The sequence below is a fragment of the Enterococcus sp. DIV1420a genome (genome assembly GCF_051712165.1).
Lineage (GTDB): Bacteria > Bacillota > Bacilli > Lactobacillales > Enterococcaceae > Enterococcus > Enterococcus faecalis.
This window is the reverse complement of record NZ_JBIOOI010000001.1, coordinates 1-57671: the sequence shown is the minus strand read 5'-3', so window position 1 is coordinate 57671 and position 57671 is coordinate 1. Positions and strand designations below refer to the sequence as shown.

Here is a 57671-nt window from a genome sequence, read left to right as displayed (position 1 = left end):
CCAAACGGTAACGGGGATGGCAACTTCACAAGTGCGGTAAAAAGAGAGTGAGGCGAACCTAATGGAAGAAGAGAGCCAAGGTCTGATGATTTTTATAATCAGTTGTTTTTTTGTCGGAGTTGTAGCTGTGGCCGTTAATCATTATCACCCGGAACTGTTAGAGAAGGTGGCTGATTTTTTAATGAACCGTCCGACGAAATTTTAGAAGGAGGTGATCTGATGTTTTTTCATAGTAGTTGTGGTGGCATTATCCATCGAGAGCAACGACCAAAGAATTACTTTTTAGAGCCACCTTAACTGTTTAGCGAAGCTAGGGCGGTTTTAAAAAAGAGCAATAAAAAATAAAATTAGAAATGAGGAAATAAGCATGGAAAGAGAAACGAGTATTTTAAGTTGGGTTATTTATACCGTATTGATTAGTGCCATGATTTTTGCCGTGGCAAAAATTGCTTTTCCAGCATTAACCGATCAAGTGTTTGATTATCTAAAATCATTAATTCCAGTGCCATAAGGTAACCTTATGTAATAAGATTTAAAACAGAAAAAGAAAGTACCAATTGATCACTACTATGGGATTGATTGGTACTTATTTTGAAGGAGGAATGAGTTATGGTACTTGATTTAACAAAAAATCAACCGACGGAACAGAAAAAACTAGCGTTTGAAAAGACGGAACAATTGGCCGTGTTAGATCGTAATGGGAAAGGTTGGACCGTTGAATTAAATAAAGTGTCCTATGATGGTCGTGAACCGGTCTATGACTTACGCTCTTGGTCACCAGAAGGACGAATGGGAAAAGGTCTGACGTTAAGTAATCGGACCCTAGAGAACTTGTTAATTGCGTTAAAAGCGCATTTAGAAGGGGTTGTCCCACCAAACGAAACAGATGAGACCGAAGAAGACCAGGTCCCAGTTCGATTACCATCAGATTTTTAGGCATGTCGTTTAAGTAGCAGGAAGGGAAGAAAAAACATGACGCAAGCTAAAACGAGTCAGGAATTGTTTCGCCAAATTTATGAGGATTTTTCACTAGTCATTAGAGAGTATTGTTTTTTCGATGATATTAGTCCGAATGAGATTCAGTTTTTCGGCGAATTTGCGGCTGCAGTTCACCGCTTGCCAAGTGAAAATCTCCAGTCTGAAGACGGACAATTAGCCATTCAGTCTTATCTTAATTTTTTAGAAGAGACCATCAGACAAGAACGAATGATTCAACCAGTATTTATAGCTAAGTTTAATGATCAAATCAATGCATTGAGAGAATTTTTAGCACAACAAAAATAATTTTAATAAGAAAGCGAATGAGTTATAGGTGGGACACTAAAATTACTTAGGTGTCCCACCTATTTTATTAGGCTTATGGAAGGAGGATCGAATGCGATGAAGAACAATTTGAAAGTATAGCAGCGGAAATCAGGAATACTTATCAACATAGAAATTACAGACTTCAAGGAAAATTTATTAATCAAGCAATAACTTTTCCTAATTACAAGGAGGCGAGCGAATGAGCCAATCCCAACAAGAAGCCTATCAGATAATCTTCAAAAATACGCCCCAAAAACTCTATCAAGTCGTACGAATGCTTTCTATGATGAAACAATTTGCGAAAGCTAAAGAACACAAAAAAAATCAACAAACGTTGCGTGAGAATGATTGGCAGAAGTTTTCTAACTTACGGGCGGAACTAGGCTTACCAGATGCACCTGAATTAGCCACAAAATTTATGGCACTACCACGTGAACAACGAATAGATCTTATTCGTGACTGTGAGAAGAAAGTACTGATTCAAGCAGGTGAAAAAGAGTATGAGTTCTTAATGGGAACCAATAAAATGCTAGCTGAACCCCAACTATTAAATCGAGACCTCAATCTCGAACAATTAAAAAATATGATGACTGAATATGGCTTACAGTTTCATATCAAGGAGCTTCCGGATCAAATGCGGGAGCTCCATTTTTTTGCGAAAGATGCCAACATTGCCGCTCGAGCGATTAATCGGACGCTGGAGACGATTTTAGAGGATCCTGAGACGGTTACGAAACCAACTTTTGAAGCATTAATCAAGCAGGCCCAAAATAAAACCAAAGAAAAAATACAAGAAAAACAGGAAGAACTTCAAACGAAGCAAGGAGCCCCAAGTATCAAGGAAGGAACGAAAGAAGTCGCTGAAACGGCCCAAGATTCGTTAAAAGAGATTTCTTTATTTGATGACCTAAAGGATGGGATGGAATTATGACGAAGAAACAATCTTTTCTTCCGTATGCAGTTTTGGGCGGTGTGGGGGGCTTAATTGCTAATCGTGCCGCTGAACTAGCGCTTGAGGCCCCGGAAGGGGAACGGTTGATAGCGGCATTACAAGTAGCCCAAGAAACGATGTTGCACCCGTTTCATATCGCGACCGCTTCCACTGCTTTATTAGCTGGTGGAATGGTTATGGGAGCGGCAGGACTGGCATATCTGGTGCGGGATACCCGAGAATATATGCCTGGCAAAGAACATGGCAGTGGTCGTTGGGGAACTACTAAAGAAATGAAAGGCTTTTGTAACCGAAAAAACTTTGCAGACAATATTATTCTTGGAGCCGGGTGCTATAAAAACTTTCACGTAGGGAAGAATCCTAGTTTTAATCGTAATAACAATGTCGTTGTTATTGGTGGTCCAGGCTCTTGGAAAACCACGTCGTATATTATGACCAATATTGCCCAAAAAAACTCAAGTTTTGTCTTAACCGATCCCAAAGGACAAACCGTCCACCGGGTGGGAAAAATGTTGGAAAGCGATGGTTATACCATTAAAGTGCTTGATTTTGACACGCTAACTAATACCGATCACTTTAATCCCTTTGCGTATGTCAAAGAAGAGATCACATTGAAAAAGGTCATCAATGCCCTGATTGAAGCCACCAATGCGGAACACGAGAAAAAAGGCGAGCCCTTTTGGGATCGTTCCGAAGAAATGTTAATTACGGCGTTATTTGCTTATCTCTATTATCGCTATCGTGGTGGAAAAAAAGGTTCCGAAGAAGTCAAAGGAGACGGGGGTATGCCGAACTTGGCTCAAATTGGCATGTTGATTCGCTTGTTAAAACGAGAAAATCCGAATGCTGCGAGTCCGTTGGAATTCATGTTTGAAAAGTTTGCCAAAGAATTTGGTGAAGGAAATTTTGCGTATCTGCAATGGCAAAACTTCCTCCGTAACTTTGAAGGCAAAACGCGGGATAGTGTCTTGGCGATTACCATTACTCGTTTTTCATTATTTGATTTGGCTCAGGTAAAAGAGTTCATTAAAGATGATAACTTGGAAATTGAAAAATGGGTGGATGAAAAAACCGCAGTCTTCTTAAAAATTCCTGATCTAGATGATACCTTTAATTTTTTACCGCTACTCATTTTCCTATTAGCCTTTCGAACGTTGGAATACAAAATTGATAATGAACTAGGCGGAGAAGCCACTGTCCCAATTCAATTCTTAATGGATGAATTTTGTAATATCGGTAAAGTTCCCAATATTAAACAAGCCCTCTCGGTCTTTCGAAGTCGATTAATGAGTATTACGATCATGCTTCAAAATATTAACCAAATCAAGGAAATGTATAAAGATAGCTGGGAATCTTTTTTTGGTAATTGTGATGCATGGGTTTATCTATCGGGTTCCACGGAATCGACTACGCAGAAATATTTTTCTGAAGCGGCAGGAAAAAAGACCATTTATGTTAAGAAGCGCGAGCGTGGCATGGTTCGCAGTGAACCCATGGGACGGGAAGTGATAACCGTTAGTGAAGTGGGAGAATTAGATCGACTGTATGCCTTAGTGAAGATTTCTTCGGTTCCGATGTTTAAAGTCCCAAAATACAATTATATGCACCATCCAAATGCTAAGGAGTTCGGTCATAAAGAAGGTGACCCTAACTGGTATGAGATTAAACGCTATAAAAATAGCTTAGAAAAGTTTGAAGACAATGTACAAACGTCCAAAGAAGCGCCTATAGTCATCAATATTGATTGGGCGGCTTAGCGATAAGAACAGGAAAAAAAGACAAAAATAAACCAATGAATGGAGAATAACAAATGAAGACAAACTTACTATATATTGCCCAACATGCGCTAGTATTAGCGACGAAAACGAATGCCAATGATGCTGGAAATAAGATTGTTAGTGGGATCCAATGGATGATTACTGGCGGCGGCGTATTAATGGCAGTGTGGGGCATTGTCCAACTGGTTCAATCTGGTCGACAAGGAGATTCCACTGGGAAAATGGAGGGCTCTTGGTTAATTGTCGGGGGGTTACTACTCCTGACCTTAGGTGCTGGGACGTTGATTGCGGGCGTCTTTGCGAACCCTCCGGGATTATAAGCATGAAAGAAAGAGGCGAGTAACGATGGATTTAGTCAATACCCTGACGCAGAGTATGGGGGAATATTCCCAAAGTGCATTGAACTGGGTCAATACCATTGTAACGAGTTCCACTAGTGCGGTGGGCTATTACCTGGTGGGGTTGTTATTAATTATTGAAGTTGCCCGCATGTTTGAAAAAGTCAATGCTTCCAATGGCGGCCTGGTCACCTTGAAAATGTTTCAAGGTTTGGCTTTTCGGGCGGCCTTAGGCGGCCTAATGGTGGGCTTATCTAGTTACATTTTACATTTTATTCTAGTCATTGGTTTGGGATTGGCCCATTTGGTGGCCAACCATGCCAATGATTCTTTTAATGTCTTTGTGTTACCCAAAGTGGAAATGTCAACGGATATGATGAGTTTGATTGGCGATTTAATGGGGGCCTTTTTGAACCCAACTGAGGCCTTAAGAAAGGGGATTTTGGTACTTTTACTGATGATTATTGGGGCCTTAATCACCTTGTTAGCCTTTCTTATGACGTGGGTAATCGTGATACTGCGCTTTTTCCAATTGTATGTGATGTTGGCTTTAATGCCGATCCCGATGGCGTCTTTTGTGTCAGAAGAACACAGCCATATTGGAAAAACCTATTTAAAGAAGGTGGCTGCGTATGCCTTTCAGCCGGCTGTAATCATGGTGGTTTTTGGGGTGTATCGTTTCTTATCTCAAATCACCATAAATTTAGCCGGGTTAGGCAATCCGCTAGATACGAATACGGATGTTCAGTTTTATCAAAACTTAATTTTAGCGATCGTCTTTATCATTGTTCTGTGGCAGACCCATAAAAAATCTTCGGAAATGTTTGGAGTGTAAAAGAATGGAAATTAAAGTTTTTAAAGATGTTGCTAAAAAAGAAAATACCTACGGGGGACTGACCCTTAAGCAGTGGGGCTTTATCCTGGGGCTAGTGCTCTATTTAATCGGTGATATTTCAAATATCTTTTTCCAGTTTTTACCCATGTGGCTGTTACGGCTACTTTTATTGCCATTGTTAGGTTTAGTGGCTTGTAATGCCATGTATAAGCCGCATGGCTTCTCCTATCCCACCTGGTTGAAACTTTTTATTAAATTTCAAACGACGATTCAAATTAGAACCTATCAAAAAGAAGCGGAAGGAATGAAAAAATATCGTGCGAAAGATTTCCAAAAAAACCGAAAAATCAAAGAAGCAACTACCTCAAAAGAGACTAAAACAGTCTAAGTTAAAACCACCTAAACAAAAAATACCAGCTGCTAGTACGCAAAATTCGTTGTACTATACGGCACTTTTTGAAGATGGACTGATGCATGTGGTGGATCAGCAGTATTCTAAAACTTACGCCTTAGGAGCGATTAACTATACAACGGCTCATATCGAACAACAAAAGAATATTCTGTCTCAGTATAATAAAGCCATTAATTCGTTATCAGAGAAGGAACAATTTCAGTTAACGTTACTAGTGACGAAGACCCCCAAGGGGGCGTACATGCAAAGAACAGCCTATGCTTTACAAAACGATGCTGGGGACGTATTGAGAAAAGAATTAAATCAGATTCTAGCAGATAACTATGACGCTGGTCGAAATAATTGGCAAGTGGAACGGTTTATTACCTTAGGAACTACTGCTGATAATGTTCAAAGTGCCAATAAACAGCTATTAAATATTAGTGAGGCCTTTGCGGATGAACTAATGGGAATTAAAGCTAGCTTTGAGAGACAAGATGGCATGGAACGATTACGAATCTTAAACAAAATTTTGCGCCCAGGGAAACCATTATATGGGAATTATCAAGATATTGCGCGCAGTCGTCGGACCACAAAAGATTTGATTGCGCCTAATTTATTGGATTTCAAACAACCAGGGAAAATAGATTTTCAACTAGATGAACAGTATGGACAAGTCTTGTACTTACGAGATTTCCCACGCAATCTCTCCGACAAAATGTGTAAAGAGTTAACAGAAGCTGAAACGCAAATGGTGATCACCATTCATGCCCACCCCTATTCCATTGCTAAAACGACCCAAAAATTACGAACGGAAGCGACCAACATTGAAGCTGATGTGATCAAGCAAGAACAAAAAGCCAGTCGGAATGGTTCTTCCCCTGAACGAATTGCTCGAACGATCAAAGAGCTGCACAATGACGTGAACGAACAAATTGAATTTGTAGAAGAAACGGGCGACAAACAGATGGCGTCTACGTTCTTAGTGTACGTGTGGGATGAATCTAAAGAAGCTTTGCGTTATCAAGTGGATAAGGTCAAAGCGGTGGGAGAAAAATTTGGGGCTGTCTTTGAGCCCTTGTATTTAACCCAAGAACAGGCTTTAAATGCTAGTTTACCGTTAGGTAAAAACTACCTGGATTTTGAACGGGTGTTTTTACGGGACTTAATTACGCCGAACATTTCCATTAATAGTCCCTTTACCAGCCAAGATGTGCACCATCAAAATGGTACGTATTATGGCATTAACCAGCTTTCTAAAAATAATATCTTAATCAATCGCATGGGGCGTGAGCTGAAGAATGCCAATGGTGGGTTTTTGGCGGTATCAGGTGGTGGGAAATCTTTTGCGGCAAAAAGTGAGATCATTGCGACCATGTTAAGAAACCCTAAAGCAGAGATTATTATTTTAGACATTGAACGGGAATATATGCCGTTGGCAGATTTTTTAAATGGAGAAGTTGTAACGGTGGCGCCGGGGAGTGATACGTCCATTAATATTCTTGAATTAGCCGATCCAGATGCGATGAAAGTGGGCGACGATCCAGTGGCTATTAAATCAAACTTTTTAATTAGCTTGATTACAAACCAACTAGGCACAATCTCGTCTACCCAACGTTCTATTATTGATGAGGTCACGATTCAAACCTTTAAGGAATATGAGACGCCAACATTGCAGGAATGGTACGACGTGTTAAGTAGAGATACAAGTGGTGCTGCACAGGAATTGTTAGAAGGATTACGTTTGTATGTTAAAGGGTCACTGAATATGTTTGCGAAAGCAACCAACGTGAATGCAAATAGTAATTTAACGATTTATGACATGTATTTACTAAAAAATGAAATGAAGACCTTTGGTTATTTAGCTATTTTGGATCGTGTCTGGAATAAGGTAGTTGAGAATCGGGCCAAAGGAATAGAAACGTATGTGTACATTGACGAATTCCAAGTAATTATTAATCCTAATCAACCAACCATTTTACGAGCACAAGCGGCCGAAATTTACGCCCGTATTCGTAAGTATAGAGGGTGTCCGACTTTTATGACGCAATCAGCGGAAACGATGTTATCGACCTTAGAAGGACGTTCTATTCTGTTTAATTCGGATTTTTTAGTATTGCTTGAACAAAAAGGGGAAGTGTTAGAAGCGTTGGTTGAGCGGTTTAAATTGACTGAAAAACAAGCCATGTATTTAGAAAATACAAAGGTTGGGACAGGATTAATTATTGCGGGTGGACAGGTGATTCCTTTTTCAAATCTGATTCCCCAAAACACCAAATTATTTGAGTTAATGGATACGAGTTATGAAGACTAGGGAAACGACGAAGGAGCGCTTTACAGCGAAACAAGGCCCACGCTTTAAGGTCGAACGTAAGCAGTTAACCATTCGGGCGGGGACGATCGCGAAATTTAAACAAAAAGCTGCCTATGGCTCAGCCCGTTATCCAGGGGCAAGTGCCAATGGGAAGTCTGCTAAAAAACTAACGCCTAATGTTAACCCTTTAAGGGCAGCAGGAAAAGTCTTAGTAACCGGCCACGAGACAACCATGAAACAAGCGTTAGCTTCGGATAAAGAAACGACCGCTGACCAAAAAACTCAACCGACGAAACACCCGTCCGAGGCTAAATTTCAACAAAATAAAAACATCCGATACACACTAGATGAAAAAGCAAGTAATCCTTTAAAGAATAAGAATCAATCATCCCCAAGGCGTTTTAGATTAGCTAGCAATAAGCGCAAGGTTATTGAGCAACAAAACCAGCAGCTCCGGTCAAACAAGCCAATGCTGGTAAGGAATGGTAGCCCACTTGGTAAGAAAAAGAACAAACAAGAGCTTCCAGGAAATTCTTGGGGCTCCTCGCTGAAAACGGCCGGGAAAAAACAGTTAATCAATCAAAGCATTACTATTCTAGGACAAGAGGAAGATACTGAAGGGCTAGAACAATTTCAAAGTGGCGTAAAAAATAGTGAGCACCTGTTTAAAACGACCCAAAAGGTCCATGGCTTTGTGACGAAAAATCAAAAATATGCGCAGTCGGTAACCCATGGAAAATTGGATAGTTGGCGTTTTTCCGGCGGACAAGGGGTAAAAAAAACGCAAAAGTTGACTAACCGAGTGATAAAAAGAAATTTTTGGTCACGACAAAAAGCCATTCAAACGGCTCGCCAAGTCCGACAAGCATTTATACAAGGAATTATCCGAGCAATCGGTACCTTTACCACTAGTAATCCGTTAGGATGGTTGATCGCGGGCTTCGTCTTGATTCTTTTTTTATTTTTGGGAATCCTCTTCATGATGACTAGTCAAAGCAATACCGGATCAGAAGGGGGAACGATGTATGTGGAACATTGGGATGGTAAAGACGCCTATCATTCGTCACTGTTGGCACAACGATATGGAATCAAAGCGGAACAAATTGATAGTTTTATTCAAAGTGAAGGTTTTAGCGTTGATGAACGCGCCACCGGTAAAGAGTTTTTGCGTTTACAAGCAAGTTCAGGGATCGACGTCCGGATGTTAGTGGCTTTTGCCCAAATGGAATCCTCGTTTGGAACTGCCGGTGTGGCGCGTCAATTTCCTAAATCAAATTTATTTGGTTATGGCGCAGTGGATAATGATCCGAATCAGGGGGCGGCCTGGGATAATACCCGGGCCGTAACAGAATTTCGAAATTCACAAATTGATAACTTTGGTAACCGAACCATTGCGATTATGGATGAACGAGCACAGGCCTATCACCAAAACAGCTTAAAACCAGGTCAATTTGTGTATTGGACCGCGTTGAATGCTGGAAAACCGCGCGCAACAGTGGCGGAAAAACTAGACCATTGGATTGATACCCATGGTGGCACACCGAAACCACCCGGGGGCTATGGCCCGATTGGTGGTGGGGGAGCTGGTTTAGCAGTATTAGATAAACTGTTAGGCCAACCGGTTAGTGGTGAGTTTGGTGGTGACCCGGGAGAGTGCTACGCGGTTCCTGCGTATTATGCCCATAGTATTAACCCGGCCATTATTTTACGTAATGGAATTAGTGCCAGTGCGATTGGTGAAGATTATCCATGGGCACAATGGCATTGGCAAGTTGTACGTAATCCAAGTTATCGGGACATGCGCCCGGGTGACATTATTAATTTCCGCAATGGAGCGAATATGGGGGCGTGGTTGACTGATCCTTTATACGGTCATACCGGGGTGATTGGAAAACTCCTTGGCCATAATCAACTGTTAATTTACGATCAAAATCCCGGACCATTAAAAACTTGGACGGTTACGTATATTCCTGGGGATGTAGCGTCAGTGATTCACCCTCCTAAATAAAAGTGAAAGGAAAACTAGAAAATGAAAGATCAAAAAAAGATTCGTTTATGGTTGGGGTTGGGCTTGTTGGTGGTGCTCCTATTGATTAGCAGCCTGATTTTTATTGGGTGGCATTGGTGGGAAAACGCCCCACAACAATCGTTTTCTCCGGCCCCCACATTTAATCAAGGGACACCTGATCAGAGCACAGAACAATCCAATCAAATAGATCAAACAACGAGTACAGTTGAAGAGGCAGAAGGAACAGTTGCCTCCTCAACTCCTCCTGGTTCTAGTAATGAAACAGCCACGACAGAACCAATACCAGCAACACTAGAAACACCAGCAGCAGAATCAGCGAGTGACGAGACCCAGCAATTGAAAAAATTTCTCAGTGTCTATTTTACCTGGGAGTTAAAAGAAAAGTCGGTAGCGGATCGCGCTCAATTATTGCAGGAACTCATGAGTCCCGACTGTTATGACGGACAAGAAATCGCCGCTGACAGTGTGGCATTACAAGAACTCATTCAAACGTATGAAAAAAAGAAAGAGATTAATACGTCTAATGCGATACAGCTGGTAGCTAGTCGCTATCTCGCATCAGAAATTTATCAAGCCACCACCGATCCCACCCTTTATACCGCTAAAGTGAAGATCGAACAAAAAGCACCGTATCAAACGAAAGGATTTATTGGGCAACAAGTGTACCACATCCGCTTTGAGAAAGGGAAAGTGACCCAATTAGAGCGGCTTAATGTAGCCACGAAGGAGGAGATACAGGATGAAAGCAGCAACGCAAAATAAATTAACCAGGTTAAGAAAGAAGCTAGCTGAAACGAAGGAAAAACGAGATAGTTTAGCTAAATTGATGACTGATTTACAGGAACGAATTTCCGAAGAAGAGATCAAGGAATTTCGGGATGTCATGGCCGCGCTGGATCTATCCTTTGACGAAGCCTTGGAACGGATACAAACAAAGATTCAAGAGCCACTGAGGGATGATGAACAAAGTGATACACGATCGAATTATTTTGTAACAAATACTGAAGTAAACAACGAGTTATTAGTAGAAACAATGAGTGAGGAGGAAACAAATCATGGATCTATTTAATGTTTTATCCCGTTGGAAGCGAAAACCAAAATTTATTTATGAATTTGATGGTTGTAAAGAATTTTATGCACAAATGATTTCTAGCCCAGCAGAGTTAATCAAACATATTATCGATGAAGACTATCGTTTTAGAAACGACTATTTAACAGGAAGCTTAGTCGTCAAGAAAGTGAGGAATAATGAACAAAGGCAAGTCTATTACGCACACCGGGTGTATTTACCACAAGAAGAGGGGTTTGATTGGGAGGAAGAGCTAGCTAACTTTTTCATTGATTATCCACTCGAATATGAGTTAGAAGAGGCAGGGATTACGGAAGAGGAAATAATGACATGTAAAGAAACAAAGAATGAAGAAACTACAGAACAAGCAGTCTATACATTAGAATCCTTTGAAGCAGATCTTGGTTATTCCTCAGGAGCAGTCAAGCAAGAGAAAGCCCCCATTCCCCCTACCCCAAATCTTAATCAGACAGCGCCTATAAAAAGGCCAGTGACACCTACAGAACAAAGTCAAAAGGTTACTGCAGAGCAAGATCTAGTGACGCTCACTAGAGGCGAATTTGTCGCTCTCAAACAAGCAATGGCGCGTCAACAAAAGATAGTAGAGGAGTTACGCTCAGAAATGGCCCAATGGCAACAAAATACCAATGAAAACGATCGTGATCCTAGCTATCCCCCCATTATAGTAGCAGAAAACGAGGGAGAACAACGCAAAGAACCGATAGCTGAGCCAATAGTTGATTCACTACAGACTTTCTCTTATGAAGCGTCCAATGATCAAGGGGTGCAGACTGTTTTAAGTTCCACCAAAGAGACCTTTAATCAAGCATTAACAGATTTTATTACGCATGAAACGGAGAAAATTCAAGCAGAGATTCAACAATCGGATCAACGGGATCAAATTAAAAACGCTGTTGCAGAGCGGATTGAGAAGGAACAAAAAGAACAATTAGCACAACTTAAGCAGCGTCTCTCAGCAACAAAAGAACAAGAACTGAAGGCTGAACAAAGTCGTCATGAAGAAAGAATACAAGCGATTGACCAGACGTACCAGATACAACTAGCAGAACAAAGCACTACATTGCAAGATAATTTCAACCAGCAGAGAGAGACCGCGATTAAAGAAGAATATGAAGAACAAACCAAACAATTGGCGCGAATTCTGCAAGGGAAAATGGATGAAGACTTTGCACAACTTAAAAAAAATTATTCAGATTTGTATCTGTTGCAACAATATTCACAAAATATGATAGATTTAATTTATCATGAGGGCATAGAATTATCTAAAATTAATCAGGATATTCGAGTATCGATGGAGGGATCGTCGATGTATGTTGTAGCGTTTAGAAGAGCAAGAGAACGTAAACAGCCAGCAGACTATTTGGCGTTATTTAAGTTGCTTGATTTAGATTTAGAATATGCTAAAAAAAATGACATTGGACAAATTCATGATTTTGAATGTCGGATAAAGAGTGCGATTATCGGTTCAAGTGATCTAATGGGAATGGATAAAAAATTAGATGAATTTATTTGGGATAAGAAAAAAAGAATTGAAAATAATGTATGATACTTTATTAGATGAATTAATCTCTTTGGAAAATGAATATATTGAGAAAACCAATCAAGTTCGTAAATTGGACAAAAGAATTAAAACGATTTCTGAACTACAGTACTATAATAAACAACCAGAAGTAATTTTGAGTTATTTTGAGTATGATGATAAATTTCTTATTGTTACAGCTGATTTAACGATAGATAAGAACGGTCAATTAAATAAGATGAGATTTGCACTTTGTAAGTTATTGGAATTTAATCCACCACTGGAATTAAGTTTTATAGATGTTAAGGTAATCAATTATTCCAAGTTTGACTTGTCCCCAATCAAGTATCTTAAGATATTTGATTTTATTACAAGAAACAAGGAAAGAAATAAAGGATATGGTCAGATTTTATTAAATGAGTTTTTAAGATATGTGACACAGATGGACTATAATAAGGACTTGATTATTATTGGCGAATTTTCTCCAGTTGATGAAGAAGATTTAAATAATAAGAGACTTCGTGATTATGTGTATAAAAAATTTGGATTTACAATTAAGAATCGCCACTTAGAACTTCATAGGAAAGATATTTGTTTAAGGGATACATGAGTAGAATATATACTAAAATAATAAAAAAGAAAAAAGCAGATGTTGTTTATTAACAACGTCTGCTTTTTCTATTTGGGAGGGAGTTTATGAGTAAGTATAACCCGAACCGATTGAAAGACTTAGCAAAACAAAAAAATATTTTAGATGTCGCCCATTCCTTAGGAATGGAACTAAAACGGGAAGGGCGAAATTATGTCTGGGTAGAGCACCCCAGTTTTAAAATTAATCCGGCCAGAAATTACTTTTCTTGGTTTTCTAAAGGCAATGAGTATTTAGGCTGCGACGTGATTAAAATGGTGGAAGTTGTCCAACAAGTATCCTTTAAAGAAGCGCTCCGGTATCTATTAGGGACAGAAGCAGGAACGTTTGATGCTCGTAAGATACCTAAAAAAGAACCCTTTGTCTATCGGGTACGAGAAGTCAAAACCTTTGATTATGCACGGAAATATTTAAAAACAGAACGAGGTCTATCTGATGAAACAATTGATTTCTTTTGGCAAAAAGGAATAATGGTTCAAGCCATTCACCGCGATTATGAAACGGGGAAAACAGAACCGATGATTGTTTTTAAGCATTTAGACGTAGAGGGGAAGATTGTGGGTGGTGCTAGGCAAGGAATTTGGTTTAACCAACAATTGTATCCGGAGAAAGGTCGCTTAAAAAAGACCTTATATAATAGTTCCAGCGGGGTCATGGTAGATATTGGGGATAAAAAACAATTCAGTAAAGCCACACCAGAACAACCTTTTACGGTATATGCCTTTGAAGCCCCCATTGATATGATGTCTTATTACGAATTACACCAAGAAAAACTAACCAATTGTCGCTTAGTCGCTATGAATGGCTTGAATAAAGGGATTGTTTCCCGGGCAGTAGTGGAAGCGCTTGCTATGACCCGGATGCAGGTAGAAACGATAAGTAAAAAAGTACGGATTGAAGAGTGGCTTCAAACGTATGATGACTTGTTAGGAAAAGCCGGCCAAACCAATGATAAATTAAGGATTGTTTTAGCCGTTGATAATGATGAGGCCAAATTTGACCCTAAACTGGCCCGCGTAGTGACCCCAGGCAAAGATTTTTATCAAAGCTTTGGCTTAAAGAATATTTCCGTGATTCCTCATATGCCAAAATGTCATGCGGGTCAAGTCAAGAATGATTGGAATGACGAATTAAAGTATCAAAAAGAACGATTGAGAGAACAAGCTAAGATCGCTCAAGTACCAACAAAAACTAGGGAAGTAAGCACAGCAGGATTAGAAATTTAGGAGGAACCCATGGAACAAGAACAAAAAGAATTCAACACAGAACTATTTCACGCTTTTCTTATACGTTTAGTCAATGACTACCAAAAAGGAGAAATGACGGAGTTTAAAAAAGGTGCAGTGTCCGCACTTATGCAAGTGGAAGAGCAATTTCAACATCATTTGGAAGAAATGATTGATGTTAAGGAGGACTAATTGGGATGGAAAATGTATTAACGTCATTATTGAAACGGAAATATGGCACAACTAAATCTTCTCCAGTGGTCTTTACGGAAAAAGATACATTGTACACTAGTTTTCGTAAGTTAGCGGATAATATATACAAAAATGGGACCTGGACACAAGAAGACGAAAAACGAGCGGTAGATACGATGATCCGGAATCGGAATAATTTTCCATTAGGAGAAAAAGAAATCCGCTGGACGAATGTTAAAGGTGCCCAGTGTCAAGCAGATGTTTCCGTTCAGCCACTTAGTGAGAGTGACCGTACTTTTTTGGGAGATCGTATAGATGGAAAAGTAGGGTATATAACACTAGTTCATAAAATAACTAGTGATGAACAGAAAACGACGACGAAAAAAACGTACGTGTTATTGGATCCAGAAAACAAGACTGGGACGAAGCATGGCACGTTTTATTATTTTGCTCATAAAGAAGTGAATGAACCTACGTATATGGCGTTAGGAAATATGAATCGAGCAATTGGGTACGATAAATTACAACGAGATATTTTGATTGAATTTGATTCAACTGAAGCACCGTTAGGATTTGAACGAAACCATTTAGAAAAGTTTTTAAGTCAATTATCAAGTGCAGAATATAGCGGTAAGAAGCATGGACGACGTTTTAAAAAAGAGTTTGCTGGAGAACTAACCGACGAATTTTTAGCAACGTTGCCACGTGATGAGAGTAAAATCGGTGGCTTTATGAAAGAAGCACCTTATGTGTTAAAAGACGGAGGGGTTACACACTATCTCTATCCAGGAAACCTCAAAGAAGAGCGTAGAAAAAACCACATTATTGAATTTGTTCAAAATTACATTCAAAACACCTATGATATCTTGCTTCAAAGTGAATATGAGAAAGATATTGATAAACAAACAAGAGCGTCTGCCTGGCAGACAAAGAAAAATATTAACAAAGAGACGTTAGAAATGATGGCGTCTACGTCCTTAATCAAACACTTTAGCTATGTAGAAATCGATAATGACGTCGATTTAAAGCTGTTTAAGCAATTTGAAGCAGAAATCGAACGAATCCATGGCGTTTTACCCCGCGCAGGAGATCAAGTCCCGGAGTTACGTTTAAGAAAGTTAGGTAATCATAATGCATTAGGATTGTATGTACCTAGTAAGCATACCATTGCGGTTGATTTTCGCGACGCAACCGATGAAATTGGTGGAGTAGGGATTCAATCTTTTATCCATGAATATGGTCATGCATTGGATTATGGGATTAACGATGGCAAATTACTGAGTATGGCCGACGATTTTAAACCAATTGTTTCTCGGTATCGAGAGAATATTCAGTTTCAAGCAGCGAAATCTTATGTAGGGAAAAAAGCCGGGTATTATGGCGCACCAACGGAAGTTTTTGCGCGGGCATTTGAATTATATGTCTCAGAAGTTGGGCTCAAAAGTGCGTTACTAAAGCCAAAAACAAAGTATGATACGCAACTGGAGTATAAGCTATTTGACCAGGACATGCGGATAGAATTGACCCGTTATTTTGATCAAGAATTTTCTATGCTAAAGCCAGCAATCTTAGCTTTAAGTAAAGCGGAAACGTTGGTACAGGTAGAAGATAAAAACAAGTATGAACCAAAAACTGAATGGCATGAACCGCTGAAAAAAGAAACAGAACTGGCTAAGTGGGAACAATTGTCACGAGCGGAACAAAATGAAATTTTACTTATTTATGGTAATAATGTTGTAAATTTGAAATTGGTTTTAGCTAAATTTGGGTTAGAAGATACAGCGAATGTTTTTACGGGATTGAATTCACCATTACTGGAAGCTTGGGTACAACGTGGTAAGACAGAGCTCTTAGAAATGACCAATACGTTTAATGAGCAAAGGACAGCTTGGTTAGCGAAATATGGTGACGAACATATGATGTATATTCCGGAAAGTTTATGGGAGGTTGCCGAAAAGTTGGGATTGATGACTAATTATCCAAAAATTGAAGCAACAACGGCGACCGAAAGAACAAGCCAAAAGGAAACCGCCCAAGTAGCAACAACAGATATAGAAAGTGTTGAAATAGAAAAGGAAACAACAGAAAGTACCGCAGAAACCGCCAATGATAATAGCCGTTTAGAACAAGCTAAACGAAAATTAACGCGGCTTCAAAAGGAATACAAAGCCAAATTACAAACAATGTTTGACCACCAGGCCTTAACAAATGGCCAACCAATGAATGATAAACGTAATGGACGTTCTTGGCTGAATCGTCAAGAGCAAATAGAAACAAGTGTTCGAAACTTGACTAAAGAAATTGAAGATCAAGAAGCACGCGTGTTGAAATTGGAAGAACAAAAAGAAGCTAAAGAGCACGGCTTGAATAAACAGGGTGGACTACTTATGACAATAGAAAATATTCCTCGGATTAAAGAAGAAATTGCGAAATATAAAGCGAGGGATTCATTGTATTCAGGTGCCACAATTCAGAAATATGAAAAACAGTTAGAAAAATTAGAGTCGTTGAAAAAACAAGCCACAGAAGCGGAAAGTCATTTAAGTGAGCAAGCTACAGCATTAATTGCCAGCGGGGAAATAAAAGCATGGGCTAAAAATCCGATGCTTTATTTTGTTAAAGGCCTAAAAAAAGTGGCATTAGAGTTAACGCTGGACGGAACTTTTAAGGTAGCTGAAAGATATGCCCCTCATACGGAAGAGGAGCAACAACAAGTAGCTGCACTATTAAAAGGAGGGATATTTGTGATGGAAGAACAACCAGAACGAAATGAACAAAATACGCTACAACCAACAGAAAAACAGCAGTTACAAGAAAGGGTAAATGAACAAGTAGAAGCTGACTTTGCTGAAAAGGAAGAAATTCAAACGGTTAGCCCAGTTACGACAGGTTCAGAAGAATTCATCATAGATCTCCAGGATAAGCCGTTTATGTATGAAGTCACGACACTATTTACTGATTTTAAACAAGAAATAGAGGAAGCGTTGGGTGAAGTCCCAAAATCCACAGAACCATTTATCACCAGAGCTGAAATTGAGCACTTGTTAACCGAGCATATGGACCGAATGGAAGCGATAATTGCACAGCACACCGCAGCTTTAACAGAGATCAAAGAACCAACGAATGAACAGGTTCAGTTAGCTACTCAAAAAATGAAACGAGCTATTAAAACAGTTCTGCGGGAATGTAAAGAGAAGATAACTAGCTATTTAACGACCAAAAAAGAACGGGCGGTCTTGGCCGTATCAGATACGTTGGATGATATTCGGTTAGGAGTGAAAAATGAACTCACTTATCGTATTTTAAACATGAATACGGCGTTAAAAAACTTCTCAAATAAAATTGATCAGATGGTGTCATTCGAAGTGAAAGAAGCCCCTGAAATTAACATTTCTGAGGGCGTAATAGAGACTGAAGCTATGAATGAAACAAAACCATTATCCCAACCAGAAAACAGCGCTATGGAACAATCAGGCACGGATCAGCCAATAGAACAATCGACAAAAAAAGTGAATAAACAGGTAGAAAGTGCAACTGAAGATCAAACACCGTCAGGTAAAGAACAATCAGTAGGCGACAAATACCAGAAACACCAATTCGCTAAGATTAAAGGCTTGAGCCAACAACTAGGCTATGAAATTAGTGAAAAAAATCGACAGGATATTGCGGCGTTATCACCAGCTGAAACCAAAACGTTGATTCAATCCTTAGAAACAAAAGTATTGGCTCAAAGTAAAACCATACCTGATAAAGAAGTGGGATTGGAATTATGATAGAAAAATGGAGCAAAAAGATAGAAAGTTTAGGAATTAATCCTTTAGATGGTATGTTGAGAGCTGTTCCTAGAAGTATTCGGGTGAGTGGAAATATGATTTTCGACAAGCAAGGGTGGGGATATGGTCCGCCAAAATCAAGAAATTGGAAAGAAAAAAGAAATGGATATTGGTATTATGGTAAACTATATTTACAAAGTTATAAATCAGCTGGAAACAATTGGTTTGCCCGTTATTCAGGAACATTAACAAGATAACAAATGAGAGGTGTAAAATTATGCCAGAAATAGTAAATATGCCTAATAACTACCAGGATAGTGATATCTTTAATAAAATCAGTCTTCCTAAAGATCAACAAAGTATTCAGAAAACGCTTGATGAAACTAGAAAACTTCAAAAAAACGTTTCAAATATAGATGATTCAGAAGAAAAGAAGAGAAAACGTGAAGATAAAAAAATTCAGAAAGAAAAATAGTTACTAATCGATTTATGTGTTTAACTAGTTGAGCTGATAGAACTTGGTACCCTATGTTTGGATTCTAAAAAGAAATCCAGACATAGGGTACTTTTTATAAATTAACATAATGAGATACATTTTTTTAAAGACCAAAGGGAATGGGTGTTAACTGATTTCCCTTTGGTCTTTAAAATTCGAATATTTTGATTTAGTTAGAAATCTATTAATAAGGAGGGATTAAGAAAATGACAGAAACATTCCCTAAAAATTATGAGGCAAGTCATACTGCACAAAAGTATCAACTAACACAACGGTTAAAAAAAGAGCATGAACTAACCGCATTGAGTATCGCCTTACACGCCCATAATATTCATGCTTACTTGAAACAACAAGGGGCAGATAATCCCAATGAACTACTAGTGGACGCCTTTAAATACGCAGTGGCCGCCTTAGGCGTGCCATATCAAGTTATTGATGAAGCGTTTTATACACAAACACCGTTAACCGAAGCAGCGTTATTTGCGGTGTCCTTTGTTAATAATCCAACAGCACCAAAACCAAAGCAACCAGACTGGCCATTGATTGAGATTACGATTGATTTTGAAACAATCCTTAAAAACTTTTTTAAAGAATTACCCGCTTCCTTTTGGGAGTCGTTTCACTATCCGGATGTTTTATTGGCGAACACAGATCCGCAAGCGTATGATCTAGCCGCGTTGTTTCAAGCATTACTTGAAAAAGTATGGCTACAAGTCAAAGCAGGGTTAGGCAACGCCTCGGAAAAGCAATTAATGCAGGCTCGAGAAATGTTTTTGTCTTATTTTTACAGTAATGATCGAAAACATTACCGGAAAGAAACGCAAGAAATGTTGTTAGACTATTTAGCCGCAGCCTTAAAAGCTAAAACAGAAGAACAGTTTATCATCGATCAAGAACTCCAACAGCTTTTAAATCAAAAGCAAGACCCAGAAAAGGAACAAGGCCTAAAAATTGCGGCCTATATTCATGACCATTGGCAGGATTGGATCCAAAAAGCATTTTATCAACGCTTTTTACGTAGTATCCCTAAAACAAGTAATCTCTCGCTATTGAATCAATTGCTTTTGTTGTATCAACGCTCAGAAGTTGTCCCCGTCAAAGAAATTTATAGCTGGACTAATGAACACCGCAACCTAAAAGAACAGGCACAACCACTGTTTTTATTTGGCGCGAATGAACATAAGATCGAGCCAGGAACAGGAGAAATCTTACAGGAAAAAAGACTCGCTTTCATGCAGGAAGAATTATTGCTGGTTCCTTATTTTGAAGTCAGTGATACCGAAGGTCGAACCACGGAACCATTTGAAGTTAGTCCCCAAGAAATTTTTGTCGCATTAGAAAAAATGATTGCCAGGCAAGTTGTATTTGCGTCGTTGGAAGAAGCAACGTTTGATGAGTATACTATCCGTTTAAGAACTGGGCAAAATGAAAAACAAACATTAACTGATTTTATTGTGCTATTAATAATGATAGAAAAACAGGAGACGGATTCGCTACTGCGATTTGAAAACCAGAGTGTCGCGGATGTGATTTTAATGGTCTTGGGGTTAGAGTTGTTGCCGTTGGATTATACGGTATTAGATAATCTACAGACAGTAAAAAATGGAAAGGTCTATGTCCAACAATTGTTTACACAAGTCGTTCAACGCAGTGAACGCTTTTTAACACAATTAAAGGAACAATTGTGGACCATGCAAAAAATAAAAGCGGGAGACGCAGTACGGCCAACGTTAGAAGTAGAAATTAATGAAGCCATAGAAAAACAAAGCAATGCGTTAGCTAATTTAGCTACAGTACAAGAAAATAAAACCAATCAATCCCATGAACGCCCGACCAACTTAGATGAAGAGATCGAGCAATCAAAAGAATTAGTAAGCGAAACTGCAGAAGGTGAGAACGATGAGGAAAGCAATTAAAAACCGACCGCTAGCTCACTATTATTTATGGCAAGTGTATCGACAAATAAAAAAAACAGATCAAGAAGAATATCATGTTTATGTGTTCAAACAAATAATCGGTCAGGTGAATGCGATTCGCAGAAAATTAGAACAAGTAAATGATGAACGGTTAAGTAGCCACATTGTTAGCTTAGCTTTTTTAGAAGAAACATTGGGCTCCCTGTCAGAATTAGAAATTGAACAGCTCCTAGAGGAGCTACAAGCTACTATTTATGCTAAGAAGATAAATAGTAACAAAAGTGAACCTGAAAAAAATAAATTCGTTCATTAAAAATGGTTATGCATAAAATTTTTATATTGTTTTTTATAAGAACTGAAAAATAAATATTTTAAATTTTCTCTAACATGAAAAAATTTTTGAACGAAAAATTAATTTTATCGGAAGAGAGTGAAAAAATATTTTCGCCCATTCGACTTTCAAAAAAATCTTTTTGATTTGATTGTCGCGAAAAAAAGTTGATAAAAATTTTTGACGACGACTAAAAAAATTAAAAAATAGATTTGATCACGACTAAAAAAATTCGAAACGGGGGTTTGGGGTGCGCCCCAAATTTCAAAATACAAAAAGAGAGAAATTGAAAATCGTAGATTTTCGATTTCCTCTTTTTTATTTGATTCGCGAGGTGGGACCACCTTGCTACGCTTGCCACAGACGAGCACCTGCTCTTAGAGCGGGCTATTTTTGTTTGGAAGTGTCGCAAGGTGAAGCCTTGCGTGGCAATTTTTAATAAAAAGCAGGAGATGAAAGAATGCAAAAGAAAAAATTATTTCGCAATAAAATTATTAAAGTCTATATAACAAACGATGAAAAAAAGAAAATTCGAAGAAAAATGGAAGAGGCGGAATTTAAAAAAATGAGTAATTATATGCGCCTAATGGCTTTGAATGGAGAAGTTGTTAAAAATGATTTTGTGACATTGAAAGAAGCACTAGCGGAAACCGGACAATATGTTTATGAGTTAAATAAGATTGGAAACAATTTAAATCAGATTGCCCATAAATTAAATCAAACAGATATAGTGGAAAAAGAGGATGTTCAATTTTTGGTTTCTGAATTTACTAAACTCAAAAACAATTATATTAAGAGTCAAAAAGTTTTAATGCAAGGCATTCGAAAAAATATAAGGAGGGATTAAATGCCAACGACGAAGTCCTTCACAATTAAAGAAGAAAGAAATTTACGAAATGCGATTAAATATATTCTTGATCCGGAAAAAACGAAAAGCCAAACGTTAACCAGTGGGTACAAAATTAATTTAGTGAACAATGCTTTTTATGAAATGAGTTTGACTAGAGACCTGGCAGAAAAAATATTTGTACAGCCAAACAAAATTTCCAATAATAAAGTGATTGCCCGACATATTATTCAATCGTTTGATCCGAATGATAATTTAACACCAGAAGAAGTTCATGAAATTGGCCGACAAACAGCCTTTGCTTTTTTAGGCAATGATTATGAATTTGTGATTGCTACACATACAGACAAAGATCATCTGCATAACCACATCATTTTTAATACGACGTCAACGGTGGATTTGAAAAAATTTCGTTGGCAAAAAAGAACAACGGCCGACTTAAGAAATATTTCTGATAAGGTAGCTGATTATCATGGAGCTACCACTTTGAAATCTGTTAAAAGAAATTCTTATCGAAAGTATCAAGAATACCGAAAAAAATATGCCTACCGAATGGAATTGAAAGAACGTTTGAATTTTTTATTAAAGCATAGTACTAGCTGGGAAGATTTTATAAAGAAAGCCCGACTACTAAACATTACCGTTGATCCAGATCATCAATCAAAAGATTATGGGAAAGTAATTAACTATCGACTGTTAGATATGCCACAACAACGGCCAGCCAGAGATTACACTTTAAATAAGAAACACCGAATCTATAATGAAGAAAATATTCTGGAACGTACCAGTAAGAATGATTCAGAAGCAGTGTATCATATCGGAGAAATTGCCGGAAAGTATGCAGAACATAAAGCTGAAAAAGAATCCTTACCGGATTTAACCTTTCTTATTGAACCATGGCAGATTCAAAAAGATACCATGACCGGAATCTATGTTGAATTTTCTTATGGTCGCTATGAAACAGGTGTAATAAAAATCCCAGATTTTATGTTAGATCAATGTGAAGACGGCCGCTATGAAGTTCATTTTAACTATAAGGACACGTTTTATTTTTTAAACGAAGGAGATAGGCAAAAGAATAAATTTGTAAAAGGATCTTCACTATCAAAATATCTTTTGGGTGAAAGTGGGTTAATAGTGAAGAGAAAAAATTCTGCTATTCAAAATGTGCGTGAAATGGTAACGGCTTTAAATATTCTTTCAACGCGCCAAGTGAAAAATGACCGAGTACTGAAAGTTTTAGGACAAGATTTTCATGATAATTACGAAGAGGTCCAGGAAGCACGGGGCATATTAAATGAAAAACTATTTAAAGCCAACGAAAAGTTGAAATTTAGTCCCAACGATTCGGAGTTACAAACTAAAGCAGCTGCTTTAAGAGCAGAAAGAAAAGAATTGGAAAAACATGTTAAGGCATTCGAAAAACAGTTGAAGACGTATGAAGCGGCAGTGGGAATTTTATCAGAGAAAGGATTAATGGAACTAGAGGATTTTGAAAAGTAGGTTTATTTAAATGAATGAAAACCTATTCAAGAAAATTGAAACATGAGCTTAAATGTGCTTAAATAAAAGTAAATAAAAAAATACATTTTAAAGGTAGGGAATGAAATGAATAAACAAGAATTGACTCAAGCTGTCACAGCAAAATCAGGATTAACCAAAAAAGAAGCCGCAATAGCGGTGAATGCTTTATTAGATGCGATTCAAGAAAGTTTAGCAAAGGGCGAAGCGGTCAACTTAGTAGGTTTTGGTAACTTTATGGTTCGTGAACGCGCCGCACGAAAAGGACGTAATCCACAAACGGGTAAAGAAATCACGATTCCAGCTACTAAAGTACCTGCCTTTAAAGCAGGAAAACCGTTAAAAGATGCGGTGAAATAAGGAAGTACAATTCTAAAGAAAAGAAGGGCATGAAATGAACGAAAAAGGCTATTCTGATGATGTGGCAGCAGCTTATCTCGTTTTTCAGCGTATGAGTATGAAAAATAGGAAGATGCTGGTTAAATACTATGAAGAGTTTATCAATAAGTACACAGATATTAGTGACTTCTCTTTTATTGAAAAAGAGATTTTATTAGCCCCATTTATGGGTGATAATTTAGAAAAAGTTGTTCCGATGTATCCAGAGATTAACTATCAAACCTTATCTGAAGATAAATTAGTAGAACTTTTAGTGGGCTTTTTAGGAGCGCTGGAAAAAGAAAATAAAGAAGAATTCAAAGAAAAATTCAAACACTTAAAAAAAAGAAAGAATTAAGTGGCGATAAGAGAAGGTCTGAAAATGAAAAAAACAGAACAAGCCGTTGACCTATTAGAATTAGTAAAATTAGTTAAAGCGGGTAATCAACAAGCAATGACCGAACTACTTGCGATTTATCAGCCAGATATAGATAAAGAGATCCGGCTGAATCAGTTATCCAAACAAGAACAGGAAGAGCTAAAAGAGATTTTAGTTCTAAGTGTATTAGAAGCCGCAAAATATTTCGATGAAACGGTGGACTATACAGCAATGACCAGTCAAGAAATTAAAAAAAATATGCAAGAAAATATAAGTAATCAATCGCATACGTAAAGCATAAGAAAAAATAGTGTAAGGAGCGTTCGTAGATCATACGAGCGCTTTTTGTATTGGGAAGGAGGAATTCCATGAAAACAATAAATACGTCTATAAAAACAACGAAACCACATTTTCGAGTGGATCTGTTACGTAAACTGTGTTTGGAGCAGCCAGATTTAATGATGGTTGAATTAGCAGAGTGTTTAGAAATTAAAGTGGAAGAAGTCTATAAAATGATTAAAGAATACGACTTACCCTATTGTTGGAAATTCTAAGAGCAACTAAATTGGAAGTATAAATATCATTAATTAATAGATCCATAGATGGGATCTACAACAGCTTAACTAACATTGAGAGTGTAATAAATGGGAAAAATCAAGAAATTCTTTTTTATAATATTTAAAATCAATAAAATAGGAATTAATAGTGAGGGTTTTCTCATTATTGAATATTGACTTTCTATGATCAAGAGGAGATATTATAAATGCAAGTACTTACATTCACATATTATGGTAAAAGGAGGGCGATAAGTATGCTAGTAGTTATTGGCGGTGCGCTTGTTTTTGTTGGTTTATTTGGTTTTCCTACTAAAGTTTACTAAAGAATCACTTTAAAAAGCTTTTTATATAGTACAAACTAAAATTCGGAAGATGGGCGCTCGTCTTCCGAATTTTTATAAATGAATAGAAGAGTAGCTTTATAAAGAATTTAATGACTTTTCTACTTGATAGTTAAGGATGATTAGATGAAAACAATTTTTTGTGTACTTTTTATTAAGAAATTGAAGAAGAAAAAAAGTGAATGGTTATTAGAAAGTAGTTTTCTATTAATGACTCAGGTATCACTACTAATAATTGCTTCTGTTTCTTTTGCAAGAATTAAGGAATTTATTCTCCCGGCTTATTTTGCTATAGCGGGTTTATTAGTGGGATTAGCTGCTTTATTTTTGTTACCCAAAAAAGAAATTCTTTATTTCTTCGAAAATAATAAAAAGCCACTTTTTAAATACATACTATCTTATTATAGTATCATTGGCTTTGGTATCTCTTTACCGTTATGGATAGCTGTATTACCATATTATTTTCATATCACTAGTCTACTTTATTACTTTTTGGGTTTAATGATTCCAGCTATTTTTTTTAAAAGTTATTTACTAAAAGAGAAAAAGTATTGGCGTGAGTTTGTTTTACTAATTCTATTTAGCGTTTTAAGTCTGTCTTTTTTTTATAGGAACTTAATTGTACCAATTGGTGTACTTTTTACGTTCATATACTATTTTTTTAGATTACCTGAAATTAATCAAAATTTGTTATTCTTATTTTTGACTTATAACAAGAAGACCAGGATCTTAAGCAGGAAGTTTAAAAATGTCCTCTATAATAAAGAACTGATTTTAGTGTTTCGTAACCCTATTTATTTAGGAGTAGCGCTTTTAGGTACTTTTTCTCTCAGTGTAGGAGCCATTTTCTTAGGAAATGAGGGTCTAATAATTATAGAGAGTGCCACTATTTTAATGACTATTCTACTTAATGACGCATTAACCTTAAATAGTATCGGCTTAGAAAAAGAACAATTAGATTGGTTAATAAAAGAAAAAGTCCCTATTACGAAAATATATCAACAAAAAAACCGATTTTATAGTATAGTCGGTATTTTTATACCACTAGTATTCTATACTTTAGGTACTTTCTATTTTAGTTATTTTTCTATTCTAAATTGGTTAAGCATTTTAGGATTTTGTACCGTTCACTATTCTTTTATTTTTCTTATTGCCTTGAATCATTCATTAGTAGTTCCTACTTTTTACAAAGTTTCAACAAAATATATTTATATGGAAGTGATTCTTTCAATCCTATTGTGGCTCCTTTTTCTCTATTTGCAACATACTGTTTTTTATTATTTAATTCTCACAATTCTAATTGTAAAGAACTATAAAAAAATAAAAAGATTTGAGGTGTGAAGCATGCTTGTTAAGGAAGAAATTTTAAAGATGTCTAACTTGAGTTTTGGTTACTCTGATCAAAAAATGATTATTGATCATTGTTCAGCCAGCTTCTTAGCCAATCAAATTTATGTTTTGCTTGGCAAAAATGGTGTCGGCAAAACTACGTTACTTAATTTGTTAGCCAATAATTTAGTTCCCACAAAAGGAGAAATAACTTACCAGATTGAAATGGCAAATATAGGATATATGAGTGATACCTTCTTTTACTATAATGGAATGACACTAATTGACATGGCAGAAGTGATTCAAACGTTAAGAACTATTGAAAAGAAGCAGGCTTTAAAACAAATGAACAACTACTTAGAGTTCTTAGATTTAGAAGAATACCGCAACATGGACATTGATAACTTATCGTTTGGTACAAAAAAGAGAGTTCATTTATTGCTAACCTTATTACATGATCCACAACTATTAATTTTAGATGAACCAACAAATGGGCTTGATCCGGAACAAATTATAAAATTTAAAAGAAATATCAATTTTTTAAAAGAGCAGGGGAAGACGGTTATTATATCTACTCATTCCGTAAAAATTGCAGAAGATATTTCTGATAAAACTATTTTACTTTCTAAACGAATCTTAATGGATATAGCGAGTGGAGCGAATATCGAAAAAGAATTTTTAAGACTAAGCTAAGTATGTTTACTTAACATGTTTCACTAAACTAATACGACTAGTGTAAATAAAAATAGCAGTTGCTTTATTAGCAGCTGCTATTTTCTTTTGTTCTTAGCGTATTCTTCTAGCTCACAACGTAAATAGAGTTTAACTTTTGCAGGGCCTTTTCCTTCTGTTTCATAGAAAGGAGCAATAAGACCAAGTTTAACAGATTGACTAAATGCGTTGGTTGTTTGTCCTGTAATTTTTGCCCCAACTTCTTTTGTTACTAAATTATGCAGCAGCCATTTTTTTAGATTATTCTTTTTTTCTCGATTTGATAAGTCTATATCCATTTCTCTCTCCTCTCCCTACGTTTACTAGTATACAAAAAAAGGTAAAAAAAAACAATTAGTTACTTGTACTAGTATGCTAGTAATAGTATAATATCCATATAGAGTTAACAAATACTAAATTAAGTAGCTATAGAAATGAAAGTTAGTTGAAGAAAATGAACGCTAAAACGAATAAATTATTAGGTGGGACACCTAAATCAAACAGGTGTCCCACCCAAAATAAACAACGGCCAAGGTATTCATTAAGTGATGAAACACTGAACGAACTGGAATGGTTATATCAAGCGGATCAAAAAGAGGCCAATAAACGGTTGTATCCGTCAGATACGCTAACAAAAATTATTCATGAAGCCTATGTGATTCGAACAACATTTCGCCAACCATAATTAAAACAGAACAGAATGGAGATGATGGCTATGGCTAAAAAGCAAAAATATAGGATAAGTTTGTTACTGCTCTATTTTATGATGGGGTTAGATATAGTAAACAAGCAGAAAATCAATGCTTGGTTCATACAAGTAAAGTCAAATGAAACCGTTCAAAGGTTACTCAACCATTTAGATAGGTCAAACGATCAAGAGCAACAGGAAATCCATAATCTAGCTGATATAAGCATTGACCAGCAACAATACGAACAATTGGCTGATTTAGAATTCCAAAGTAGTGGGAACGCTACTTTAAATGTAAATAATAGCCAAGCTACTCTTGATAGTAGCTAGTAGCAAGAAAACAAGGTTATTTATGGTGATTTAGACCATTTAAACCGTACCACGATCGTGACTGCCTACCTTGATAAAAGAAATTTAGGGCGTTCCGAAGGGCGAGAACGGCAAGTTTGGCAGCCGACAGGTTGGCACCAAAAAAAGGTCGATGGAGAAGCAATTGTCAATCGAGGCTATTTACTTGCCTCTATGTCTAGTTTTAACTTTGACATAGAGGGGAACTTTAAGGAAGGTGAAATAGGTAGCCAAGACAACCCGAAAAATCTTGCGACCCAAACAGCTTTCTCTAATCAAAAAGTTCAGACGTACTATGAAAAGCTGGTTCGAGATGTGCAAAAAATCGATAGAAATAAAATTATTTATCAAATTGTGACGGTTTTTCGTGGAAATGAACTTATGCCACGAGGCTATTGACCGCTCAGGGAAGCTTAATTTTAATGTTTATGAGTTCAACGTACAGCCGAATATCATATTCAACTATGAAGATGGTACCAGTGAAATAGATTGAACAATGAAAGTTAGTTGGAAACTATGATTAAAAAGTACACCACTAATAATTCATAATAAAGAGACGAATTGTTTAAGGAGGGAATAACATAATGACAAAATTTTTATCCGTTCATAACAAAAAAGGGGGTGTCGGTAAAACAGCGGTTGCTGTATTAAAAGCAGTCTACTTATCGAAATTTGGTAAAACCTGTTTGATTGATGCTGATGAAAGTGGAAATGCCACCAAGCGTTTTACCATAGAAATTAACGAAACGGCCAAATTAAGTCGTTTGTTTCGAAAACAAGAAGTGTTTCCGATGCAGGTAAGGGAGAACTTAGATCTTGTGTGCGGCAGTGCTGAGCTGGAACAAGTCAATACCGAATTAGTTAGTCGAATGAATAATACGCTAGTGTTTGCTAATTATTTACGACAGTATGAGACGTTTAACCAATATGATTATGTGGTGATAGATACTCGTAATGATAGTAATTTAATTACCAATAATATGCTGGTAGCGTCGGATCTCATTTTAGGAATCTCAGATCCAAGTGCCGATGGTTTTGAAGCTTTAATCTATTTAGAGCAGCACGTTAAATGGCTAGGAGCTGAATTAACAGATTTATTTACGGGCCAGAGTTATGTTCATGCAAATGTCCGTTTCTTAGGAAATAAACTGGCTCATAATACAGATGTGTCTAAACAATTCAAACAAGTTATTGCTCAAACACCCACGTTTATTGGCTATTTGCAGGATCGCACCGCCTTTGATGAAGCCGGCTTACAGCGGATCTCTTTACTAGATCTATTTGAACAAACAAAGTATCAGCAAGCAAAATACAATCGTTTTAAGGCTGATACTTACCAAGTATTAGCGGCCATAAAAAACTGTTTAGATGCTTAGAAAAGCGAGTCTCACGAGCTTTTCTAAGCCATATGTAAAAGCCATATGTAAAAGCCATATGTAAAAGCCATATGTAAAAGCCATATGTAAAAGCCATATGTAAAAGCCATATGTAAAAGCCATATGTAAAAGCCATATGTAAAAGCCATATGTAAAAGCCATATGTAAAAGCCATATGTAAAAGCCATATGTAAAAGCCATATGTAAAAGCCATATGTAAAAGCCATATGTAAAAGCCATATGTAAAAGCCATATGTAAAAGCCATATGTAAAAGCCATATGTAAAAGCCATATGTAAAAGCCATATGTAAAAGCCATATGTAAAAGCCATATGTAAAAGCCATATGTAAAAGCCATATGTAAAAAATGATTATACAAAGATATAAAATCGAATTTTAAAATAGAAGGAGGTTGAACAATGAATCCATTTCTAGAGATTAAAAAACAAACGGAACAACAGCAGAGTCAAAGTAAAAACAATCAACCAGCGATATATGCCGTCGACAATATTAAAGGTGGTTCAATTTATAATACAAATAAGCTAGTAGCACCTAGACCCAGAAAAAAAGACTATCTATTTTCTTTGTATCCTAAAGATCGCGAGTTATTGAATGAATTAGCTAGTCAAGCAGGGCTTATAACCCCAAAGGGGAAACCTAATGCGTCTGCCTACTTAACGGTTGTTATTCGCCATTTAGGCGGCGTAGACGAATAAATGAACCTTATCGTAGTCACTGGAAGTTTATGGGAAAAGAAAGAAGCTATAAAGTAAAAAATAAGTCGTCAATTCGTTTTAGGAAGTCGATGAATTCAAAAAAACTATTTAGAGTGAGAGATTACGAGGAGGAAAATGTATGAAAAATGAATTTATTGAGTTAATGAATGCTGTATTAGATGATGATCATTGGGATGTATTAGAAAAAGAACACCAATTAACGCTAGTGCTTAATCAATGGGTTAATTGGTTAGTAACCACCTTTATTGATCGTAAAGAACAACAACAGCGTTCTTATTATCTAGCACAAGGCTATCAACCTGGGAAAAAAGCGGAAAGAACAGTCCAGTTTTTGTATGGTCCGATCACGTATCAACGAACTCCCTGGAAAAAAGCGGGGAAAATAATCTATCCGATCGATCAATTATTGGGCTTACAACCTTATATGCGCTATTCACCGGCAGTGATCTATGGATTTATAGCAGCGAGTAAAAACGGAAGCTTGCGAAATATAGCGAAGACCATTCAAACCTTTACTTTACTGAGTTGTTCCAAAGATACAATTGATAAAGCAATTCATACTTTTGGGGATCAAGTAAAAGCATATCAACAATATACCAAAGAATATGGCGAAGTTAGGAAACGACAAGTACCGTATTTATTTATAGAAGGGGATGGGTTTCTGTTAAGCATGAAAGGGCAGAAAAAGAAAGATATTGCGCACTTTGTGATTCACGAAGGTAAGAAACAAGAGCAGGAAGAAGGCAGGAGTAAACTAAAACAGGTTCACGAAATTGTTTCAGAAAAACATCATTATGCTACCGAACAAGTGACCGATTATCTCTATAGAAATTATGATTTAAAAGAGACCGTAGTGATTATTAATACCGATGGCGGGTCAGGCTATGGGCCTACTTTCATGGGGAAATTATTACCCGAAAAACCCAAGAGACTCGAAATTTTTATTGATCCGTATCATGTTCAGCTAAAATTACAAGAACGCCTCTTTCAACCGGAGTTGTTTCCTGTATTTAAAGCAGGGATCGCAAAGCATTCAAGAGAGAAAATCAATACCGCGCTAGATACCTTCCATAGTTGTTGTGAAACAGAGGAACAAGAAGAACATTTTATTAAATTAAGAGCATATCTTAATCGAAATTGGAAATACTTGAAACCGTATTATTTAAGAGATTTACCACAAGATATTTATACGCTAGGGATTATTGAAAGCCTTCATCGAGCATTTACTTACCGAATGAAAAAACAAGGGAGAGTTTGGGGAAAGAAAGGTTCCGACGGCTTGTTACAAATTATAGCGGCAATGAAAAATCAAGAAATAAAGCCACTATTTTTAGGTGAGTGGCAAGAAGCTTTTTCCTTAGATGATCGATTAAAAGATGAACCTATTTGTGGGTTAGAAAAAGCAACTGAATTCCCCAATTGTGCCGCCAAAGGACGATTCCACTTACAGACAGATAGCTTGCGAGAGAAATCTTATATCCGCTATTTAAGAAGGAATTGAATGGTAGTCAAACAAAGAAATAATTAATTTATAAAAAAACTTCAGAGATAGTTGATCGAATGATCATCGATATCATTTCTGAAGTTTTTTATTTACTTGTTGAATGAAAAAAGCACTTAACACTTCTTCCTAATTTTTTAAAGAGAAATAACAATAGATTTTTTTGATGCAATATATATTGTCAATAATCTCTATAAGCTCACTCTACATTTATTTTTGAGCCGTTCTGAATTAGTTATAAAATATTGTGTGTTAAATTTTTATAGGAAACATTCAATTTATATTTGTCCGTTAGTTGAAAGAATATTTCCTCGTTTGATAGTGATCAATCAGTTTCTGCCGAGAAAAGAAAAGCTAAGCGTTTTACTTGAGAAACACGGTCAAAAAAGATTGAGAGACTAGTACCATTATTTGCGTTGTTAAATTGAATAAAATCATCTACCCATATATCCGATAATTCATTTTCAAGCCAAAAAGTGTTTTCGGCTTCGTTTGTTTTTAATAAAAGCTGATGGGTAGAGTAGATTTGCAAGCGGTTAAATTCTTGCTCAGGTAGATAAGCATATCCGTTCTTTTTGTGATTTGACAAAGGCTGATTTTTATTTTCTGAATGATAGATGAATTCAGGTTGTCGAACAGTTCCTAAAATCTTATAAGGTTGTTTTTCAATTAAAAAGTAGTCACCAATCTGGTAATTATTTGCTTGAAAGAAGTCTTCATCCAGCCAAATTCCAGTTTGATTTGAAAACGTCTTTCCTTGCATTATCTGTGGCTTACTGATAGAAAAATGATCGAAACTTAAGAGCGTTAAAGAAAAATCATTATTTTGATAATGTCCAATTGATCGGTGTGCTAATTGTGTAACATTACTTACTTTTTTGTTTATTCTTCTTTTTGATTGTTGAAATTTGCAACAGTCAACGTATTATCAGCTAAATGGATATCTTTAGAGAATTGTTTTCCAGTTGTTTCCATTTGTTGGCTAAGATGAAAAACACCTGTAAAAATGAATAGGCAAATAAAGCTCATTAGAAAAACGGAGAGAAAACTGATCCAGTTTTTTCTGAGGTCACGAAATGTTTTACGAATCATCACCATTTCACCTCGTCAATCTCTAGAGGATAATCTTGATGAATATTTTCAATAATCTTACCATCTTTTAAACGGATTATACGATCTTCAATTTGCGCAATTGAAGCATTATGCGTAACTATAATAATGGTATGTCCATGTTTGACGGTCATTTCTTTTAGTAAATGTAGGACTTTTTTTCCAGTTTCACTATCTAAAGCCCCAGTGGGTTCATCACATAAAATGAGTTTTGGATTTTTACAAACAGCTCTAGCAATCGAGACACGCTGTTGCTCACCACCAGAAAGATCTTGGGGAAAATTCATTAATCGATGAGAAAGCTGAACTTTTTCGAGAATATACCTGGCTTTAAAAGAGTCTTTAGTAATTTTTTGAACAATCGCGACATTCTCAAATGCAGTCAATGTTGGAATTAGATTATAAAATTGAAAAATAAATCCTACATTTTTACGTCGATAATTTGTTAATTCATTTTCTTTGTAGTTATGAATAGGTTCTTGTTGGACAAATAATTCTCCACTTGTAGGCTGGTCCATCCCACCTAAAAGGTTTAACAAAGTCGTTTTTCCTGAGCCGCTAGGCTCTAAAATAACTGTAAACTCACCTTTGTCCAGTGAAAATGAAATATTTGATAACGCAGGAATTTTTGTTGTTGCTGTTTGATAATTTTTTTAAGCTTTATTGCTTGAATATAACTCATGACTTCCCTCCTAATTAAACACTGTGTTGTTTTTTATGATTCATAGTTTAAACTTGAATAACAAATAAAACAATGAACAATTATTCTTGAAGTGTTTAAAAATCAAACATAATTATATGTATATGTTTAAAAAAAACAAACTAAGAAAATTTGATGGGAGAAATTATGTCGAATAAAGCGGATCGAACAAAGATGCATATTATACAAACTTTTTTTTCAATGATGGATGAAATGGGATTTGAAAAAATTACAGTAGCGAATTTATCGAAATATGCAAAAATCAATCGAGGAACATTTTACCATTATTTTCCAGATAAGTATGCTGTTTTAGAAGAAGTAGAAGAGGAGCTATATTCTAGTTTTGAACAAGTATTGAATGATCAAGTTGGCTGGTTAGTAACAGAAAAAAACGATATTACCGATTGGTATCCATAGAGATTTTTTTCAAAGAAGCCTGTTTAGTTGTAATGAATTTCTTGTACGAACGAAAAGAAACAGCTAAAAAGCTGCTCGGACAACATGGTCAACCAAAATTTATCAAGAAAATGGAACAGGCCTATATTTCTGCTGTTAAAAAAAAGATTCACTTAAATCAATGCAAATATACAGAATTAGAGAATCTTCAGCAAGAGTTTATTTATTATGGAGTAATCGCGATTGTCAAACGTTGGCTATTAAATGATGCGAAGGAATCTCCAGAAGAAATAGAAGAAGTGATATCAAAATGTATGACTATCCCTTCAATCGAAATATTAGAATCTTTTGTCTAAGAAAGCTTTTAACATTTTAAGAAAAAATTTACAAAACGAGATTGTGACAGCAGTCGCTAAAAAAGATTAAAAATAAACGATATTCGTTATTTTTAATCTTTTTTTCTAGCAACTTGTATTTGCAATTATTACCTGAGAATTCTTTATAATCCAATTGTAAACGTCTGTAATTTCTTTTGAAAAATCCCCATTATTTTTAGTAATAAATATATTTCTATATTTTGAATAGTCATCAACTGGTTTCCAACAAATAGAACTGGAAATAGAAAGTTTTGATATAACAGATTGACCAACATTATTTTCTAGTAATTTCAATAATATTTCATTGTTATTCACATAAATGAATTTAGGCTTTAAATGGTGTTCCTTTAAGTAAATATCATTAAAAAAACGTATACCAGAATCCTTTTCACGTAGAATCCAAAAAGTAGAATTTGGATTTCCAGCTAACACTAATTCATCTTTTAATAAAATTTTTTCCTGCATAAAATTTGTGGCAATTGGCTTTTCATATATTCCAATTGTTGCTTCTCTATTTTCAATAGATGAAACTACCTCTTTAGAATTCATCATTTGAATTGAAAAATCAATTAATGGAAATTTTTTTATCATTAGAGAGATTAGTTTAGGAATAATGTAGATAGCAACAGTGTTTGAGCATGAAATTAAACATTCAATTTTGAAATTTTTTTCTGATTTACTTGATTAAAAGTGCTAGTTAAAGATTCCATAGTGCAAATCAATTTAGGATATAGAAATTCTGCTTCTTTAGTTGGAACTATAATTTGTTTGCCTCTTCTATAGAATAGTTTTACATTTAAATATTTTTCTAGCTTATTTATTTGTATAGAAACGGTTGGCTGAGAGATATATAGCTGTTTTGCTGCAGTACTAAAATTTCTTGTTTCATAAACAGTTATAAATGTTTTAATCCATTCAATCATGAGATACCTTCTCCTTTTTATTAATAAACATAATAGACTATATTGTAAAAACGAATTTTACAAATAGAAAATAGACTATTAACATAGTACTATAAACAAAAATAATTGAAAAGTTTTTTTGTTAATTTTAGAGAGGAGTTTTGTTTTATATGTTGAAAGATTTTTTGAAAAAAGTTCCTATTCCGATATGTGGTTTAATCTTAGGATTAGTTTCATTGGGGAATTTATTGTTTTCAGAAGGGTTTGTATTATTAGGAAATATATATAGCTGGATTGCTATATGTTTGATGGGAATTATCCTTTTAAAAATAGTGTTAACGATGAAACATACAATAAATACATTAAACGATCCTGTAGTTGCCTCTGTTGCACCAACATTTACTATGGCTTGGATGGTTATTTGTGTTTTTCTTAATCGTATTTTTGGAGATATTCGTCTTATCTATTATATATGGCTAGCAATTATCATTCTTCACTTTATCCTTATGATTTATTTTGTGGCGGTTCATATATTTCCGATAAAGATAGAACTAGAACATATATATCCTAGTTGGTTTATTACGTTTGTAGGAATTGGTGTAATTCCAAACACCTCGGAAGTATTTATTAAAGAGTGGGGGAGAATAATGATTTGGGTAGCATTATTTTTTTATATTATTTTGTTACCTATCATCTATAAACGTATTATAGAGAAGGAGATGCATGAGTCAGCTATTCCTTTAATAACTATTATGACAGCTCCAGGTTCTTTATGTTTATCTGGTTATTTATCCATAGGCGGGAACAAATCAATTTTATTAATTAGTCTTCTTTTTGTACTTTCTCAATTTATTTATTTTTGCACAATTTTCTCATTGAAAAAATTGCTAATGATTCGTTTTTATCCAAGCTATGCGGCATTTACATTCCCTTTAGTTATTTCTGCAACAGCTATGTATAAAATTTACTTGTTCTTTCAACTATTAGTTCCATATGCGAATATCTTAAAATCTTTATTTATTATAGAAACTTTTATAGCTGTTTTAATTGTATCTTATGTACTTATTAGATATCTTCGTTTTTTATGCCAGCAAATAGCTTAAAAACTTTAGAAACTTCTATAGCTGTTTTATCTTTATTAATGAATATAAAGTGAACCACTTCATAACGAGGAGTGGTTTTTATTAATTGTAAACTAGTAGAAAATCGTAAATAGTTTATGCTTTGCTTAAATGTGAATTAAAACACTAATATGCTTTTAATTCAGCATAATAAAAGTGCATAACCTAAAATACTCTAATTAAGTTAGAATAGTAAATTCATATAAATATTGTTAAATCAATGATAATGATGATGAATGATAGAAAAATGATTACATATAATTGCTTATTCTTGACTGTGGTTTCTTTTGTTAAAAAATTAACAAAAGATTCAAAAAGTTGGCGTACTAACATGTTTCTTCGATTATGAAATGCTATGATTTAATCGAAAAAAGGAGTGTGAGGTTATGAACGAAAAAAAGGAAGGCAAAGTTTTGAACTTTTGGTTTTCACAAAGCATTGCTTTGTTACCAATAGTTTTGTACGTTATATTATCTGGATTTATTATGATTACTTTTCAATATTATTCTATGAAAGCTTTAACAGTTGCTGCTGTTGTTTCTATACTGATTGGTTTTATTTTTTGTAAGAATAAAAGTAAATATTGGGAAGTTGTTGTTAGTGGATTAGCACAAAACAGAAATGCTCGATTGCTGTTTATTTTTATAGTTATAGGTATTTTATCAAAATTGCTTGTTGTAGGAAAAATTGGAGCAGGTTTTATTTGGTTAAGTCTTCAACTTAATTTTATAGGAGGGACGTTTGTAGTATTTTGCTTTTTTGCCAGCGCACTTATTTCTATGGGAGCTGGTGCACCAATCGCTGCTTTATTAGCTGTTGTTCCAATTTTTTATCCCGCAGGTGTCATGATGGGAGCTAATCCCGCGTTACTGGTTGGTGCCATGTTAAGTGGAATTTTTTTTGGAGATGCACTATCACCTAGTTCACAAGTTACACATATTACAACGTTAACTCAGCATGATTTCTATACAAAAGAACCTGCAAGATTAATTCCTACTATGAAAATCCGTTTACCTTATGTATTAGGATCAGGAGTGGTTTCAATCATACTGTTTTTCTTACTAGGGGGGTATGGAGGGGAAATAGGCGATATAAATATTTTGAAAACAATGGCAGATCCAAAAGGTTTATGGATGACCATTCCTATCATTATTCTACTTGTTATTTGTTTTAAAACTAGTAATTTATTTTTAGGAGTCACTTATGCTATCATTTGTGGAATTTTACTTGGACTTTTAACTGGCTTATTTAATATGCAAGATATTATTTTTATTGATGCTCAAGTTATACATGGAATCTTGTTTGACGGAATTTTAGGAATAACAGACATTCTTATTTCTACCATTTTTTTATATGGCTTAATTGCTATAGCTGTTAAAGGAGGAATGATAGATAAATTTTGTGAGTGGATTATTTCTAAAAAGTTTTCTCAAAGTAAAATAGGTGCTGAAACCGTAATAGCTGGTGGCGTGGGAATTGCTAATGTTTTATTGGCAGGATGTGTATTACCTTCAATTCTCATGTTCGGAGATATAGCAGATCAAATAGGACAAAAAGCTAATATAGATCCTAATAGGAGAAGTGTTTTGCTAACTGCAATGGCAACGAATATTACAGCAATCATTCCAATTAATAGTGCTTTTGTTATGGGAGCAATCACTATAATTAGTGAGTTGAAACAAAAAAATCCTGATTTACCAATAATAACACCATGGCAAATATTCATATCTACTTATTATTGTATCTTTTTAACTTTACTTTGCCTTTGCTTAGTTGTCTTTGGGATAGGAAGAAAAAAAGTGAACAAGTAGGTGTTAATAAAAATATTTAACAATCAATCAGGTACTTAATATATTCATTAATGAAACGAGTAGTTCTATTTAATTGAATGTATTTTTGATTGTCAATCAATTGAAAGAAGGTGTGACCATATTATGAAAATGTATGTTGTATAAATAGTCCATATACGGAAATAATTATATATAGTAAGGAGTGAGCTAAAGTGACCAATACGTATGATTTGATAATTATTGGTGGAGGACCAGCAGGACTTTCGGCAGCTATCTATGCAGGAAGAGCAGAAAGAAATACTTTACTTTTAGAAAAGGGAGGCTATGGTGGAAGAATCAAAGATACATCGGAAATAAAAAACTATCCAGGTACGATAGAGGATACTGGAGAAGGTTTGATGAACAAATTTAAAGATCATGCACAATCATACTCAACTAACAACTTCATTCGAACAACCGTAACAGGAATTACTAAAGATGATGCAGGATTTTTAATTCAAACTAAACGAAAAGGTGATTTTCGTGCAGAATGTGTTATTTTGGATACTGGGACAAAGCCTAAAACTCTAGGAATACCTAATGAAAAAGAATTTGTGGGTCATGGAGTAGCATACTGTGCTACATGTGATGCAGAATTTTTTAAAGGAAAAAGTGTTTATGTATTAGGTGCTGGAGATCAGGCGATTGAAGAATCATTTTATTTAACAAAATTTGCTAATAGTGTAACGATTATTGTTGTTCATGAAGAAGGGCATTTGGATTGCAATGAAGTTGCTGCAGAAGCCGCTTTTAATAACCCGAAAATCAATTTTATTTGGAATTCAACTTTAGTTGAAATTTTAGGAGAAACTAAAGTTGAAGGACTGGTGTTAAAAGATGTCGCTACCGAAGAAAAAACGAGTGTTTCTGCGGATGGAATCTTCTTCTTTATTGGAATGACGCCACAAACAGAAATAGTAAAAGATTTTGTGGAAATGGATAAAAATGGTTTTATATTAGTAAACGAGAAAAAAGAAACGAATATTTCTGGACTTTATGCAGTAGGTGATTGTACACAAACCTATTTACGACAAGTTGTTACTGCTGCTTCTGATGGAGCAATTGCTGCAACAGCATCAGAACGTTATGTGAAAGAAAAGAGAGATTTGGACGCGATATTAAATTCTGATTTAAGAAAAATTACTTTTATTTTTTACAATCCATATGAACGTGAGCAAATAGACAAAGTAGCAAAATTAGCTATTGAATATGAAGAAGTATATAAAGTTTATAGAATAGATATTACACGACAAGCTTTGCTTTATCATCAATTGGGGATAGAAGAAACAATAGCAGTTGCGGTATTTGATAATGGAAAACTCACTGAGATAAAGAATTATCATTAATAAAATAAGTAACTTAAACAAATTATAAATAGAGAATGGAGATGTTTTATATGGGACAACCAACAGTATTCCCACATGGTGTGACTATTTTTAATCCAGAAAAATGTTGGAATGGATATACTATAGTACCATTAATTAATGATGGTGTTTTATTATTTGATATGAATGGAAATGAAGTTCGTAGATGGAATATGCATGCTATGCCTCCTAAATTATTACCTGGAGGTTATGTTATGGGATTATCTGGATATAGACATCCAGACTACGGCATGCAAGATGGTGTAAATTTAATAGAAATTGATTATGACGGAAATATTGTTTGGGAATTTGATAAATTTGAAGAGATTAATGATCCAGGGAGAGATCACTGCTGGATGGCTCGTCAACATCATGATTATCAAAGAGAAGGAAATCCAGTTGGCTATTATGTCCCAGGAATGGAAGCAAAATCGTTAGAAGGAAATACATTGATTTTGGTTCATCAAACTATTAAAAACCCTTTAATATCGGATAAGAAATTACTGGATGATGCAATAATTGAAGTAGATTGGGAAGGAAACATTTTATGGAAGTGGTCTATTAGTGACCATTTTGAAGAACTTGGGTTTGATGAAGCGGCGAAAAATATTTTATTCCGTGATCCTAATATGCGGTCATCAGATGGTGGTGTTGGAGATTATTTGCATGTGAATTGCATGAGTTATTTAGGACCTAATAAATGGTATGATGGCGGTGATGAAAGGTTTAAACCTGATAATATTATTTTTGATTGTCGCGAGGCCAACATTTTAGCAATTCTTGATAAAGAAACAGGACATTTAGTTTGGAAGATAGGACCTGATTTTGACGCAACTCCAGAACTCAAAAAACTAGGATGGATTATTGGTCAACATCATTTACACATGATTCCTAAAGGATTACCAGGAGAAGGGAATTTGATGGTATTTGATAATGGTGGTTGGGGAGGATATGGGGTACCAAACCCTTCATCTAAGACCGGAACTAAAAATGCTTTAAGAGATTACAGTCGTGTGTTAGAATTCAATCCAATCACGTTAGAAATCGTTTGGAAAGTGACACCTAAAGAATTGGGTTATCCAATTCCGACTGATGCAAGTAAATTTTATAGTCCCTATGTAAGCAGTGCACAACGATTACCAAATGGTAATACTATGATTACTGAGGGAAGCGATGGGCGAATTATAGAAGTGACACCAGATCATGAAATTGTTTGGGAATGGATTTCTCCTTATTATTCACACAATGAAGAAGGCCCAAAAAATAATATGATTTATCGTGCGTATCGTTATCCTTATAGTTATGTACCACAAGAAGATGAACCGAAAGAAGTTGCGATAGAACCAATAGATAATATATCCTATCGAGTACCAGGTGCTGGAACATTAGGAGCTAAAAAAATTATTGATGTTGAAGGAACGTTGCCTTACTACCAAGATGTAGCGTTGTGTGTAGCAACAGATGATGAAAATGAAATTGTTCATAAGGAAAAAATATTTGATATTGACACAAAAACTTTTAAACCAATAAAAGGTATGAGTGAATGGAATGATTATGTATTAGCTGCGAAGAATAAACCAACTCTTGTTTTATTTGGAGCCGAGCGTTGTGTTCACTGTAAAGCATTACACCCGGTTTTAGAAGAAGTGTTACAAGAAGAATTTAAAGATAAATTTGAAGTTTGTTATGTTGATGTTGATTCGAATCAGGACATAGTAAAAGTATGTCATATTGGCGGAATTCCGGTAGTTGCCTTATATAAAAATGGTAGCGAAATTTTACGTTTTAATGGCGAACATGACTATGATGATATTTGTGATTTCTTAGATAACGCATTTAATTAAAATGTGTTAGGAATATGTGAAAGGTATCAGCTATGCAAAATATTATAAATAGCAAGGAAGAAAAAATATTTGCAAATAAATGCTTACTTCATCCTCTAAGTCTTGATAATGCACGTTTTCAAACATACAAAACTGCGGAAATGGTGTTATGCTCAGGTAGTTATATAAACTATTTTGGAATTGTTGTAGAAGGAATTTTAAGAGCGGAACGATATACATGTAAAGGATGTAACTTATGTAGCACGTATTTTGAAAACAATGATGTTTTTCCAGAATTTCTTTATTTTACTGGAAGTCGAGAGTATTCGTATTCATTAGTAGCAGTAAAAAAAACAAAAATAGCATGGATTCCAGTTACAATTTTCGAAAAAGTACTTGAAGACCCAGACATGATGTATTCTTTTATGTTATACATTTCTAAACGATCATTGAAGAATCATTTATTGTTAAATTGTTTATCTTATCGATTAATTAGAGAGAGAATTGCTTATTGGATTGTTGGATTAAATGATCTATCAAAAAATAATAATATCATTACTCTTCCTCAATCGCAAACTATATGGGCGAATCTTCTACATGTAAGTCGATCTTCTTTAAATCAGGAACTTAAACTTATGGAAGAAGAAGGATATTTTTGTATTTCTAATCACACATTAACTATTTTAAATATTGATAAATTGAATAGTATTTTATGATAAATAATAATTATATTTATTTTGTTAAATCATAGCTAACCTTATAAAGAGTGGTTGGTTCTATGGTTATAAGTTTAAAAAAAGTCTGTGACTTAAGTTGTAGTTCTAAATAGGCTCTTAGAAATCATTTACTGATTTTTAGGACCAATTTCTATGTACTAAATGTGTCAAGCAGTTTCATTGCCATATATGCGTCGAACCATTATGATACTTGATTATCAAAAAATCGCTCATATTTTTATTGTTTGCGGATTATCCTCATACTATTTTTATCCTCATAAATTGTAGAAAGCTTATTCTATGTAGCTTTTTTATTTAAAAGATGAGGATATATAGTGTGTTTTTCTAAGTTAGAGTCTCTATAAATAAAGATTATAAAAGTGAATATTTTTTATATGAAAACACACCAAAAATGGTAAGAAAACCTCAGGAGTAAATCACTCCTGAGGTCTCTTTGACTAGCCGTTCTCTTTATTTCCGATCACTGATTCTAAATTCGTATCCCAGTACATTCTTATAATACTCTGGATACATTTCTCCACCACATTTTTCGCAATCAAATTGCGGTGCACTTTCAGGAGCATATGCGACATCTTCTGCATCCAAAAATCGGACCACTTCTTTTGGAATTTTTTCCTTTATCCCACATTCAAGACAAATGTAGTGAACTGCTCCATTGGAATCGAAGCTTTTTAAAAGCTGCCTCTTTTTCTTTTTCATACTTACGTTCCGATGCTTTTTCCCCAATTTTTTCATTCTCCTCTCGCATGAATCGTTCCGATTCTTTATTCTTCGCATATTTCACTACAAGTCGTCCATTTTTAGACACACTGATTCCGCTAAATTCATAATGTTCGCCACACTTGGTACATTCTAATGGGTTTACTCCGAATTCTTCGACTATTCGTTCACTCCATGATTTTGGTCTCAATGCTTTCTTCACATTCACAAGCATTCTTCGAATCTCTCTCTGGTAGCTACTTACTACTTTTTTCATGATTGTCTTGATCCGTCGGCTATAAATACCATACCTGCGAATTGTTTTGAACTGGTTCTCTGGAATATGACGAATTAGCGCTCCAATAAATTCTTCTGCCGACATCGTCTTTATCTTGTCCGTGTTGGTTCGTTTATCGTGATACTGAAACATCACCATTTCCCCATCGTACAAAAGGATACGATTTAAAGCAATCGGACCACGTTTCATATAACGACTAATATATTCTAATATCTTTTTGAGAGAGGTTCGGCTCCTTTTTGGGGCATGCACGTAAAAGCCCTCTGCATTTTTTGTGTACGCCGCTTGTAAAAGCGGTTGGACTCGCGCCTTATCCCATTGGGATAAGGTTCTTCGAATGAGCTTTAGCACCGCATTCTGCCAATATTTCCTCAGCATTGAGAACGGGAAATAATCATAGTCCTTCCATTTTCCATCCTTCGTCACCCCACCCATAGTGACGACTAAGTGAACATGCGGATTGAATTCTAGCTGAGAACCAAAGGTATGAAGCGTTGCCACAATTCCTGATTGTATATGGTGCTTTCTAAAAAATCTAATAGAATTCGGGCTGCTTCATCCATTAACCCTTTTAAAAGCTCCTTACGATAGTTGTCCTTCAGAAAAATCTCCCGCAAGCCTTCATCAATCGTGAAGATGACGTGTCGATGCGTCACTGTAAACAGATCATTCGCCGCGATCTCTGCCCATCGTTGACTTTCTCCGGTTGCACAAGTTGGACAAAATTTTCCTTTACAGCGAAAAGCGACTTTCTTTACATCATGGCATCCTTCACAGACAAATAGACGGTAGCCTTTTTTTAGGTCACCACAATCGCGAAACTTCTTCACTTCTCTTTTCAAAACGGATCGAATCCTTCTCGTGTACCTTTGATTGAACTTCTCCCAGTTCTGATATTCATCAAAGAAAATAGCGTGTAAAATATTGGGTTTCATGTCTCTAGTTTAATAGGAAAAGGACCCATTGAAAAGCGTCCAAAAGATTGATACATCAATCCTTTGGACGCTTAAAATTTTATACTTCCTTTAATGATTCGGGTGTCAAAAGTCTTATGATAAGCGCTTTTATAGATAGAACAATGGTATAATTTAACTATCATAAAACTGCGAAAGAAGGCATTCCAATGGGGTTTAAGCGAAATGATGCCCAACAAATAGACTTAATAAATGATAGTTTTTTGAAGACATCTGATCGAACAAAACGAATTGTCGAAAATTCGTGGGCGAAGCATTTTTATGAAATAATTTTCTCATCCATAAACGAAGAACGATTTGAAGTTTTGTACAGTAATAATTCAGCCACCCGCCCTAATACACCAGCGAACATCATGATTGGTGTTCTCATTCTAAAAGAATTATTTACATTGACGGATGACGAATTATTAGAAAGTGTTATTTGCGATGTTCGTTTCCAATATGCCCTTGGAACAACCAGCTTTAAAGAACAACCTTTAAGTGACCGGAGTTTTAGTCGATTTAGAGAGCGGTTAGTCAGTTACTATGAACAAACAGGGATTGATTTAGTGAAAGAGGAGATGGAATATTTAGCTGATTCCTTCTGCTCTTTTTTCGATCTTCAACCAACAATGAAAAGAATGGACAGCCTACTAGTAGCCAGCAGTTGTCGGAAATTGAATCGCTTTGCGCTCTTTTATAAGTGTGTCTCTAACCTGGCTAAAGAAATTGATAAATCAGGTGCAGTCGAGCTTTTGGCTGGAAAAGAACTGTACTTGAGCAAAAACTATTTCAATCGAGCAATTATGTATAAAAAACACCAAGATATCGAAGAAGATTGGGAAAAATGTGTGAATGATGGGTTGCTTTTCCTTGAAGAAACCGCGGAAAAACTGAGTGAAAATACCCACTACAAAAATCTCATGCGCTTGTTTGAAGAACAGCTAACGTTCGAAGGAGAGAAGCCAAAACTATTGAGTATAAAGAAAGTGTCGCCCGATTCATTACAAAACCCAAGTGACCCTGATGCTAGTTACAAAAAGAAAAATAGAAAATCGTACATTGGCTATGTGGCAAATATCGTAGAGACGTTTGATGAGAACTTATCCTTAATTACCTCTTATGACTTTGAAAAGAATACGGTCAGTGATTATCAGTTTATTTATCAATTTATTGAACACTGGGATCGAGAGAACCCCTGTCAACTGATTACAGATGGCGGTTATGGTAGCGAAGATGTTTTCAAAAAAGCGGAAGAAAAAAACATTGATCTTTGTACAACCGCACTACGGGGAATTGATCCAAATCCTTGGGAGGCGGATTTCGTCTTTGATGAAAAAACTCATGCACTTGTTTCCTGTCCGCAAGGATATAAACCTGAAAAATCCAAATACTATCCCTATTTAGATCAAATTCGTTCAACTTTTAATAAAATACTATGTAAAATGTGTCCTTTCTTCGATCAATGTATTTCTAAAGAACAGAAAAAAACGGTGGTAGTGATAAAATCAGAAAAATCAGTCTTTCGTGCCCAACAAATCAAGCGAATGGAAACAAAAGAATTCAAAAAGTTAGCGAAGCTACGAAACGGAATTGAAGCGATCCCTTCTCTTTTAAGACGTAGATATCATGTCGATTCCATGCCGTTTAGGGGACTCGTGCGCACAAAAATATGTTTTGGATTTAAATTAGGTGCAATAAATGCAAAAAGAATCATAAAAAGACAGAAGGATAAAAAGAAACGTATTGTTGAAAACATAAAAACGGTCAATCTAATGATAAAAATAAATTTTTATCTTACAGATTGACTGTTTCTCTTTTTATTTAGAAGGTTTTGACACCCGAATCTTTAATGTCAAAAAAAGACTCTCTTCATTTATAATAAGGTTAGGGAATTTTTTTTAGTTACTGTGATGGCTGTCAATGATCATCGCAGTAGCTTTTTTGATTGATTCCAACGCTCTATAAACAATGCGAAGAATTTTGTGTGCTGTGGCATTAATAGCTTTCTGCTTTGACCCGTGACCAGCTATTCGTTGATAAAACTCAGCAAAAATAGCACTATTTGAATGTGCTGCTGTGCGATCTGCATGATACAAAGCAGTTCTTAAATATTTATTGCCTCCTCCGATACGAGCATTCTTCCTAACTCCGCCGCTTTCATAGCTAACAGGACAAAGCTCTGCCCAAGAAGCTAAATGCGATTGCGTTTTAAAAGCGGTAATATCTGGACCGATTTCAGAAAGAATCACTTCGATGCATCCTTCTTTTTCGACTTCAATTTTTTCGCCACTTAGTAAAAGGTCAACTAACTTCCTGCCCGTTTTCCCATGAATATCGGATAAGAATCCAGTCAATTTTATATTTCCTTGCTGGAGAATATTGTGAATTCGATTCTTATGTTGGGTTCGTTCCGTAATTAGATGGGTTCGTGTTCGGGTCAGTGAGCGTAGCTCTTGAATATCTGTTGGTGGTACATAGTTTTGAGGAATTAACCCCACGCGATTAAGTTGGGCAATCCATTCGACATCATTCTGATCTGTCTTTCGACCGGGAATTCCTTTGATGCATTGTGGATTGGTAAGGATCAATTTAAATCCTTTTTTTCAAAATATTCCATATTGGACACCAATATTGTCCGGTGCTTTCCATCATTACAGTGGAGCTTACTTGATTAGTCAGCCAAGAAGCTAGTTCTTTTAACTCAAAGGTTCTAGTTCCAAATGTTTGAATAGTTCTCTTTGGACGATTCGTTGAAAAAATTTCCGACAACTGTACAAGCGACGACAGTCTTTTGATGAACATCAAGTCCACAACAACGTTCAATTACAACTTCCATAAGTACCACTCCTCAGTTTTATTGAGTTGCGACGGATTCGCTTTGGAAGAATTCGAAGAAATTTTATATACGTGCACGAGGCGACAATTCGTTAGTCTCACAAAGCGAATCACTCTGTTTTTTTACTTGTCGAATAAAAGCAACCAGTACAGAATTTAACAGGTAAAATACTTGGAATTGACCTTTATATCAAAGACCTAGCCATCGTTTCTAATGGAAAAATCTACAAGAACATTAATAAAACAAGAAGTGTAAGAAAGCTTGAGAAACAATTACGTCGGTTACAGCGTAAACTCTCTAAAAAATATGAGATGAATAAGGAGGGAACCCGATTTGTCAAAACATGTAACATCTATAAATTAGAAAGAGAAATTCAGCATATACACCGAAGATTGGCAAATATTCGTCAGAATCATTTACATCAAACAACAACAGAAATAATGAAAACTAAACCATCAAGAATCGTTGTAGAAGCATTGAATGTAAAAGGAATGATAAAAAATAAGCACTTAGCAAAATCAGTTGCAAAACAAAAAAATCTATGAATTCAAACGTTAACTTCAATATAAATGTGAAGGCTAAGTTATTTAACTAGCGGAAGCAGACAACTTCTATCCAAGTTTAAAATTATGTCACGAATGCGGAAATAAAAAGTAGACTTAAAATAGCCAGACCGTACGTATTATTGTGATAAATGTGGTTATACAGCGGATAGATATTACAATTTTTGTAGCTGGTTAGAAATATTTATAGATTAATGGCAACGGTTATCGATCATATTTACCAGCCAGTATAAGAATCTACAGGTGAATATGTATTCTGTTAGAATGTACTCAAGGTAAAGTTAATGTGACGTTTTTTAAGCTTAACATTAAAATACAGAAATTAACTAATCTAATTAATCGAGCATAAATTTTGTCCATAGGAATAGAAAAAACATTGCTGTAGAGAAATCTTATGCTATATTTTAGGTGTCCCTTAATAAATAATTAGGCGTTATGAGTAAATTGTTTTGCTTGATAAGCTAGTACTTAATAGATATTTCATATGTAGTTTTATTTTCAAATCAACATACAAAAGGGGAGGGTCAGTATGGATATTCTAGTATTTTTGTTGATTTCTATATTATTTATTGTGTTTGTTAGCGCCGTATTCTATCTATTTGCCTATCTATTATTCAGGGATTTTATGACAAAATCTAGAAAAAAATAACTTACTATGAAAGGAGTTTATTAATGATTGAGGTTAAAGATCTTAGTGTTTTTTATAATGAATCTACACCTGCTTTAGAAAATATTAGTTTTACTTTAGAAAAACCTGCCATCGTGGGAATAATCGGTCCCAACGGTGCGGGCAAATCAACTCTTATTAAGGCTATGTTACACATCATTAATCACAAAGGGGAAACCTTAATTGATAAGCATTCAGCGAAACGCTATCTAAAAAAAATTGCTTATGTGGAACAAAAAAGCGATGTAGATTATACATTTCCTATTAAGGTCAAAGAGTGCGTCTCTTTGGGCACTTATTCAAGTGTTGGCGTAATGAGAAAATTAAAATCAAAAGATTGGGAAAGAGTATTCAACGCTTTGGATAAGGTGGGCTTAAGTTCTTTCGCAGAAAGACAAATTAGTGAACTATCAGGTGGTCAATTCCAAAGAGTATTGTTAGCCCGATGTCTAGTACAAGAAGCAGATTATATATTCTTAGATGAGCCATTTGTTGGTATCGATTCTATTAGTGAAAGAATCATTATGGAAATTTTGGATTCACTAAAAGAGGAAGGAAAAATCATTTTGATTGTTCACCATGACTTGAGTAAAGTGAAAAGCTATTTTGATGAAGTTATTATTATCAATAAAAATCTGATTAACTATGGCGAAACAGATGAAACGTTTACTGGGAAAAATTTAATAAAGGCTTACGGTGAAGGTATTTTTGTAGGAGGGATTACAGAGTGATTCAGAATTTTATCAATGGACTATATGATTTTCATTTCCTACAAAATGCATTAATTACGGCGATTATTATTGGGGTAGTTTCTGGCGTAGTGGGATGTTTTATTATTCTAAGAGGAATGTCTTTAATGGGTGATGCAATATCACATGCTGTTTTACCTGGCGTTGCATTATCATTTATCTTAGGAATAAATTTTTTTATTGGAGCAATTGTATTTGGTTTGTTATCTTCAGTATTGATTACTTTTATTAAAGGAAATAGCATAATAAAAAGTGATACTGCTATAGGGATAACTTTTAGTTCTTTTTTAGCTCTAGGAGTAATTCTTATTGGCGTTGCAAATAGTTCTACTGATTTATTTCATATTTTATTCGGAAATATTTTGGCGGTTCAAGATACGGATGTTTGGATAACAATTGGTGTTTCTGCAGTTGTTTTACTATTAGTATTTCTATTTTTTAAAGAGCTGCTTATTACGTCCTTTGATCCAGTAATGGCTAAAGCAATAGGAATGAAAGTTAATTTTTACCATTATTTATTGATGATCCTGCTTACTTTGGTTGCAGTTACAGCAATGCAAAGTGTGGGAACCATATTGATTGTTTCAATGTTGATTACACCTGCAGCAACTGCTTACCTTTACACAAATAGCTTGAAAACGATGGTATTGCTCTCTTCGATAATAGGAGCTATTGTTTCAGTCTTAGGATTATTCATTGGATATAGTTTTAATATCGCTGCGGGTTCCAGTATTGTTTTGACTTCGGCAATATTATTTTTAATTAGTTTTTTTGTTTCACCTAAACAACATGTATTAAGAAAGAGGGTATTTCAAAAATGAAAAAAATGATTTTGAGTCTGTTTACAGTAATTGCAACAGTATTAATTCTAGGAGCTTGTTCTAGTAACGGCGCAAAGAATGAAAAAAATAGTGATAGTGCTAAAAATAAAGAACTAAGTGTTGTAGTCACCAATTCAATTATTGCTGATATTACTAAAAATATAGCAGAAGATAAGATTAAGCTTCATAGTATTGTACCAGTAGGGAAAGATCCGCATGAATATGAGCCTCTACCAGAAGATGTACAAAAAACTTCGAAGGCCGATTTAATTTTTTATAATGGAATTAATTTAGAAACAGGAGGAAACGCTTGGTTTACTAAACTAGTTAAAAATGCTGAAAAAAAAGAGAATGAAGATTATTTTGCAGTTAGCGATGGAATTGATGTCATATATTTAGAGGGTGAAAGCGAAGAAGGAAAAGAAGATCCACATGCTTGGTTAAATTTAGAAAATGGGATTATTTTTGCTAAGAATATCGAAAAACAATTAGCAGCTAAGGACCCTGATAATAAGGATTTCTATAAAGAAAATCTTGATAAGTATGTAAAAAAACTATCCGCTTTAGATACAGAAGCAAAATCTAAATTTGCATCTATCCCAAATGATAAAAAAATGATTGTAACAAGTGAAGGTTGTTTCAAATATTTTTCAAAGGCTTATAATGTTCCATCTGCGTATATATGGGAAATTAATACCGAAGAAGAAGGAACTCCTGACCAAATTAAAAATTTAGTGGAAAAATTAAGAAAGACTAAAGTACCATCATTATTTGTTGAAAGTAGTGTAGATCCTAGACCAATGAAAACTGTATCGAAAGATACTGATATTCCTATCTACACAACTATTTTTACTGATTCTATTGCGGAAAAAGGAAATGAAGGAGATAGTTACTATTCAATGATGAAATGGAATCTAGATAAAATTGCTGAAGGTCTATCTAAATAGTATAAGGAGGGATGGGAATGGTTAAAAATGATTCAACTATTTTCTATCTACTAGCGATTGAGAAGCTAAGTAAAGGTAAAAAAATTCGAAATAAAGATTTAGTTGATTTTTTAAATATTGCTCCTTCCTCTGTTACCGAAAGATTATATAATTTAGAAAATGATCAAGTTATTTATAGAGATAAAAAATACATTTTTATTTCCGATAAAGGGAAGAGGATGATAGAAGATTTTCAAGATAAATATATAAAATTAGAGTAAGTGTTTAAGCTGTTTTATCACTAAATTGAGGGGACACTATTATAAATATTTCCTCAATTTTAAATATTGTTTCTTTTTGAAAATTTGATGCTAGAGTAGCAACGATAAAAATGCCAACCTTGAAAAGGTTCCTATTAAGAAACTAAGAACATTTATAAAGTGCAGTTTTTTTAATATATATTAGAAATAAGGAGGGGAGATTGCTCTGTCAAAATGTGTAACAATGGTGAATTTTTAAAATTCAATTCAGCTACCTAAAATTAGTTTTAAAAACGATGGAGGTAACAATAGATTATTGCTAAAAATTGTTGAGTAATGGTGAATGCAATATTAGTGATGAGGTAGATTATTTATAGATTTTGACAATGAGAAGAATATGATTATCATAGTTGTAATATTTATAATTATTTTAATATCGGTGTATAAATTTTACAAATCCTTATTTAATTTTTAATAAAAATACTTAACAGTACATGAAATGGAGGAATATATATGTTTAAAGAATTAACAAAAATAATCAAATTAGGAAAGAAAAGCAGTCTATTTATCGGTGGTGTAGTATTTGGCAGTGCTGGTTTAAAACTGTTATCCAGTAAAGAGGCTAAAAAAAGTTATGCCCATGTTCTGGCAAAAGGATTTAAACTAAAAGACGGGCTGGATTCATCGCTTTCTATGATTAAACAACATACAGATGACGTTTACGCTGATGCTAAAGACATATATGAGGAAGGAAAAAAAGATGAAAATTTAAAAGATTTTGTCGATGTAGCCGATGATATAGATACTAATCATGTTGAATTATGAGTTAGTTTTTTCAACCAAAAGAAGAACAAGGATTAGGCTACCGTTTAAACTAACACCAGATGTTAAAGAATATTTCAGGCAGTTAACCGCAACTAATCTGTCTATACAAAATATCCATTTTTACAATGATAATCAACATATTTCTATTTCTCATCAAGAAAATGCTATGAATGATATATGTGATTTCTTATCAAGTATCGATATTAGATGCTTAAAAGAGTTATATAAACATCCAATATTGTCTAATGAAGAGACACCCTATGATATAATATCGCAAGCTCTTTACAAAAAAATTTTAATAAAATTGTTAATACCGCAGCCCTTTCAAAATTTTGCTATACTGTGTCGTTCCATACCTTTTTTAACCGCTGCATGTAGATCTATTAAGCGTTTTAGTCTAGACATGAGTATGCTAGATGGTTTAGCCATTTTAGTTGCTCTCATCACAGATGATTTTAAAACAGCAAGTACGATTACTTTTTTATTAAACTTAGGAACAGATTTAGAAGGATGGTCTAAGAAAAAGTCAATAAAAGATTTAGAAGAAAGTTTAAAAAAATCGGGTGAAAAAGTTTGGGTATTAATCGATAACCAATTACGTGAAATAGACATGTCAGAGGTTAAAGAGGGAGATTTAGTAGTTTTCTACGAAGGAAATGAAATTTTATTTGATGGGAAAATCATTAAAGGGAATGGATTTATAGATGAAAGCTCCATTACTGGAGAAGCGTATCCTATTCCTAGAAATGTGGGCGAGAAGGTGCTAGCTAACACTTTATTAGTTTCAGGTGAAATAGTTATTTCTATTACAAATAGTATTCCGAACTCGGGGATAACTAACATAATAACACTAATTAATGAATCTGAATTTAAGTCTTCTTTGGAACAACAGAAATTGGTTAGTTCTGCGGATAAATTAGCCAAGCTCAATATTCTTGGAATGCTTACTACCTTCGCTATCACTAGATCAATTTCTAAAACATTATCATTTCTAATGGTTGATTTTTCTTGTGCAATAAAATTATCTACACCTGTTGCCTATTTAACTGCAATAAAAGATGCGGTAAACAATCAGGTTGTAATAAAATCAACAAGTATTTTAGATAAGTATAGTGAAATTGATACTTATATTTTTGATAAAACAGGAACGATTACTACTGCAGATCCAAAAATCAAAAAAGTAATTACTTTTAATAACTATACTGAATTTGATGTGATTAAAATCGGAGCTTGTTTAGAGGAACATGTTTATCATCCGATTGCTAATGCGTTGGTAGATGAAGCCGAAAAGAAAGGGATTGTACATGAAGAAATGCATGATGAGTTATATCATATTGCATCAAAGGGAATACGTTCCTCTATTGACGGAGTACCTGTTGTAATCGGAAGTAAGAAATTTATCTTGGAAGAATGTGTGAACATTTATGAGAAGCAGAATAGCATTATTTGCGGGCTAGAAGAACAGTACAATTTATTATACCTCGGCTATGACAAAGAACTAGTAGCGATATTCGCTATTGATACGCCACTCAGATCAGAAGCTAAAGAAACAATAGTCCTCTTAAAGAACAGGAATAAGAGTACTATTCTTTTGACTGGAGATACTAAACAAAGGACAGAAATAGTCACTAGAAGTATACCTTTTGATAAAGTAATTTCAGATTTAAAACCAGAGGATAAATTTAATTATATACAACGATTAAAGGTCGCCGGACAAAACGTTTTAATGGTTGGTGATGGCTTAAATGATTCCGCAGCGATTGCGTTAGCAGATGTAGGAGTTTCAATGGGAGGAGCTTCAGACGTAACTAACCATATTAGTGATATTACACTTCTTTCTGATAATTTACATGATTTGATTTATATTGATTCATTAGCATTTGAATTGTCTAAAAAAATAAAAAACAATTTGAGAATGACTTTTTTTGTTAATGGTAGTTTAATATTTTTGGGCCTGTTTAACAGATTATCTCCTACAACACTAGCTACATTTCATAATTTAACGACATTTTTGCTTGTGGGAAATAGCTTTAAGCTGAATCATTCTAAGGAAAAAGGAGTTGGAGTAAGGAACTTAGAAAATATAGGGGAAGGTTAATTTTATGAAACCATTCATAGATGAAAAGTATGTATCAAATTATTTAGAGGATATTAGAACAAAAATTCCTGGCTACAATTTAATGTTTGAACTAGTATTTGATAGCGTTCTCCCAACAGTTATACACGGTAGTGCACCTCAAAATGTACTATTGGTTGGAGGGGGACTTATCGAAATAGGTTATTTAAAAAATCAGTATCCTTCTGTGCCGTTAACAATTATTGAAGCTAGCAGGGAAATGTTGAAAGCATATCAGAATAGATTAGGAAATAGTAAGGCAGAATTAATTAATGCTAGGTTTGAAGAGTATGAATTAGCTCAACGCTATAGTTTCGGTTTTTCGTTTTTAGTTTTTCATTTTGTAAGTAATAAACGACTATTTTTGAAAAAAATGTATGATAGTCTATTAATTAATGGTTTTTTTATAGTAAGTGTATTCTCTGATTATCATTTAGACTGGTGGAAAGAGTTTTCTTTGTCCAAAGGTGCTGACTCTAATCAAATCGATTTAGCTATAAAAAATGAAAATAACTATATGTATAGATTAGAGTCAGAAGAAGTGAGAAATATGATATTAGAAGCAGGATTTAAAAAAGTTGAAATGATTAGTCAAATATTGTGCGTAGATTTATTAATAGCAACGAAATGAAATTCTAATAAAGAATTTACTGTCAATCCCGATTTTTAAATGTAATTTTGAGAGGTGATAATTTGTCAACAAATGCTTTAAATAATAAAGAACAAGAAAATCGATTTATATTGCAAGGGAATTTGTGGAAAGTGGTTATCAGGTTATCTTGGCCTACTATTATAGCAATGGTAATATACGGCTTTAATCCTGTGCTTGATGCTCTTTTTGTGGGGCGATATGCAGGAGAAATAGCTCTAGCCGGAATATCCCTTGCGTATCCTATAACAGCTATTGTAACTGGGTTAGGATCATTGATTGGAGTAGGGGCAGGCTCTATTTTAAGCATTGCCCTTGGAGCCAACGATACAGACAAGCAAAGAAAGATAATGGGGAATGTCAATGTATTGATTATTTTTTTTACAGTTATATATATGATTGCGGGTCTATTGCTTTCCTCCCAAATGATTCAATTTATGGGAGGAAAAGGCGAAGAATTATTATTGGGAGACCAATACTTTAGAATCACTGTAATAGGTACAATATTTTGGGTATACGGTTTAGCAATCAATATGATTATTCGTGCTGAAGGAAGAATGAAGACAGCGGCATGGATGATGGCAGTAGGACTAATAGCAAATGGTATCTTTAGCTATATATTTATAGCTTTGATGAATATGGGAGTTGTTGGAGCTGCTTGGGGAATAAACATGGGTATGTTTATATATTCTTTTGTGAGTTTCATTTATCTTGTAAAAGGGAAAGCAAGCTTTGAAGCAAATGCGTTAAGTCTTACGTGTGATAAAAAAATTATAGGGGATATTAATCGTCTAGGAGCTTCCTCTTTAATTATGTCAGTAATGACATTGGTTCAAGCATTTGTAGTATTTAATGTATTATCTACTTATGGAACAGTATCAGATATTGCTTTTTATGGAGTAGTATTTAGAATTTTCCAGTTTTTCCTTACGCCTATATTTGGTTTAATGAGAGCTTTACAGCCAGTGATTGGTATTAATTATGGTGCAAAACAATATGAACGTGTTATCAAATCCTATAAACTATTTGGAGTAGTTGCAATGATGCTTACTATACCACTTTGGTTGATTTCATTAATTTTTCCAAATGAGATTCTATCAACCATGCTAGCAGGGCAAAATTTCGGATCAATTCAATTGAACGAATTTAGAGTTTTTATTTTTATCATACCATTCCTATCCTTTATATTTATGGCAATGACTTTTTTTCCTGCAGTTGATAAAGGCAAACCAGCAGCAATAATTGGGATTGCTCGACAATTCATTTTTTATGTACCAGCTATGCTCGTTGTACCAAGATATTTTGGTATTGAAGGTATCTACTATGCTTCATTTGGTATTGATGTAATTATCGTGTTATGGACAGTACTGCTTGTGAAAAAAGAATTTAAATTTTTAAGGGGCGGATTGTCAAATCAAGTGCAACACTCGATTAAAAAATACTTCAAAAGGGGTTTTCCAATTTAAGCATTTACGAGGTCGCATATTTATTTTTCTTAGGACTTCTTTTAGTGTCTGTGATGTAACTTCATCTAAAGTCTGGCGTTTAGGGAAATATTCTCTTAATAATCCATTTGTATTCTCATTTGTACCACGCTGCCAAGGTGACTGTGGATCCGCAAAGTAAAAGGGGAGCCCCTCTAATTTTTTAGTTACGTCTTTGTGAAATGAGAATTCTTTTCCGCGATCTGAAGTAACACTCCTTCTTTTCGTTTTAGGGAGTCCTTTGAGTAAATAGATCATACTATCTTTGACTGGTTCTGCTCTTTGCGCCGCTACTTTATCAGCTAACAAGTAGCGAGATTTCCGATCAGTTAGGGTAAGTAAACAAGCGCTCCCCATTTTACCAACTACTGTGTCGACCTCCCAGTGACCCAGTTCACGTCGGAGATTCCCCTCTAATGGCCTTTCATGTATTGTATGCGAAATGACTATTTTCCCTCTGGTTTCGTTATGATTCTGACACTTATACTTTTTTCCTTTTCTACGTAACTTCTTCACCACACCACGATGCCCTTGTTTCGGCATTTCGTCATCAAATTCAAAAGCATAGATTGCTCGATAAATAGTCGAATAACTAATCTTTATCGGGTAGTCTTCTAATTCTAATCGATTCGCTATTTCTTCTGGCGACCATTGTTCGTCTAAAAAAAGATGTTTGACGATATTCTTTAAATAGAAATTGGATAAAATCTTCTTTCTTCCACAATTTTTTCTTTTAAGCTTATAAAGCCGGTGTGCAATAGTCGGAGAATATTGGTTTGATGAAAAAGCATTTCGATTCATTTCTCGGCTAATTGCAGAAGGGTTCCTTCGAAGTTGACGGGCAATCTCTCTTATCGTGTATCCTTGCGCATGTAATTTCGCTATTTCTTCTCGTTCGAAAATGGTAAGATGAGTATACTGACTCATAGATATCCTTCCTTTCAATAGTTATCTCGCAATTACTATTTTACAAGGAAATCATCTATGAGTCTTTTTTGTGTTGCACTTAAAGTGTAAATCCGCCGGAATAATAAAATTTGTAAATTAAATATAGACAAATTTTAAACTAAAGCAAAAAGGAGAGTTTGTATGAAATACGATAAAACTACAGTTATATTGAATCAATGGAAGTTTAATTAATAGAACCGGATCTATACTAGGGCAGCTATTTGATTCATCGTATTTATCTTCAACTAACTTATAAATAAAATTAAAATCTATATATTTATCAATATCTATTAATAGATGCTCCTTGGGAACTAAACCTTCGAGAGAATAAAAACCAATTTGATTACGTTTACTCATATCTTGTTTTTTTTATATTGAAATCAACTCCTTTTCTCTATTTACCAAGAAAAAAAGACAAAGTATCAAAAAACTGATACTTTGTCTACAGTCTGAAATACTCCAAATATCAATCAACTTAATTGATTGATATTTGGAGTATTTGTTAGGACTTATGTCTGGTTCGTTTTAGATAGGTGAGGACTTGCGATGGATAAAACTTGTATTATTAACGCCAATAGAGTAATTGTTAGTTACTCTATTAGAAAATTTTCTTCTTCTGGTTCCCAAGCGTTACTAAAATCATAATTTTTGAATAGTGAGGCTAGGCCA

Annotated in this window: 59 protein-coding genes and 5 pseudogenes (1 of these 64 running past the window's edge); 53 read left to right on the top strand and 11 right to left on the bottom strand. The window is 34.9% G+C overall.

What is annotated here, in order from left to right; genetic code table 11:
- The 31 genes from IGI80_RS00320 to IGI80_RS00170 form a co-directional block, all read left to right on the top strand.
- A protein-coding gene (locus IGI80_RS00320; RefSeq protein WP_438722339.1) for a hypothetical protein crosses the window boundary here: on the top strand, window positions 1–40 show its final stretch. Its footprint begins 320 nt before the window's first position; 40 of the gene's 360 nt are visible here — the last part of the coding sequence; its start codon lies beyond the left edge, outside the window; its stop codon occupies window positions 38–40.
- A 21-nt stretch (window positions 41–61) separates the two neighbouring features.
- On the top strand, window positions 62–205 hold the full coding sequence (locus tag IGI80_RS00315) for a hypothetical protein (RefSeq protein ID WP_332115423.1): 144 nt from the start codon (window positions 62–64) through the stop codon (window positions 203–205).
- 162 nt (window positions 206–367) lie between these two features.
- A complete protein-coding gene (locus IGI80_RS00310) occupies window positions 368–511 on the top strand; it encodes a hypothetical protein (RefSeq protein ID WP_332115422.1) in 144 nt (47 codons plus the stop codon).
- Between the two features lie 98 nt (window positions 512–609).
- Window positions 610–936 carry a YdbC family protein gene (locus IGI80_RS00305; RefSeq protein WP_438722337.1) on the top strand — a complete coding sequence of 109 codons (327 nt, stop codon included), beginning with the start codon at window positions 610–612 and terminating at the stop codon, window positions 934–936.
- Window positions 937–972: 36 nt separating this feature from the next.
- Window positions 973–1284, top strand: coding sequence for a hypothetical protein (locus tag IGI80_RS00300; protein WP_438722336.1), 312 nt, complete (start codon window positions 973–975; stop codon window positions 1282–1284).
- Window positions 1285–1504: 220 nt separating this feature from the next.
- Window positions 1505–2236 (top strand): hypothetical protein, encoded by a 732-nt coding sequence (locus IGI80_RS00295; protein WP_438722335.1) that lies wholly within the window; start codon window positions 1505–1507, stop codon window positions 2234–2236.
- Window positions 2233–4014 (top strand): VirD4-like conjugal transfer protein, CD1115 family, encoded by a 1782-nt coding sequence (locus IGI80_RS00290; protein WP_438722334.1) that lies wholly within the window; start codon window positions 2233–2235, stop codon window positions 4012–4014. Before IGI80_RS00295 ends, IGI80_RS00290 begins: the two co-directional genes overlap by 4 nt.
- 53 nt (window positions 4015–4067) lie before the next feature.
- A complete protein-coding gene (locus IGI80_RS00285) occupies window positions 4068–4355 on the top strand; it encodes a hypothetical protein (protein ID WP_438722333.1) in 288 nt (95 codons plus the stop codon).
- A gap of 25 nt (window positions 4356–4380) precedes the next feature.
- The gene (locus tag IGI80_RS00280; RefSeq protein WP_438722332.1) at window positions 4381–5208 is read left to right on the top strand and encodes a type IV secretion system protein; all 828 of its coding nucleotides are present in this window, start codon (window positions 4381–4383) and stop codon (window positions 5206–5208) included.
- Between the two features lie 4 nt (window positions 5209–5212).
- Window positions 5213–5596, top strand: coding sequence for a PrgI family mobile element protein (locus IGI80_RS00275; protein ID WP_438722331.1), 384 nt, complete (start codon window positions 5213–5215; stop codon window positions 5594–5596).
- Complete coding sequence (locus tag IGI80_RS00270; RefSeq protein ID WP_438722330.1) at window positions 5526–7913, top strand: VirB4-like conjugal transfer ATPase, CD1110 family; 2388 nt, start codon at window positions 5526–5528, stop codon at window positions 7911–7913. Before IGI80_RS00275 ends, IGI80_RS00270 begins: the two co-directional genes overlap by 71 nt.
- Entirely contained in the window at window positions 7903–9921 is a 2019-nt protein-coding gene (locus IGI80_RS00265; protein WP_438722328.1) for a CHAP domain-containing protein, read from the top strand. The genes IGI80_RS00270 and IGI80_RS00265 overlap by 11 nt, the downstream gene beginning before the upstream one ends.
- Before the next feature lie 21 nt (window positions 9922–9942).
- Window positions 9943–10704: a hypothetical protein gene (locus tag IGI80_RS00260; RefSeq protein WP_438722327.1), complete on the top strand. Its 762-nt coding sequence runs from the start codon at window positions 9943–9945 to the stop codon at window positions 10702–10704.
- Complete coding sequence (locus tag IGI80_RS00255) at window positions 10682–11011, top strand: hypothetical protein (protein ID WP_438722325.1); 330 nt, start codon at window positions 10682–10684, stop codon at window positions 11009–11011. Before IGI80_RS00260 ends, IGI80_RS00255 begins: the two co-directional genes overlap by 23 nt.
- Window positions 10998–12578 (top strand): hypothetical protein, encoded by a 1581-nt coding sequence (locus IGI80_RS00250; RefSeq protein WP_438722324.1) that lies wholly within the window; start codon window positions 10998–11000, stop codon window positions 12576–12578. The genes IGI80_RS00255 and IGI80_RS00250 overlap by 14 nt, the downstream gene beginning before the upstream one ends.
- Window positions 12571–13161: a hypothetical protein gene (locus tag IGI80_RS00245; RefSeq protein WP_438722323.1), complete on the top strand. Its 591-nt coding sequence runs from the start codon at window positions 12571–12573 to the stop codon at window positions 13159–13161. The genes IGI80_RS00250 and IGI80_RS00245 overlap by 8 nt, the downstream gene beginning before the upstream one ends.
- A gap of 86 nt (window positions 13162–13247) precedes the next feature.
- Window positions 13248–14426, top strand: coding sequence for a CHC2 zinc finger domain-containing protein (locus tag IGI80_RS00240; RefSeq protein WP_438722321.1), 1179 nt, complete (start codon window positions 13248–13250; stop codon window positions 14424–14426).
- A gap of 9 nt (window positions 14427–14435) precedes the next feature.
- Complete coding sequence (locus IGI80_RS00235) at window positions 14436–14618, top strand: hypothetical protein (protein WP_438722319.1); 183 nt, start codon at window positions 14436–14438, stop codon at window positions 14616–14618.
- Between the two features lie 5 nt (window positions 14619–14623).
- Window positions 14624–18391: an LPD1 domain-containing protein gene (locus tag IGI80_RS00230; protein ID WP_438722317.1), complete on the top strand. Its 3768-nt coding sequence runs from the start codon at window positions 14624–14626 to the stop codon at window positions 18389–18391.
- The gene (locus tag IGI80_RS00225; protein WP_438722315.1) at window positions 18388–18648 is read left to right on the top strand and encodes a hypothetical protein; all 261 of its coding nucleotides are present in this window, start codon (window positions 18388–18390) and stop codon (window positions 18646–18648) included. The genes IGI80_RS00230 and IGI80_RS00225 overlap by 4 nt, the downstream gene beginning before the upstream one ends.
- A 20-nt stretch (window positions 18649–18668) precedes the next feature.
- Complete coding sequence (locus IGI80_RS00220; RefSeq protein WP_438722314.1) at window positions 18669–18866, top strand: hypothetical protein; 198 nt, start codon at window positions 18669–18671, stop codon at window positions 18864–18866.
- Window positions 18867–19093: 227 nt separating this feature from the next.
- Window positions 19094–20803, top strand: a complete 1710-nt coding sequence (locus IGI80_RS00215) for a hypothetical protein (RefSeq protein ID WP_438722312.1) — start codon at window positions 19094–19096, stop codon at window positions 20801–20803.
- Complete coding sequence (locus tag IGI80_RS00210) at window positions 20787–21116, top strand: hypothetical protein (protein ID WP_438722311.1); 330 nt, start codon at window positions 20787–20789, stop codon at window positions 21114–21116. Before IGI80_RS00215 ends, IGI80_RS00210 begins: the two co-directional genes overlap by 17 nt.
- 478 nt (window positions 21117–21594) lie before the next feature.
- Complete coding sequence (locus tag IGI80_RS00205) at window positions 21595–21981, top strand: plasmid mobilization protein (RefSeq protein ID WP_438722309.1); 387 nt, start codon at window positions 21595–21597, stop codon at window positions 21979–21981.
- Window positions 21982–23484 carry a relaxase/mobilization nuclease domain-containing protein gene (locus IGI80_RS00200; RefSeq protein WP_438722307.1) on the top strand — a complete coding sequence of 501 codons (1503 nt, stop codon included), beginning with the start codon at window positions 21982–21984 and terminating at the stop codon, window positions 23482–23484.
- A gap of 105 nt (window positions 23485–23589) precedes the next feature.
- The gene (locus IGI80_RS00195) at window positions 23590–23862 is read left to right on the top strand and encodes an HU family DNA-binding protein (RefSeq protein WP_438722305.1); all 273 of its coding nucleotides are present in this window, start codon (window positions 23590–23592) and stop codon (window positions 23860–23862) included.
- Between the two features lie 34 nt (window positions 23863–23896).
- Window positions 23897–24238, top strand: a complete 342-nt coding sequence (locus tag IGI80_RS00190; protein WP_438722304.1) for a hypothetical protein — start codon at window positions 23897–23899, stop codon at window positions 24236–24238.
- Window positions 24239–24262: 24 nt separating this feature from the next.
- Window positions 24263–24553: a helix-turn-helix domain-containing protein gene (locus IGI80_RS00185; RefSeq protein WP_438722302.1), complete on the top strand. Its 291-nt coding sequence runs from the start codon at window positions 24263–24265 to the stop codon at window positions 24551–24553.
- A 74-nt stretch (window positions 24554–24627) separates the two neighbouring features.
- Window positions 24628–24813: a hypothetical protein gene (locus IGI80_RS00180; RefSeq protein WP_438722301.1), complete on the top strand. Its 186-nt coding sequence runs from the start codon at window positions 24628–24630 to the stop codon at window positions 24811–24813.
- A 506-nt stretch (window positions 24814–25319) separates the two neighbouring features.
- Window positions 25320–26498 carry a hypothetical protein gene (locus tag IGI80_RS00175; protein WP_438722300.1) on the top strand — a complete coding sequence of 393 codons (1179 nt, stop codon included), beginning with the start codon at window positions 25320–25322 and terminating at the stop codon, window positions 26496–26498.
- Window positions 26499–26501: 3 nt separating this feature from the next.
- Window positions 26502–27179 carry an ATP-binding cassette domain-containing protein gene (locus IGI80_RS00170; RefSeq protein WP_438722299.1) on the top strand — a complete coding sequence of 226 codons (678 nt, stop codon included), beginning with the start codon at window positions 26502–26504 and terminating at the stop codon, window positions 27177–27179.
- 77 nt (window positions 27180–27256) lie between these two features.
- On the opposite strand, the gene IGI80_RS00165 is transcribed toward IGI80_RS00170, so the two are convergent.
- Window positions 27257–27496, bottom strand: coding sequence for a hypothetical protein (locus IGI80_RS00165; protein ID WP_438722298.1), 240 nt, complete (start codon window positions 27494–27496; stop codon window positions 27257–27259).
- Between the two features lie 155 nt (window positions 27497–27651).
- On the opposite strand from IGI80_RS00165, the gene IGI80_RS00160 reads away from it, so the two are divergent.
- The 5 genes and pseudogenes from IGI80_RS00160 to IGI80_RS00140 all read left to right on the top strand — a co-directional run bounded on the left by IGI80_RS00160 (window position 27652) and on the right by IGI80_RS00140 (window position 31846).
- Complete coding sequence (locus tag IGI80_RS00160) at window positions 27652–27882, top strand: hypothetical protein (RefSeq protein ID WP_438722297.1); 231 nt, start codon at window positions 27652–27654, stop codon at window positions 27880–27882.
- Between the two features lie 30 nt (window positions 27883–27912).
- Window positions 27913–28726, top strand: a pseudogene (locus IGI80_RS00155) (DNA/RNA non-specific endonuclease).
- Between the two features lie 91 nt (window positions 28727–28817).
- Window positions 28818–29609: a ParA family protein gene (locus IGI80_RS00150; RefSeq protein ID WP_438722296.1), complete on the top strand. Its 792-nt coding sequence runs from the start codon at window positions 28818–28820 to the stop codon at window positions 29607–29609.
- A gap of 418 nt (window positions 29610–30027) precedes the next feature.
- Window positions 30028–30324, top strand: coding sequence for a hypothetical protein (locus tag IGI80_RS00145; protein ID WP_438722294.1), 297 nt, complete (start codon window positions 30028–30030; stop codon window positions 30322–30324).
- Between the two features lie 139 nt (window positions 30325–30463).
- Window positions 30464–31846 carry an ISLre2 family transposase gene (locus tag IGI80_RS00140; protein WP_438722292.1) on the top strand — a complete coding sequence of 461 codons (1383 nt, stop codon included), beginning with the start codon at window positions 30464–30466 and terminating at the stop codon, window positions 31844–31846.
- Between the two features lie 325 nt (window positions 31847–32171).
- On the opposite strand, the gene IGI80_RS00135 is transcribed toward IGI80_RS00140, so the two are convergent.
- Window positions 32172–32609, bottom strand: coding sequence for a hypothetical protein (locus tag IGI80_RS00135; protein WP_438722290.1), 438 nt, complete (start codon window positions 32607–32609; stop codon window positions 32172–32174).
- A 328-nt stretch (window positions 32610–32937) separates the two neighbouring features.
- Window positions 32938–33638, bottom strand: a pseudogene (locus IGI80_RS00130) (ABC transporter ATP-binding protein).
- A gap of 165 nt (window positions 33639–33803) precedes the next feature.
- On the opposite strand from IGI80_RS00130, the gene IGI80_RS00125 reads away from it, so the two are divergent.
- Window positions 33804–34073 carry a TetR/AcrR family transcriptional regulator gene (locus IGI80_RS00125; protein ID WP_438722289.1) on the top strand — a complete coding sequence of 90 codons (270 nt, stop codon included), beginning with the start codon at window positions 33804–33806 and terminating at the stop codon, window positions 34071–34073.
- Between the two features lie 41 nt (window positions 34074–34114).
- Window positions 34115–34408, top strand: a complete 294-nt coding sequence (locus IGI80_RS00120; protein WP_438722287.1) for a TetR-like C-terminal domain-containing protein — start codon at window positions 34115–34117, stop codon at window positions 34406–34408.
- A 105-nt stretch (window positions 34409–34513) separates the two neighbouring features.
- Here IGI80_RS00120 and IGI80_RS00115 read toward each other — a convergent pair whose 3' ends face one another.
- Window positions 34514–35020 (bottom strand): LysR substrate-binding domain-containing protein, encoded by a 507-nt coding sequence (locus tag IGI80_RS00115; RefSeq protein ID WP_438722285.1) that lies wholly within the window; start codon window positions 35018–35020, stop codon window positions 34514–34516.
- 53 nt (window positions 35021–35073) lie between these two features.
- The gene (locus IGI80_RS00110) at window positions 35074–35352 is read right to left on the bottom strand and encodes a helix-turn-helix domain-containing protein (RefSeq protein WP_438722284.1); all 279 of its coding nucleotides are present in this window, start codon (window positions 35350–35352) and stop codon (window positions 35074–35076) included.
- Between the two features lie 149 nt (window positions 35353–35501).
- Between IGI80_RS00110 and IGI80_RS00105 the strand changes: the two genes are divergently transcribed.
- The 5 genes from IGI80_RS00105 to IGI80_RS00085 all read left to right on the top strand — a co-directional run bounded on the left by IGI80_RS00105 (window position 35502) and on the right by IGI80_RS00085 (window position 42184).
- Window positions 35502–36434: a TDT family transporter gene (locus IGI80_RS00105; RefSeq protein WP_438722282.1), complete on the top strand. Its 933-nt coding sequence runs from the start codon at window positions 35502–35504 to the stop codon at window positions 36432–36434.
- A gap of 404 nt (window positions 36435–36838) precedes the next feature.
- The gene (locus IGI80_RS00100) at window positions 36839–38263 is read left to right on the top strand and encodes a hypothetical protein (protein ID WP_438722280.1); all 1425 of its coding nucleotides are present in this window, start codon (window positions 36839–36841) and stop codon (window positions 38261–38263) included.
- A 191-nt stretch (window positions 38264–38454) separates the two neighbouring features.
- The gene (locus IGI80_RS00095) at window positions 38455–39627 is read left to right on the top strand and encodes an NAD(P)/FAD-dependent oxidoreductase (RefSeq protein WP_438722279.1); all 1173 of its coding nucleotides are present in this window, start codon (window positions 38455–38457) and stop codon (window positions 39625–39627) included.
- 50 nt (window positions 39628–39677) lie between these two features.
- Window positions 39678–41489 (top strand): aryl-sulfate sulfotransferase, encoded by a 1812-nt coding sequence (locus tag IGI80_RS00090; protein ID WP_438722277.1) that lies wholly within the window; start codon window positions 39678–39680, stop codon window positions 41487–41489.
- 32 nt (window positions 41490–41521) lie between these two features.
- Window positions 41522–42184, top strand: coding sequence for a Crp/Fnr family transcriptional regulator (locus tag IGI80_RS00085; RefSeq protein ID WP_438722276.1), 663 nt, complete (start codon window positions 41522–41524; stop codon window positions 42182–42184).
- Window positions 42185–42655: 471 nt separating this feature from the next.
- Here IGI80_RS00085 and IGI80_RS00080 read toward each other — a convergent pair whose 3' ends face one another.
- On the bottom strand, window positions 42656–42802 hold the full coding sequence (locus IGI80_RS00080) for a hypothetical protein (RefSeq protein WP_438722275.1): 147 nt from the start codon (window positions 42800–42802) through the stop codon (window positions 42656–42658).
- 31 nt (window positions 42803–42833) lie between these two features.
- Window positions 42834–44137, bottom strand: a pseudogene (locus IGI80_RS00075) (IS91 family transposase).
- A 188-nt stretch (window positions 44138–44325) separates the two neighbouring features.
- Between IGI80_RS00075 and IGI80_RS00070 the strand changes: the two are divergent.
- Window positions 44326–45963, top strand: a complete 1638-nt coding sequence (locus tag IGI80_RS00070; protein ID WP_438722273.1) for a transposase — start codon at window positions 44326–44328, stop codon at window positions 45961–45963.
- A gap of 93 nt (window positions 45964–46056) precedes the next feature.
- Here IGI80_RS00070 and IGI80_RS00065 read toward each other — a convergent pair whose 3' ends face one another.
- A complete protein-coding gene (locus IGI80_RS00065; protein WP_438722272.1) occupies window positions 46057–46746 on the bottom strand; it encodes a transposase in 690 nt (229 codons plus the stop codon).
- Between the two features lie 122 nt (window positions 46747–46868).
- Window positions 46869–46994, bottom strand: coding sequence for a hypothetical protein (locus IGI80_RS00060; RefSeq protein WP_438722271.1), 126 nt, complete (start codon window positions 46992–46994; stop codon window positions 46869–46871).
- 158 nt (window positions 46995–47152) lie between these two features.
- Between IGI80_RS00060 and IGI80_RS00055 the strand changes: the two are divergent.
- The 9 genes and pseudogenes from IGI80_RS00055 to IGI80_RS00015 all read left to right on the top strand — a co-directional run.
- A pseudogene (locus IGI80_RS00055) lies at window positions 47153–47539 on the top strand (RNA-guided endonuclease TnpB family protein); the annotation flags it as partial.
- Between the two features lie 690 nt (window positions 47540–48229).
- The gene (locus tag IGI80_RS00050) at window positions 48230–48955 is read left to right on the top strand and encodes a metal ABC transporter ATP-binding protein (protein WP_438722269.1); all 726 of its coding nucleotides are present in this window, start codon (window positions 48230–48232) and stop codon (window positions 48953–48955) included.
- Window positions 48952–49794 (top strand): metal ABC transporter permease subunit, encoded by an 843-nt coding sequence (locus IGI80_RS00045; RefSeq protein ID WP_438722268.1) that lies wholly within the window; start codon window positions 48952–48954, stop codon window positions 49792–49794. The genes IGI80_RS00050 and IGI80_RS00045 overlap by 4 nt, the downstream gene beginning before the upstream one ends.
- The gene (locus IGI80_RS00040) at window positions 49791–50741 is read left to right on the top strand and encodes a metal ABC transporter substrate-binding lipoprotein (protein ID WP_438722266.1); all 951 of its coding nucleotides are present in this window, start codon (window positions 49791–49793) and stop codon (window positions 50739–50741) included. Before IGI80_RS00045 ends, IGI80_RS00040 begins: the two co-directional genes overlap by 4 nt.
- Before the next feature lie 17 nt (window positions 50742–50758).
- Window positions 50759–51001, top strand: coding sequence for a hypothetical protein (locus IGI80_RS00035; RefSeq protein ID WP_438722265.1), 243 nt, complete (start codon window positions 50759–50761; stop codon window positions 50999–51001).
- A gap of 492 nt (window positions 51002–51493) precedes the next feature.
- Window positions 51494–51805: a DUF6110 family protein gene (locus IGI80_RS00030; protein WP_438722264.1), complete on the top strand. Its 312-nt coding sequence runs from the start codon at window positions 51494–51496 to the stop codon at window positions 51803–51805.
- Entirely contained in the window at window positions 51792–53903 is a 2112-nt protein-coding gene (locus tag IGI80_RS00025) for a heavy metal translocating P-type ATPase (protein ID WP_438722262.1), read from the top strand. Before IGI80_RS00030 ends, IGI80_RS00025 begins: the two co-directional genes overlap by 14 nt.
- A gap of 4 nt (window positions 53904–53907) precedes the next feature.
- Entirely contained in the window at window positions 53908–54552 is a 645-nt protein-coding gene (locus IGI80_RS00020) for a methyltransferase domain-containing protein (protein WP_438722261.1), read from the top strand.
- Window positions 54553–54614: 62 nt separating this feature from the next.
- On the top strand, window positions 54615–56036 hold the full coding sequence (locus IGI80_RS00015) for an MATE family efflux transporter (protein ID WP_438722260.1): 1422 nt from the start codon (window positions 54615–54617) through the stop codon (window positions 56034–56036).
- On the opposite strand, the gene IGI80_RS00010 is transcribed toward IGI80_RS00015, so the two are convergent.
- Both IGI80_RS00010 and IGI80_RS00005 read right to left on the bottom strand, forming a co-directional pair.
- On the bottom strand, window positions 55980–56981 hold the full coding sequence (locus tag IGI80_RS00010) for an IS30 family transposase (protein WP_438722259.1): 1002 nt from the start codon (window positions 56979–56981) through the stop codon (window positions 55980–55982). The two genes, IGI80_RS00015 and IGI80_RS00010, sit on opposite strands and share 57 nt — an antisense overlap.
- Window positions 56982–57170: 189 nt before the next feature.
- A pseudogene (locus IGI80_RS00005) lies at window positions 57171–57359 on the bottom strand (IS5/IS1182 family transposase); the annotation flags it as partial.
- Window positions 57360–57671 lie beyond the last annotated feature (312 nt).

Bases quoted from the DNA above. Each gene is read 5' to 3' on its own strand.
- IGI80_RS00315 (WP_332115423.1), top strand. From the start codon at position 62: ATGGAAGAAGAGAGCCAAGGTCTGATGATTTTTATAATCAGTTGTTTT.
- IGI80_RS00310 (WP_332115422.1), top strand. From the start codon at position 368: ATGGAAAGAGAAACGAGTATTTTAAGTTGGGTTATTTATACCGTATTG.
- IGI80_RS00305 (WP_438722337.1), top strand. From the start codon at position 610: ATGGTACTTGATTTAACAAAAAATCAACCGACGGAACAGAAAAAACTA.
- IGI80_RS00300 (WP_438722336.1), top strand. From the start codon at position 973: ATGACGCAAGCTAAAACGAGTCAGGAATTGTTTCGCCAAATTTATGAG.
- IGI80_RS00295 (WP_438722335.1), top strand. From the start codon at position 1,505: ATGAGCCAATCCCAACAAGAAGCCTATCAGATAATCTTCAAAAATACG.
- IGI80_RS00290 (WP_438722334.1), top strand. From the start codon at position 2,233: ATGACGAAGAAACAATCTTTTCTTCCGTATGCAGTTTTGGGCGGTGTG.
- IGI80_RS00285 (WP_438722333.1), top strand. From the start codon at position 4,068: ATGAAGACAAACTTACTATATATTGCCCAACATGCGCTAGTATTAGCG.
- IGI80_RS00280 (WP_438722332.1), top strand. From the start codon at position 4,381: ATGGATTTAGTCAATACCCTGACGCAGAGTATGGGGGAATATTCCCAA.
- IGI80_RS00275 (WP_438722331.1), top strand. From the start codon at position 5,213: ATGGAAATTAAAGTTTTTAAAGATGTTGCTAAAAAAGAAAATACCTAC.
- IGI80_RS00265 (WP_438722328.1), top strand. From the start codon at position 7,903: ATGAAGACTAGGGAAACGACGAAGGAGCGCTTTACAGCGAAACAAGGC.
- IGI80_RS00260 (WP_438722327.1), top strand. From the start codon at position 9,943: ATGAAAGATCAAAAAAAGATTCGTTTATGGTTGGGGTTGGGCTTGTTG.
- IGI80_RS00255 (WP_438722325.1), top strand. From the start codon at position 10,682: ATGAAAGCAGCAACGCAAAATAAATTAACCAGGTTAAGAAAGAAGCTA.
- IGI80_RS00250 (WP_438722324.1), top strand. From the start codon at position 10,998: ATGGATCTATTTAATGTTTTATCCCGTTGGAAGCGAAAACCAAAATTT.
- IGI80_RS00245 (WP_438722323.1), top strand. From the start codon at position 12,571: ATGTATGATACTTTATTAGATGAATTAATCTCTTTGGAAAATGAATAT.
- IGI80_RS00240 (WP_438722321.1), top strand. From the start codon at position 13,248: ATGAGTAAGTATAACCCGAACCGATTGAAAGACTTAGCAAAACAAAAA.
- IGI80_RS00235 (WP_438722319.1), top strand. From the start codon at position 14,436: ATGGAACAAGAACAAAAAGAATTCAACACAGAACTATTTCACGCTTTT.
- IGI80_RS00230 (WP_438722317.1), top strand. From the start codon at position 14,624: ATGGAAAATGTATTAACGTCATTATTGAAACGGAAATATGGCACAACT.
- IGI80_RS00225 (WP_438722315.1), top strand. From the start codon at position 18,388: ATGATAGAAAAATGGAGCAAAAAGATAGAAAGTTTAGGAATTAATCCT.
- IGI80_RS00220 (WP_438722314.1), top strand. From the start codon at position 18,669: ATGCCAGAAATAGTAAATATGCCTAATAACTACCAGGATAGTGATATC.
- IGI80_RS00215 (WP_438722312.1), top strand. From the start codon at position 19,094: ATGACAGAAACATTCCCTAAAAATTATGAGGCAAGTCATACTGCACAA.
- IGI80_RS00210 (WP_438722311.1), top strand. From the start codon at position 20,787: ATGAGGAAAGCAATTAAAAACCGACCGCTAGCTCACTATTATTTATGG.
- IGI80_RS00205 (WP_438722309.1), top strand. From the start codon at position 21,595: ATGCAAAAGAAAAAATTATTTCGCAATAAAATTATTAAAGTCTATATA.
- IGI80_RS00200 (WP_438722307.1), top strand. From the start codon at position 21,982: ATGCCAACGACGAAGTCCTTCACAATTAAAGAAGAAAGAAATTTACGA.
- IGI80_RS00195 (WP_438722305.1), top strand. From the start codon at position 23,590: ATGAATAAACAAGAATTGACTCAAGCTGTCACAGCAAAATCAGGATTA.
- IGI80_RS00190 (WP_438722304.1), top strand. From the start codon at position 23,897: ATGAACGAAAAAGGCTATTCTGATGATGTGGCAGCAGCTTATCTCGTT.
- IGI80_RS00185 (WP_438722302.1), top strand. From the start codon at position 24,263: ATGAAAAAAACAGAACAAGCCGTTGACCTATTAGAATTAGTAAAATTA.
- IGI80_RS00180 (WP_438722301.1), top strand. From the start codon at position 24,628: ATGAAAACAATAAATACGTCTATAAAAACAACGAAACCACATTTTCGA.
- IGI80_RS00170 (WP_438722299.1), top strand. From the start codon at position 26,502: ATGCTTGTTAAGGAAGAAATTTTAAAGATGTCTAACTTGAGTTTTGGT.
- IGI80_RS00165 (WP_438722298.1), bottom strand. From the start codon at position 27,496: ATGGATATAGACTTATCAAATCGAGAAAAAAAGAATAATCTAAAAAAA.
- IGI80_RS00160 (WP_438722297.1), top strand. From the start codon at position 27,652: ATGAACGCTAAAACGAATAAATTATTAGGTGGGACACCTAAATCAAAC.
- IGI80_RS00150 (WP_438722296.1), top strand. From the start codon at position 28,818: ATGACAAAATTTTTATCCGTTCATAACAAAAAAGGGGGTGTCGGTAAA.
- IGI80_RS00145 (WP_438722294.1), top strand. From the start codon at position 30,028: ATGAATCCATTTCTAGAGATTAAAAAACAAACGGAACAACAGCAGAGT.
- IGI80_RS00140 (WP_438722292.1), top strand. From the start codon at position 30,464: ATGAAAAATGAATTTATTGAGTTAATGAATGCTGTATTAGATGATGAT.
- IGI80_RS00135 (WP_438722290.1), bottom strand. From the start codon at position 32,609: ATGCAAGGAAAGACGTTTTCAAATCAAACTGGAATTTGGCTGGATGAA.
- IGI80_RS00125 (WP_438722289.1), top strand. From the start codon at position 33,804: ATGTCGAATAAAGCGGATCGAACAAAGATGCATATTATACAAACTTTT.
- IGI80_RS00115 (WP_438722285.1), bottom strand. From the start codon at position 35,020: ATGATAAAAAAATTTCCATTAATTGATTTTTCAATTCAAATGATGAAT.
- IGI80_RS00110 (WP_438722284.1), bottom strand. From the start codon at position 35,352: ATGATTGAATGGATTAAAACATTTATAACTGTTTATGAAACAAGAAAT.
- IGI80_RS00105 (WP_438722282.1), top strand. From the start codon at position 35,502: ATGTTGAAAGATTTTTTGAAAAAAGTTCCTATTCCGATATGTGGTTTA.
- IGI80_RS00100 (WP_438722280.1), top strand. From the start codon at position 36,839: ATGAACGAAAAAAAGGAAGGCAAAGTTTTGAACTTTTGGTTTTCACAA.
- IGI80_RS00090 (WP_438722277.1), top strand. From the start codon at position 39,678: ATGGGACAACCAACAGTATTCCCACATGGTGTGACTATTTTTAATCCA.
- IGI80_RS00085 (WP_438722276.1), top strand. From the start codon at position 41,522: ATGCAAAATATTATAAATAGCAAGGAAGAAAAAATATTTGCAAATAAA.
- IGI80_RS00070 (WP_438722273.1), top strand. From the start codon at position 44,326: ATGGGGTTTAAGCGAAATGATGCCCAACAAATAGACTTAATAAATGAT.
- IGI80_RS00060 (WP_438722271.1), bottom strand. From the start codon at position 46,994: ATGGAAGTTGTAATTGAACGTTGTTGTGGACTTGATGTTCATCAAAAG.
- IGI80_RS00050 (WP_438722269.1), top strand. From the start codon at position 48,230: ATGATTGAGGTTAAAGATCTTAGTGTTTTTTATAATGAATCTACACCT.
- IGI80_RS00040 (WP_438722266.1), top strand. From the start codon at position 49,791: ATGAAAAAAATGATTTTGAGTCTGTTTACAGTAATTGCAACAGTATTA.
- IGI80_RS00035 (WP_438722265.1), top strand. From the start codon at position 50,759: ATGGTTAAAAATGATTCAACTATTTTCTATCTACTAGCGATTGAGAAG.
- IGI80_RS00030 (WP_438722264.1), top strand. From the start codon at position 51,494: ATGTTTAAAGAATTAACAAAAATAATCAAATTAGGAAAGAAAAGCAGT.
- IGI80_RS00025 (WP_438722262.1), top strand. From the start codon at position 51,792: ATGTTGAATTATGAGTTAGTTTTTTCAACCAAAAGAAGAACAAGGATT.
- IGI80_RS00020 (WP_438722261.1), top strand. From the start codon at position 53,908: ATGAAACCATTCATAGATGAAAAGTATGTATCAAATTATTTAGAGGAT.
- IGI80_RS00010 (WP_438722259.1), bottom strand. From the start codon at position 56,981: ATGAGTCAGTATACTCATCTTACCATTTTCGAACGAGAAGAAATAGCG.